This window comes from Arachnia sp., assembly GCF_057238465.1.
In genome coordinates this window covers 1-56,783 of the sequence record NZ_DBHHFZ010000010.1, presented here as the reverse complement: position 1 = coordinate 56,783, position 56,783 = coordinate 1, and the positions used below count along the sequence as shown (strand labels likewise).

At 65.8% G+C, this 56,783-nt stretch carries 55 protein-coding genes, 2 tRNA genes and 1 riboswitch (1 of these 58 running past the window's edge); of the genes, 31 read left to right on the top strand and 26 right to left on the bottom strand.

Going from position 1 to position 56,783, the window contains the following annotated elements:
• The 5 genes from ACO6D6_RS11340 to ACO6D6_RS11320 all read right to left on the bottom strand — a co-directional run.
• Positions 1–19 carry the start of an ABC transporter ATP-binding protein gene (locus tag ACO6D6_RS11340; RefSeq protein WP_484785356.1) on the bottom strand. The gene continues 788 nt to the left of window position 1, outside the view, so the window shows 19 of its 807 coding nt (coding positions 1–19); its start codon is at positions 17–19; the stop codon falls past the left edge of the window.
• Positions 20–33: 14 nt separating this feature from the next.
• Positions 34–1,074 carry a FecCD family ABC transporter permease gene (locus tag ACO6D6_RS11335; RefSeq protein ID WP_484785355.1) on the bottom strand — a complete coding sequence of 347 codons (1,041 nt, stop codon included), beginning with the start codon at positions 1,072–1,074 and terminating at the stop codon, positions 34–36.
• Positions 1,071–2,114: a FecCD family ABC transporter permease gene (locus tag ACO6D6_RS11330; RefSeq protein WP_110644271.1), complete on the bottom strand. Its 1,044-nt coding sequence runs from the start codon at positions 2,112–2,114 to the stop codon at positions 1,071–1,073. The genes ACO6D6_RS11335 and ACO6D6_RS11330 overlap by 4 nt, the downstream gene beginning before the upstream one ends.
• Complete coding sequence (locus tag ACO6D6_RS11325; protein WP_484785354.1) at positions 2,111–3,157, bottom strand: iron-siderophore ABC transporter substrate-binding protein; 1,047 nt, start codon at positions 3,155–3,157, stop codon at positions 2,111–2,113. The genes ACO6D6_RS11330 and ACO6D6_RS11325 overlap by 4 nt, the downstream gene beginning before the upstream one ends.
• 156 nt (positions 3,158–3,313) lie before the next feature.
• Positions 3,314–3,811: a Dps family protein gene (locus ACO6D6_RS11320; protein ID WP_484785353.1), complete on the bottom strand. Its 498-nt coding sequence runs from the start codon at positions 3,809–3,811 to the stop codon at positions 3,314–3,316.
• Positions 3,812–4,028: 217 nt separating this feature from the next.
• Between ACO6D6_RS11320 and ACO6D6_RS11315 the strand changes: the two genes are divergently transcribed.
• Both ACO6D6_RS11315 and ACO6D6_RS11310 read left to right on the top strand, forming a co-directional pair.
• Positions 4,029–4,826 carry an alpha/beta fold hydrolase gene (locus ACO6D6_RS11315; protein WP_484785423.1) on the top strand — a complete coding sequence of 266 codons (798 nt, stop codon included), beginning with the start codon at positions 4,029–4,031 and terminating at the stop codon, positions 4,824–4,826.
• Positions 4,827–4,978: 152 nt separating this feature from the next.
• Positions 4,979–6,013, top strand: a complete 1,035-nt coding sequence (locus ACO6D6_RS11310; protein ID WP_484785352.1) for a YdcF family protein — start codon at positions 4,979–4,981, stop codon at positions 6,011–6,013.
• Positions 6,014–6,923: 910 nt separating this feature from the next.
• Here the strand turns inward: ACO6D6_RS11310 and ACO6D6_RS11305 are convergent.
• The 3 genes from ACO6D6_RS11305 to ACO6D6_RS11295 are packed head-to-tail and all read right to left on the bottom strand — an operon-like array spanning position 6,924 to position 9,466.
• Complete coding sequence (locus tag ACO6D6_RS11305) at positions 6,924–7,436, bottom strand: helix-turn-helix domain-containing protein (RefSeq protein ID WP_484785351.1); 513 nt, start codon at positions 7,434–7,436, stop codon at positions 6,924–6,926.
• Positions 7,433–8,245 (bottom strand): TIGR04255 family protein, encoded by an 813-nt coding sequence (locus tag ACO6D6_RS11300; protein ID WP_484785350.1) that lies wholly within the window; start codon positions 8,243–8,245, stop codon positions 7,433–7,435. The genes ACO6D6_RS11305 and ACO6D6_RS11300 overlap by 4 nt, the downstream gene beginning before the upstream one ends.
• Before the next feature lie 45 nt (positions 8,246–8,290).
• On the bottom strand, positions 8,291–9,466 hold the full coding sequence (locus ACO6D6_RS11295; RefSeq protein WP_484785349.1) for an MFS transporter: 1,176 nt from the start codon (positions 9,464–9,466) through the stop codon (positions 8,291–8,293).
• Positions 9,467–9,569: 103 nt separating this feature from the next.
• On the opposite strand from ACO6D6_RS11295, the gene ACO6D6_RS11290 reads away from it, so the two are divergent.
• The 3 genes from ACO6D6_RS11290 to ACO6D6_RS11280 all read left to right on the top strand — a co-directional run bounded on the left by ACO6D6_RS11290 (position 9,570) and on the right by ACO6D6_RS11280 (position 12,605).
• Positions 9,570–10,850 (top strand): thymidine phosphorylase, encoded by a 1,281-nt coding sequence (locus ACO6D6_RS11290; RefSeq protein ID WP_484785348.1) that lies wholly within the window; start codon positions 9,570–9,572, stop codon positions 10,848–10,850.
• 77 nt (positions 10,851–10,927) lie between these two features.
• Positions 10,928–11,001 (top strand) — tRNA-Pro (locus tag ACO6D6_RS11285).
• A gap of 392 nt (positions 11,002–11,393) precedes the next feature.
• On the top strand, positions 11,394–12,605 hold the full coding sequence (locus tag ACO6D6_RS11280) for a hypothetical protein (RefSeq protein ID WP_484785347.1): 1,212 nt from the start codon (positions 11,394–11,396) through the stop codon (positions 12,603–12,605).
• Positions 12,606–12,611: 6 nt separating this feature from the next.
• On the opposite strand, the gene ACO6D6_RS11275 is transcribed toward ACO6D6_RS11280, so the two are convergent.
• Entirely contained in the window at positions 12,612–13,373 is a 762-nt protein-coding gene (locus tag ACO6D6_RS11275) for a metal-dependent transcriptional regulator (protein ID WP_484785346.1), read from the bottom strand.
• Between the two features lie 199 nt (positions 13,374–13,572).
• Between ACO6D6_RS11275 and ACO6D6_RS11270 the strand changes: the two genes are divergently transcribed.
• From ACO6D6_RS11270 to ACO6D6_RS11255, 4 genes are all read left to right on the top strand, one after another.
• On the top strand, positions 13,573–14,145 hold the full coding sequence (locus ACO6D6_RS11270) for a manganese efflux pump MntP (protein WP_484785345.1): 573 nt from the start codon (positions 13,573–13,575) through the stop codon (positions 14,143–14,145).
• 110 nt (positions 14,146–14,255) lie between these two features.
• Positions 14,256–15,227 carry a sugar-binding transcriptional regulator gene (locus ACO6D6_RS11265; RefSeq protein ID WP_484785344.1) on the top strand — a complete coding sequence of 324 codons (972 nt, stop codon included), beginning with the start codon at positions 14,256–14,258 and terminating at the stop codon, positions 15,225–15,227.
• A 66-nt stretch (positions 15,228–15,293) separates the two neighbouring features.
• Entirely contained in the window at positions 15,294–16,211 is a 918-nt protein-coding gene (locus ACO6D6_RS11260; protein ID WP_484785343.1) for an enoyl-CoA hydratase/isomerase family protein, read from the top strand.
• Between the two features lie 56 nt (positions 16,212–16,267).
• On the top strand, positions 16,268–18,385 hold the full coding sequence (locus ACO6D6_RS11255; RefSeq protein ID WP_484785342.1) for a prolyl oligopeptidase family serine peptidase: 2,118 nt from the start codon (positions 16,268–16,270) through the stop codon (positions 18,383–18,385).
• 194 nt (positions 18,386–18,579) lie between these two features.
• Here the strand turns inward: ACO6D6_RS11255 and ACO6D6_RS11250 are convergent, their stop codons facing one another.
• From ACO6D6_RS11250 to ACO6D6_RS11240, 3 genes are read right to left on the bottom strand one after another with little or no spacing between them, the layout of a single operon-like run.
• Positions 18,580–18,888 (bottom strand): AzlD domain-containing protein, encoded by a 309-nt coding sequence (locus ACO6D6_RS11250; RefSeq protein ID WP_484785341.1) that lies wholly within the window; start codon positions 18,886–18,888, stop codon positions 18,580–18,582.
• Complete coding sequence (locus ACO6D6_RS11245) at positions 18,888–19,604, bottom strand: AzlC family ABC transporter permease (protein WP_484785340.1); 717 nt, start codon at positions 19,602–19,604, stop codon at positions 18,888–18,890. The genes ACO6D6_RS11250 and ACO6D6_RS11245 overlap by 1 nt, the downstream gene beginning before the upstream one ends.
• Entirely contained in the window at positions 19,601–20,203 is a 603-nt protein-coding gene (locus ACO6D6_RS11240) for a TetR/AcrR family transcriptional regulator (RefSeq protein WP_484785339.1), read from the bottom strand. The genes ACO6D6_RS11245 and ACO6D6_RS11240 overlap by 4 nt, the downstream gene beginning before the upstream one ends.
• A gap of 121 nt (positions 20,204–20,324) precedes the next feature.
• Between ACO6D6_RS11240 and trxB the strand changes: the two genes are divergently transcribed.
• The 5 genes from trxB (at position 20,325) to ACO6D6_RS11215 (ending at position 24,836) form a co-directional block, all read left to right on the top strand.
• Entirely contained in the window at positions 20,325–21,257 is a 933-nt protein-coding gene (trxB, locus tag ACO6D6_RS11235) for a thioredoxin-disulfide reductase (protein ID WP_484785338.1), read from the top strand.
• A gap of 34 nt (positions 21,258–21,291) precedes the next feature.
• A complete protein-coding gene (trxA, locus tag ACO6D6_RS11230; protein ID WP_484785337.1) occupies positions 21,292–21,612 on the top strand; it encodes a thioredoxin in 321 nt (106 codons plus the stop codon).
• Positions 21,612–22,454, top strand: a complete 843-nt coding sequence (locus ACO6D6_RS11225) for a hypothetical protein (protein WP_484785336.1) — start codon at positions 21,612–21,614, stop codon at positions 22,452–22,454. Before trxA ends, ACO6D6_RS11225 begins: the two co-directional genes overlap by 1 nt.
• A 74-nt stretch (positions 22,455–22,528) precedes the next feature.
• Positions 22,529–23,869 carry an aminotransferase-like domain-containing protein gene (locus ACO6D6_RS11220; protein WP_484785422.1) on the top strand — a complete coding sequence of 447 codons (1,341 nt, stop codon included), beginning with the start codon at positions 22,529–22,531 and terminating at the stop codon, positions 23,867–23,869.
• A gap of 28 nt (positions 23,870–23,897) precedes the next feature.
• Positions 23,898–24,836, top strand: coding sequence for a D-alanine--D-alanine ligase family protein (locus ACO6D6_RS11215; RefSeq protein ID WP_484785335.1), 939 nt, complete (start codon positions 23,898–23,900; stop codon positions 24,834–24,836).
• A 321-nt stretch (positions 24,837–25,157) separates the two neighbouring features.
• Here the strand turns inward: ACO6D6_RS11215 and ACO6D6_RS11210 are convergent, their stop codons facing one another.
• From ACO6D6_RS11210 to rpmH, 8 genes are all read right to left on the bottom strand, one after another.
• On the bottom strand, positions 25,158–26,075 hold the full coding sequence (locus tag ACO6D6_RS11210; RefSeq protein WP_484785334.1) for a ParB/RepB/Spo0J family partition protein: 918 nt from the start codon (positions 26,073–26,075) through the stop codon (positions 25,158–25,160).
• Entirely contained in the window at positions 26,075–27,088 is a 1,014-nt protein-coding gene (locus ACO6D6_RS11205) for a ParA family protein (RefSeq protein WP_484785333.1), read from the bottom strand. Before ACO6D6_RS11205 ends, ACO6D6_RS11210 begins: the two co-directional genes overlap by 1 nt.
• 2,871 nt (positions 27,089–29,959) lie before the next feature.
• Positions 29,960–30,610 (bottom strand): 16S rRNA (guanine(527)-N(7))-methyltransferase RsmG, encoded by a 651-nt coding sequence (gene rsmG, locus ACO6D6_RS11200; protein ID WP_484785332.1) that lies wholly within the window; start codon positions 30,608–30,610, stop codon positions 29,960–29,962.
• A 67-nt stretch (positions 30,611–30,677) separates the two neighbouring features.
• On the bottom strand, positions 30,678–31,148 hold the full coding sequence (locus ACO6D6_RS11195; protein ID WP_484785331.1) for a Jag family protein: 471 nt from the start codon (positions 31,146–31,148) through the stop codon (positions 30,678–30,680).
• Positions 31,149–31,174: 26 nt separating this feature from the next.
• Positions 31,175–32,269, bottom strand: coding sequence for a membrane protein insertase YidC (gene yidC / locus ACO6D6_RS11190; protein WP_484785330.1), 1,095 nt, complete (start codon positions 32,267–32,269; stop codon positions 31,175–31,177).
• Positions 32,270–32,545, bottom strand: coding sequence for a membrane protein insertion efficiency factor YidD (gene yidD, locus ACO6D6_RS11185; protein ID WP_484785329.1), 276 nt, complete (start codon positions 32,543–32,545; stop codon positions 32,270–32,272). It lies immediately after the preceding gene.
• Positions 32,546–32,553: 8 nt separating this feature from the next.
• Positions 32,554–32,898, bottom strand: a complete 345-nt coding sequence (gene rnpA, locus ACO6D6_RS11180) for a ribonuclease P protein component (protein WP_484785328.1) — start codon at positions 32,896–32,898, stop codon at positions 32,554–32,556.
• A 7-nt stretch (positions 32,899–32,905) separates the two neighbouring features.
• A complete protein-coding gene (gene rpmH / locus ACO6D6_RS11175) occupies positions 32,906–33,043 on the bottom strand; it encodes a 50S ribosomal protein L34 (RefSeq protein WP_014848093.1) in 138 nt (45 codons plus the stop codon).
• 360 nt (positions 33,044–33,403) lie between these two features.
• Between rpmH and dnaA the strand changes: the two genes are divergently transcribed.
• The 7 genes from dnaA (at position 33,404) to ACO6D6_RS11140 (ending at position 39,278) form a co-directional block, all read left to right on the top strand.
• Positions 33,404–34,738, top strand: a complete 1,335-nt coding sequence (gene dnaA, locus ACO6D6_RS11170) for a chromosomal replication initiator protein DnaA (RefSeq protein ID WP_484785421.1) — start codon at positions 33,404–33,406, stop codon at positions 34,736–34,738.
• Between the two features lie 542 nt (positions 34,739–35,280).
• A complete protein-coding gene (gene dnaN / locus ACO6D6_RS11165; RefSeq protein WP_484785327.1) occupies positions 35,281–36,441 on the top strand; it encodes a DNA polymerase III subunit beta in 1,161 nt (386 codons plus the stop codon).
• 102 nt (positions 36,442–36,543) lie between these two features.
• A complete protein-coding gene (locus tag ACO6D6_RS11160; RefSeq protein WP_484785326.1) occupies positions 36,544–36,771 on the top strand; it encodes a hypothetical protein in 228 nt (75 codons plus the stop codon).
• A gap of 78 nt (positions 36,772–36,849) precedes the next feature.
• On the top strand, positions 36,850–38,016 hold the full coding sequence (gene recF, locus ACO6D6_RS11155) for a DNA replication/repair protein RecF (RefSeq protein WP_484785325.1): 1,167 nt from the start codon (positions 36,850–36,852) through the stop codon (positions 38,014–38,016).
• Positions 38,009–38,560, top strand: coding sequence for a DciA family protein (locus tag ACO6D6_RS11150; protein ID WP_484785324.1), 552 nt, complete (start codon positions 38,009–38,011; stop codon positions 38,558–38,560). The genes recF and ACO6D6_RS11150 overlap by 8 nt, the downstream gene beginning before the upstream one ends.
• 62 nt (positions 38,561–38,622) lie before the next feature.
• Positions 38,623–38,880, top strand: coding sequence for a type II toxin-antitoxin system VapB family antitoxin (locus ACO6D6_RS11145; RefSeq protein WP_484785323.1), 258 nt, complete (start codon positions 38,623–38,625; stop codon positions 38,878–38,880).
• On the top strand, positions 38,877–39,278 hold the full coding sequence (locus ACO6D6_RS11140) for a type II toxin-antitoxin system VapC family toxin (RefSeq protein ID WP_484785322.1): 402 nt from the start codon (positions 38,877–38,879) through the stop codon (positions 39,276–39,278). Before ACO6D6_RS11145 ends, ACO6D6_RS11140 begins: the two co-directional genes overlap by 4 nt.
• A gap of 34 nt (positions 39,279–39,312) precedes the next feature.
• Here the strand turns inward: ACO6D6_RS11140 and ACO6D6_RS11135 are convergent, their stop codons facing one another.
• Positions 39,313–40,200, bottom strand: a complete 888-nt coding sequence (locus tag ACO6D6_RS11135) for a hypothetical protein (RefSeq protein WP_484785321.1) — start codon at positions 40,198–40,200, stop codon at positions 39,313–39,315.
• A 267-nt stretch (positions 40,201–40,467) separates the two neighbouring features.
• On the opposite strand from ACO6D6_RS11135, the gene gyrB reads away from it, so the two are divergent.
• The 10 genes from gyrB (at position 40,468) to ACO6D6_RS11085 (ending at position 52,130) form a co-directional block, all read left to right on the top strand.
• Complete coding sequence (gene gyrB, locus ACO6D6_RS11130; RefSeq protein ID WP_484785320.1) at positions 40,468–42,510, top strand: DNA topoisomerase (ATP-hydrolyzing) subunit B; 2,043 nt, start codon at positions 40,468–40,470, stop codon at positions 42,508–42,510.
• A 32-nt stretch (positions 42,511–42,542) separates the two neighbouring features.
• The gene (gene gyrA / locus ACO6D6_RS11125) at positions 42,543–45,176 is read left to right on the top strand and encodes a DNA gyrase subunit A (protein ID WP_484785319.1); all 2,634 of its coding nucleotides are present in this window, start codon (positions 42,543–42,545) and stop codon (positions 45,174–45,176) included.
• A 40-nt stretch (positions 45,177–45,216) separates the two neighbouring features.
• Complete coding sequence (locus tag ACO6D6_RS11120) at positions 45,217–46,185, top strand: DUF3566 domain-containing protein (RefSeq protein ID WP_484785318.1); 969 nt, start codon at positions 45,217–45,219, stop codon at positions 46,183–46,185.
• A gap of 55 nt (positions 46,186–46,240) precedes the next feature.
• Positions 46,241–46,314, top strand: a tRNA-Ile gene (locus ACO6D6_RS11115).
• A 150-nt stretch (positions 46,315–46,464) separates the two neighbouring features.
• Positions 46,465–46,821, top strand: coding sequence for a DUF4190 domain-containing protein (locus ACO6D6_RS11110; protein ID WP_484785317.1), 357 nt, complete (start codon positions 46,465–46,467; stop codon positions 46,819–46,821).
• Positions 46,822–46,908: 87 nt separating this feature from the next.
• Positions 46,909–47,089, top strand: a riboswitch (cobalamin riboswitch).
• Between the two features lie 146 nt (positions 47,090–47,235).
• Positions 47,236–48,777, top strand: a complete 1,542-nt coding sequence (locus ACO6D6_RS11105; RefSeq protein WP_484785316.1) for an ABC transporter substrate-binding protein — start codon at positions 47,236–47,238, stop codon at positions 48,775–48,777.
• A 3-nt stretch (positions 48,778–48,780) separates the two neighbouring features.
• Positions 48,781–49,716 (top strand): ABC transporter permease, encoded by a 936-nt coding sequence (locus ACO6D6_RS11100; RefSeq protein ID WP_484785315.1) that lies wholly within the window; start codon positions 48,781–48,783, stop codon positions 49,714–49,716.
• Entirely contained in the window at positions 49,713–50,540 is an 828-nt protein-coding gene (nikC, locus tag ACO6D6_RS11095) for a nickel transporter permease (RefSeq protein ID WP_484785314.1), read from the top strand. The genes ACO6D6_RS11100 and nikC overlap by 4 nt, the downstream gene beginning before the upstream one ends.
• The gene (locus ACO6D6_RS11090) at positions 50,527–51,339 is read left to right on the top strand and encodes an ATP-binding cassette domain-containing protein (protein WP_484785313.1); all 813 of its coding nucleotides are present in this window, start codon (positions 50,527–50,529) and stop codon (positions 51,337–51,339) included. The genes nikC and ACO6D6_RS11090 overlap by 14 nt, the downstream gene beginning before the upstream one ends.
• Positions 51,336–52,130 (top strand): ABC transporter ATP-binding protein, encoded by a 795-nt coding sequence (locus ACO6D6_RS11085; RefSeq protein ID WP_484785312.1) that lies wholly within the window; start codon positions 51,336–51,338, stop codon positions 52,128–52,130. The genes ACO6D6_RS11090 and ACO6D6_RS11085 overlap by 4 nt, the downstream gene beginning before the upstream one ends.
• A gap of 75 nt (positions 52,131–52,205) precedes the next feature.
• On the opposite strand, the gene ACO6D6_RS11080 is transcribed toward ACO6D6_RS11085, so the two are convergent.
• From ACO6D6_RS11080 to ACO6D6_RS11060, 5 genes are all read right to left on the bottom strand, one after another.
• A complete protein-coding gene (locus tag ACO6D6_RS11080) occupies positions 52,206–53,069 on the bottom strand; it encodes a metal ABC transporter permease (protein WP_484785311.1) in 864 nt (287 codons plus the stop codon).
• Entirely contained in the window at positions 53,066–53,971 is a 906-nt protein-coding gene (locus ACO6D6_RS11075) for a metal ABC transporter permease (protein ID WP_484785310.1), read from the bottom strand. Before ACO6D6_RS11075 ends, ACO6D6_RS11080 begins: the two co-directional genes overlap by 4 nt.
• Positions 53,968–54,684, bottom strand: coding sequence for a metal ABC transporter ATP-binding protein (locus tag ACO6D6_RS11070; RefSeq protein ID WP_484785309.1), 717 nt, complete (start codon positions 54,682–54,684; stop codon positions 53,968–53,970). The genes ACO6D6_RS11075 and ACO6D6_RS11070 overlap by 4 nt, the downstream gene beginning before the upstream one ends.
• Positions 54,684–55,649 (bottom strand): metal ABC transporter solute-binding protein, Zn/Mn family, encoded by a 966-nt coding sequence (locus ACO6D6_RS11065; protein ID WP_484785308.1) that lies wholly within the window; start codon positions 55,647–55,649, stop codon positions 54,684–54,686. Before ACO6D6_RS11065 ends, ACO6D6_RS11070 begins: the two co-directional genes overlap by 1 nt.
• 142 nt (positions 55,650–55,791) lie before the next feature.
• Complete coding sequence (locus ACO6D6_RS11060) at positions 55,792–56,349, bottom strand: PadR family transcriptional regulator (RefSeq protein ID WP_484785307.1); 558 nt, start codon at positions 56,347–56,349, stop codon at positions 55,792–55,794.
• Positions 56,350–56,783: the final 434 nt, after the last annotated feature.

The window sequence follows — 56,783 nt, the reverse complement described above, 5'->3', positions numbered from 1 at the left end:
GGGAATGGTTCGCGGTCACTGGGTCTCCGGGGGTCAGTTCCGGCGCTGCCGGTTGGAGCGGATGAGGAGGTAGACGAGGAACGGGGCGCCGAGAGCACCAGTGATGATGCCGACGGGATAGCGGGCGCCGAAGGCGAACTGACCGATCAGGTCGGAGGCCAGCACCAGGATCGCGCCGACCAGGGAGGCCGGCAGCACCAAGGAGGAGGCGGAGCGGCTGATCCGCGCCGCTATCGGCCCGGACATGAACGCGACGAACGCGATCGGCCCGCAGGAGGCGGTCGCGACGGCCACGAGGGTGACGGCCGCGACGATGGTCCAGACCCGCACGGAGAACACCTTCACGCCCAACCCGGAGGCGGTGTCGTCGCCGAAACGCATCGCTGCCAGCTTGCTGGAGTTCACCCACATCGACGGCAGGATCACCGCGCAGGTGGCGGCGAGCGGCGCCACCCTCGGCCACCCCGCGCTGTTGAGCGATCCGGTCAGCCAGCGGGTCGCGACCTGCAGGTCCCACGCGGATGCCTGCGCGAGAGTGTAGGTGACCACCGCCCCCAGCATCGACGAAACACCGATGCCGATCAGGATCAGCCGGGTTCCTGCGAAACCGCCCTTGTAGCTGAGGGCGTAGATTGCCACGGCGGTACCGATCGCGGCGGCAAGGGCGAGCAGGGAGACGGTGGTCTCGTTCAACCCCAGGATCACGATGCCGATCACCCCGGCGGCACTGGCCCCCGCGGAGATGCCGATGACATCGGGGGAGGCCAGCTGGTTGCGCAGCAGGGTCTGGAAGGTCACGCCAGCAGACCCGAAGGCCAGTCCGGCCAGCACGGCGAGGGTGGCGCGCGGCAGCCGCAGCGTACCGACGGTGAAACTGGCGCCCGGCACCCGCTCACCCGCGATGACCCTCCACACCTCGGAGGGTCCGTAGAAGCTCTCACCGAACATCAGCGACGCGGCCCACAAACCCACTACCAAGAACGCCAGCACGAGGACTACCAGGACCTGGGCCCGGATGCGGCGGGAGCGTGCGACGCGCAGAGCCTTGACGTCGGGGATGGCAGCAGCGCTCATAGTTCACGCACCTTCTGGCGTCGGACTATCCAGATGAAGAACGGGGCCCCCAGGAACGGGGTGATGATGCCGACGTCGATCTCGGAGTTGGGGGTGACGACCCGCCCCAGGGTGTCGGCGGCGAGCAGCAGACACGCACCCGCCAGGCCCGCGAAGGGCAGCATCCAGCGGTGGTCGGTGCCGACGAGGAGCCGGCAGAGGTGCGGCACGATCAACCCGACGAACGCGATCGGCCCGCACACCGCCGTCGTCACCCCGCACAGGATCACCGCGCCGATGGACGCGACCAGCCGGGTGCGCATCACGTTCTCACCCAGTCCGGTGGCGACGTCGTCGCCGAGCGCCAAGGAGTTCATGCCGCGCGCCGAGAACAGGCAGATCAGGGCGCCGGCCATCAGGAACGGGGCCACCAGTCCCACCCGGTCCCAGGTGGCGCCGCCGATCCCACCGATCTGCCAGAACCGGAACGAGTCCATCACCCGCACCCGGGGCAGCAGGATCGCCGAGACCAGCGACGAGCACGCCGCGGATGTCGCGGCACCGGCCAGGGCCAGTTTCAGCGGTGTCGCGCCGCCGCGTCCCAGCGACCCGACGCCGTAGACGAACCCAGCCGCCACACCGGCCCCGAGCACCGCGATCAACAGCTGCGCGTAGGGGTGGGAGAGGTCGAGGAAGGCCAGACCGATCACCACCGCGAGGGAGGCCCCCGACAGCACCCCGAAGATGCCGGGATCGGCCAGCGGGTTACGGGTGACGGCCTGCATGGCGCCACCCGCGATTGCCAGGGACATCCCGGCCAGCAGCCCCAGCACCGTGCGGGGCAGGCGACCGGCCGCGGCGGCCTGTTCGGCCGTCGCGGTTCCACCGGACAGCGCGGCCAAGGCATCGTCCAAGGACACGGCCCGCACCCCGAAGATCACAGAGGCCACCACGATCACCAGCAGGACCACTACCAGGACCGCCAGCCACAGCAGACGGCGTCCGGCCGAGCGTTTGATGACTTCGACATCCGGCCGGGTCAGAACCCCGTCAGCGGTCACTCGAGACCTTCGGCCAGTTTCGCGACGTATTTCTCTATGCCCCACGGAATGGACAGCGGCGACGGGTTCGCGGAGGCCGAGAGGGCGTCCTGCCCGAGGAAGACCACGTGGTCCTTGGCGATCGCAGGGATGCGGGAGAGCAGCGCGTCGGCCTTGATGGCCTCCTTCAGCGGTGTCGGGTCCGCGGGCCCGTAGGTCAGGAGGATGTCGACGTCGTTGAACAGCTCCGGTTTCTCCGAGGACATGTCCTTCCAGAACGCCTTGGAAGCCGCGGATTCCTTCTCGACGATCTCCGGGGTTCCCAGCCCGGCCTTGACGAGGAACCCAGCCCGCGGGTCGTGGGTGGTGTAGAAGCCGACCTTGGACAGATCACTGGCGTTGAGGAAGGAGAACAGCACCTTCTTGCCCTTGAGACCGGCGTGCTGCTCCATGGCCGCGGCGACCCGCTTGTCCAGGTCCGCGATCAGCGCCTTGCCTTGGGCGGCCAGGCCCATGGCCTGGGAGTTCAGCTCGATCATCTGGTCCATGGTGGTGATCCACGCTGCCTCGGGGTAGGCGACGACGGGCGCGACCTGGCTGAGGGTCGCGTAGTCCTCCGCGGTGATGCCGGAATAGGAGGCGAGAATCACGTCGGGTTTGGTGTTGGAGACGGCCTCGAAGGGGACGCCGTCTGTGTCGTCGAACAGGACGGGGGTCTGGCCGCCCAGGGCGTCGAGTTTCTCCTTGACCCAGGGCAGCAGGCCGTCGCCGTCCTCGTCACCCCAGTTGGCCTTGCTCATGCCGACGGGCACCACGCCAAGGGCCAGCGGCACCTCGTGGTTGGCCCACCCGAGTGTTGCGATGCGTTCAGGTTTCTTCTCGATGACGGCTTCACCGAGGGCGTGCTTGATGGTGATGGGGAAGGCGTCTCCGGCGGCGGGGGAGGAACCACCGTTTCCTGAGGCCGGGGGGGTGCCCTGGGGCGTCGAATTGCTGGAGCAGGCGGCGATGCCAACGGTTGCGGTCGCGGCGAGCATCGCGACGAAGGTCCTTCTGGAAAGCACGTGGGCTCCGTTCATCTCGGGAATGGCCCAGCAATGGTAAGGCAAACCTAAGCTATGCGCCAGAGTGAGGGTGTGCGTGGACAAAAAGGACGACGCCGCGGGGAAACAGAAAGCGACCCCCGGACGTGCCGGGGGTCGCAGAGAGCCTGGCCGGGCTCAGCGGACGGGCTTGCGGATCTCCGCGGAGAGGAACCACGCCTGCTGCTCGAGCTGGACGGTGAGGTCCTCGATGATGCCGGAGGAGGAGGGATCCTCCCCGTCGATGGTGTCGTGCACGTCGCGCAGGGTCGCGACGACTGCCTCGATCGCGGAGACGATGTAGGCGACGGCATCGGTGGTGAGAACCTCGCCCTCTGGAGCAGCGGGCACCGTGGCGGAGGCGGCGACGGTTGCGGGACGACCGTCGGGGGTGGCGTTGACGGCGCGCATCCGCTCGGCGACATCGTCAGAACCCGTGCGGGCGATGCCCACGACCTCGTCGAGGTTCAGGTGGAGGTCGCGGAAGTTCGGGCCGACGATGTTCCAGTGGGCCTGCTTGCCGACCAGCTCAAGGGCGATGAGGTTCACCAGAACGCGCTGGAAGCTGTCGCGCAGCGCAGCGGATGCGGTGAAGGACAGGGTCACATGCGGGGTGTTCACGGTCTCGGTACTCATGGTTTCAACATTATGTCCACCCTCAAGGAAACCCATCCACACGTTAGGAAGGCCAGCCTGACAAGGTCGGACACCCTCCGCGCAGAAGCCACCCCACCCGACGGAACCGCCCGTTCCACAGGATTGTGCCACCCCGATCGAGCACCAAGAATCCTGGGCACAGCCCCTCCACCACGACGCTTCCGAACACCCTGGTGTTACAGTCGCCGAGGTGACGATGCTTGCACTGCGCGAGTGGGGGAATCCCACGGCTCCAACCCTGCTTCTGGTCCACGGCCTGACGGAATCGGCCGCCGCCTGGCCCGACGCGGTGGCCCGCTGGTCTTCCCGGTATCACATTCTCGCAGTGGACCTGCGGGGGCACGGGATGTCCCCACGGTGGGGCGACGACTCCCTGGCCCGGGCACCGCAGACCATGCAGGAAGACCTTGAGCGGGTGATCTCCTCGCTTCCAGAGCCACCGGTCGTCGTGGCGCACAGCCTGGGAGGGCTCATGTCGCTGCGAGTGGGCGTGGCCCGACCCGACCTGGTTCGGGCACTGGTCCTGGAGGACGTCGCGCGTCCCACCGGGCACTGGGGTCCGGCTCCTTGGTTCGTGGAGCACCAGGAGCGGTTCCTGGACGCGTTCGTCGCCGATGGCGGCCCGGCCGAGCGGGAACGGATGCGGCGCGAGACCTCATGGAGTGATGCCGAGATCGAGGAGTGGGCGAGGTGCAAGGAGCAGGTCGACCGCCGCTTCATCCGCGAGGGCACCTATCTCGGCGAGGCCGACCTCGTCAGCGCAGTCAACCAGCTGACGATACCGACGCTGTACCTCGCACCCCGCCACGGCGACATGGCCCCGGACCCCTCCGAGGTGACCAACCCGCTCGTGCGCCTGGTGTTGATCGACGGTGTCGGCCACTGCGTGCGGCGGGACGCCCCGGAGACCTACCACGGACTGGTCGACCCATTCATCAAGGAGGCCTTCGAGCCACCCGGCCAGACCCATGTGGGGGATCACGAAGCCAGGTGAACCGGTAGCTCCGGGCAGCGGACCTGGGTTCGTCACACCGGAAAGAGTCTTGCGACCACGGGCTGACCGGCGTCCCTGAGATCACCCCGAGTGTTCCCGGAATCACGGCTCCAGCGGCATTTTTATTCTGATGGTGTGGTTATCGTGCCAGTGTGGATTTGAGCACCCTGATCGGATTGATACTGCTGGTGGCCTTGCTCATCGTGGGGTGGGCGACATGGCGACGTATCCGCCAGGAACCACGGCGACTGGCCAATGCCGGGTGGATCACCGCCACCCTGCTGCTCGGCATCCAGACGCTGGCGGTCCTCGGTTTCGCGGCCCCACTGGTGGGGCTGGGTTTCCTTGTGCTCATGTCCCCCCTGCTGGCCATCGGCTTGGCGGGTTTCCTCATCCTCAACGGTTTGGTCATGCTCTGCAGAGAACGTTTCTCCTTGGCCCACTCGTTGTCCCTGCTCGCTGGCGTCGGGCTGGTTGCGGCAATGGTTGTTTGTATCGCCGTGGTTCTTACCGGGGAAAGACGAGCCTTTCCCGTCCCGACGTTCATCATGTTCACCACCGGCTGGGTGGCGCTGATGTTCTTCTGCTTCGTCGGGTACTCCTGGTTCTACCAACGTATAGTCCGGAGAATCCACCCGGATTTCATCATGGTGCTGGGTGCCGGGGTTCCTTCCGGGAAGGTCACCCCGCTGTTGGCCGGACGCATTGACCGGGCCCTTGGGGTGTGGCGGGGTGAGGTTGATGCTGGACGGCGTCCGCTGCTGGTGATGAGTGGTGGGCAGGGTCCTGATGAACCCGTCAGTGAAGCCCGGGCAATGGCTGACTACGCACTGGAGCAGGGTATCCCGGAAGCCGCCCTGGTGTTGGAGGACCACTCCACGACCACCCGGGAGAACTTCCAGATGTCGACGGATCTGGTCCGGGCCGAGCCGCGTCTGGGACCACAGGCCACGGGAATCGCGGTCACCAGCAATTACCACGCGATGCGTGCCGCGCTGTTGGCCCATGACCTGGGCACGGGCATCCAGGTGTTGGGGGCGCGTACCGCGTGGTACTACTGGCCCAGCGCAATGTTGCGGGAGTTCGTGGCGGTGGTGCATAGATCACCCAAGGCCTACGGGCTGGGCCTGGCCCTGGTGACGGTGCCGTCGACATTGCTGGTGGCACTGGTCTCCTGGCTGTCCTGACGAAAACCGGGCTGTTGTAGGTTTTGTAGACAGTGGCGAAAAACCTTGGATTACGGGTTAGGCTGCCATCTCGATTTGTTTCCATTCCCGTTGGATTTCGCTCGGGGTGCGGCACCCAATCGAGGATTGAAACCCGGCGTGAATGCACTCAGAGCATTGGTGTCAACTGGTGGACGGCACTCCCGCAGTTGCCGCGCTTAGATCCTGCTGGACGCTTCACCCCTTACCTTCGGGACGCGCGGGCGTGACCGACATTGCCTCAAAATTGAGGCTCTCACTTACCCGGTACTGCGCGTATGAGAAATCATCCTCAGAGATCGCCTCGACCTCGCAGCTCGTGACGACATCATCCGGTCGGACCAAGCCCTCCAAGCAGTCCGCGACTCGACGCGGATCTCCCTGACACGTTTCAGTACCCGCCCGACGGATCTGTCTTTCGGGGCCTCTTTGCGGATCCGGTCCGTGAACTTACTGAGAGCAGGAACCGCTTCGTCAGGTATGGGGAACCGTGAATGGGCGGAACCAACCCTCCGGGCGAAGTCCCGGGCGGCGTGAGAAGCTGGCTCATGGGACAGTCTCCGCACCAAAGCTGCGTCAGCCAACAGGGTCTTGGGAACGGAAGTCGCGTGTTCCAGCAGCACGACAGGAGCATCGTCCTGAGCGGGAAAGGCCAGCAGCAAAGGGCGTTTGCCTCTGACGGCTTCCCGGTACTCGTCCTCAGATGCCTGTGCGATCGGGGCGATCAGTATGCATTTCCGCGTTTTCTGGACGACATCGCAGGTCTGACTGATGATCACGACATTGGAAACGGGGACGTCTGGGCATGCCGGTAACTGAAAGGGAGCGGCCAACCGCACCCAGTCCCCCTGCATCATCTCCTGCCCCTCAGGATCCGACCCAACCACGGATGTCACCGCACCTGCTCCTCCACGGTCAGGCCAACGCCCTGGAGCGGGTCCGGGGAACGAACCTCGGCGCAGAGCTTCTGATAAAGGCTCGGCCCCCCATCGCCCGCCAACAATGCTCGACGACGTTCGATGCCAGCCCCTTCAGGGAGCTGAGCGATAGCGGTTTCAAGCCTGCCGAGCCGGGTCGCGTGTTCGTCGGCCATGGGTTTCCCGCTGAGCCAGTGATTGATGGAACGCCGCGACACACCGAACAGTCGGGCAAGCTGCTGCGCGCTCAGTCCGGAGGAATCACGCAGCCTCGACACACGCTCCGGCAGGGGTCGCTGTTTCTCCGGATTTCCGACCCGGAGGGGCAGACCCCGGTCACCTGCAGGAACGGCGACAACCACGCGATCTACCACCGCCGACATGGTGGGCAGGGATGTGAATGTCCCCTGCATTCCACTCACCCCGCCGGCAAGTGCGAAGGGCATCAGGAAGGGCACGGCAACAGCCGTCATCTGGGAAGCCATCATGATCCTCCTCCACCGTGCACCTCGAGGAACGCGTCGGTGGCCGCATGCTTGAAATAGTCGTAGTTGATGTCCGCAAGTTTCTGAACCACTGCCATAACCGTCCCGGAATCGGCGACGGTGGCATCCTGTTTGAAGGAATCCAGGTCAAGGACCCAGCTGTTTCCTGCCACTGGGGGGATCATCGGGTCGACCGTCTGTTCGGGGGGCACATAGCCGGATCGCACTTGGAGCAGCAGGTCGTCGATCCTGTACGTGCACTGCTGGGTGGCGTTGAGGAGTTGCACGGAATCATCCGCAGCCGTGAGCGGCTGCCCGAAACCGTGAAACATCGCCGCAGGGTTCGTCAGCACGTCGTCATCCGAGAACCTGTTGACATAGCGGACCCCGACACGTTCCAGCCTGGGTGGGCGAACCTCCGCGAGGACGCTGTCGAGAAGGGGTTGCAGGCGCTCGGTGAATTCTTCGAAGCGGGTGTAACCGCGGAGGCAGGACAGCGAAAAGGAGTGTTTTGAAAACGTTGCGATCCAGGCCCCGTCCCCCGAGAGCCAATCATGCGTCTGCTCCCCCGGAACGGGCGCGACACCGACCGGCGTGATGTTGAAAGCCAGCTCCTGCCCCTCCCGTACCTCGGGATAGTCCGTGAAGGCTTCATCCAAGGATCTGACCAGTGCACCGAGCTGCTCCGGATCACGAAGGTTCCGAAGATCCGGCCAACGCACCTGGCACAGCACCAAGGCCAGCGCATTCTTCTCCAGGTTCACACGTGACGCCGCGTCTCCCGTGAATGGGCGAAATCTCTCCCTCGTCATGCTTCACACTCTACTTCACACCTCTGACCGGAAACCGAGAGGGTGTCACCGCCTCCCACCGACATCCCGGCCCAGCGACGGGCTCAGCACCAGGATCACGACCGCGAAGGCCGGGACCACCCACAGCGCCAGGCGCAGATCGGTGGCCTCCGACAAGGAGCCGATCAGCGGCGGACCCGCGAAGAATCCGATCCTCATCATCCAGGTGACGATCATCAGCCCGTCGCCGTGGTTCATGTCGGGTAGCTCGTCGGCGGCGTGCATGGCCGATGGGATCGCCGTCGCGACACCCCAGCCGACGCAGGCGAAACCCAGGATCGCGGTGGTCGGCGACGGCCAGATCAGCGACAATCCCATGCCGATGAAAGCGATGATGCCGCCCTGCACGACGGCGAGTCGCGGGCCGATCCGCGACACCAGGGCGTCGCCGGTGAACCGGCCGATCAGCTGCGCCCCCTGCAACCCGACGAAGGCCATGCCCGCCACGAACGGGATGACCTCGAACTGCCGGTCCAGGTAGATCGCACCCCAGGTGGAACCGGTGTCCTCCATCAGCCCGGCCGAGGCGCCGAGCAGTCCGAGCGCCGCGAGTCGCACGAAGGTACCGGCAGTCAGACGCCGCCGTCGCTGTTGCCGGCTCCTCTCGGCCTGCGGGTCGTGGTCCAGGCCGGGAAGCAGCAAGGTCTTCGCACCCAGCGACATCCCACCGAAAACCACCGTCGCCGCGATGCACTGCGCCCAGACGGGAATCCCCGCCTGCCGAGCGGCGGAACCAATGAAACCCCCGCACACCGCGCCGATCGACCACCAACCGTGGAAACTGTTGAGGATCGGGCGGCCGTAGAGTTCCTGGACACGCAGTCCGTGGGCGTTCATCGAGATGTCGGTCAGCGTGTCGAGGCTCGCCATCAGGAACACCCCCACCGCGAACACCCAGGCCGCAGGGGCGTTGCCGATGAGGTTCAGCACGGCGATCCCCACCACCTGCGAGACCACCGACACCCACGCCGACGAGTACCGCCGGATCAGCGCGGCCGTCACCAGGCCCGCGACCAGGCCGCCGATAGGACCGATCGCCACCGCGATGCCCCACCACTGGTCGTCGAGCCTCAGGGACTCCTTGATCTCGGGATATCTGGGCAGGATCGACGACCACGCCACCCCGTTCAACCAGAACAGCATGACGACACCCCACCGGGCCCGCCGGGCGTCAGCACTCATCTCCGGGATTATGTCATTGTGAAAGATTTTGTGGCGTACACGGTACAAAATCCTCCACACCCACGACGAAACCTTTCACCGAACGGGTCCTAGACTCATCAACATGGACGCCATAGAGGTCATCTCCACCAAACGCGACGGCGGCAGGCTCAGCGACGACCAGATCGACTGGGTGATCCGGGCCTACACCGACGGGGTGGTGGCCGACGAGCAGATGTCGGCGCTGGCGATGGCGATCCTGCTCAACGGCATGGACCGCGACGAGATCGCCCGCTGGACCGCCGCGATGATCGCCTCCGGCCAGCGCATGGACTTCTCGTCGCTGGGCAAACCCACCGCCGACAAGCACTCCACGGGCGGGGTCGGCGACAAGATCACCCTGCCCCTGGCTCCCCTGGTGGCGGCCTTCGACGTGGCGGTGCCGCAGCTGTCGGGACGCGGCCTGGGGCACACGGGTGGCACCCTCGACAAGATGGAAGCCATCCCGGGCTGGCGCGCCGCCCTGGACAACGAGGAGTTGCTGGCGCAGCTGGCCGATGTCGGAGCGGTGGTCTGCGCCGCCGGTTCCGGCCTGGCGCCGGCCGACAAGAAGCTCTACGCCCTGCGCGATGCCACCGGCACCGTCGAGGCCATCCCGCTGATCGCGTCGTCGATCATGAGCAAGAAGATCGCGGAGGGCACGGGGGCGCTGGTGCTGGACGTGAAGGTCGGTTCGGGCGCGTTCATGAAGACCCGCGACCGCGCGGAGGAGCTGGCCCGCACCATGGTGGCGCTGGGAACGGACGCGGGCGTCAACACCGTCGCGCTGCTGACGAACATGGACACCCCCCTCGGCCGGACCGCAGGGAACGCACTCGAGGTCCGCGAATCGCTGGAGGTGCTGGCGGGCGGCGGCCCGCGCGACGTGGTGGAACTGACCGTGCGACTCGCCCGCGAGATGCTGGCCGCCGCCGGCAAACCCGACGTCGACCCGGCCCCGGCGCTGCAGGACGGCCGCGCGATGGACGTGTGGCGGCGCATGGTCGCGGCGCAGGGCGGCGACCCCGACGCGCCCCTGCCGGTGGCGGAGCACACCCACGTCGTCGCCGCGGAAACCGACGGGTACGTCGCGCGCCTGGACGCGATGGCGGTCGGGGTTGCGGCTTGGCGGCTGGGGGCGGGCCGGGCCCGCAAGGAGGACGACGTGCAGGCGGTCGCGGGCCTCGAGATGCACGCCAAACCCGGCGACCACATCACCCGGGGAGCCCCGCTGTTCACCCTCCACACCGCCACACCGGAGCGCTTCGACCGCGCCCTGGAGGCCCTCGACGGCGCTGTCACCTACTCCGGGAACCCGGTCACCCCCGACCCGGTGATCCTGGGAAGGATCGACGCCGCCACCTGAGGAAACCGCGACCCGGGCGACGATTTCACCCGCGCGCCTGCGCTGGTATATTCTTTCCGCTGGCTCGGACGAGCCACCGGGGTGTGGCGCAGCTTGGTAGCGCGCGTCGTTCGGGACGACGAGGCCGCAGGTTCAAATCCTGTCACCCCGACCCTGTGAAAGGCCCTCTGACCACGGAAGACACCTGGCCGGAGGGCCTTCGTCAACTCAGCTGCTGCATTCGTGATGCACGCCACAAGACACGATCCGACGCGACCGAGCTCAGGAAGGGAGCAAGGAAGCATCACATCCACGTTGCCCCCGTCGCCCCTCCCTGGCCGAAACTTCTAATTTTGCACGATTCTCGGGCGACGAACACCCCGCCGGCTCGTCGTATTTGGTCCTGTTGCGGACTCTGCAACAATGGGTTGTAGCCGGATCGCTGGCGACTACTTCGCGTCGGGGTGGCGGCAGCGATTGCTTGTCGACCGAAACGGGCTGTGTCAAGGGAGAGGGATTGTGGTTTCCGAGTGGCGGGTCGGAGTCAACGATGTCGGAATTCTGGTGAGCAGGATTTTCGATTCGTCACGCGACGGCGCCCTGGTGGTGGTGTCTCCTGCCAGCGACACGAACCGACCCCGGATCGATTCCAAGCTACTGGCCCAGCACCTGGTTCCCGGAACCGAATTGGCCGTCCTTGATTCAATGACCGCCTCCGAGCGACTATCGGACACCGTGGATCCTCAATTCCAGGTTTATGGCGGCGGCATCCGGGTGATCCTCGCGGGGGCCGCCAGAACGGACCACTGGCGACGACACCGACTGTTCCGGGTCTATCCGGGAGACGACGCCGACAGCGCCTGCCTCGAAATAGCGGATTACGTCAAATCCCACCAAGGGATCGGAGGCCCACGTCAGGTCGGCGCGAGCACCCCACCACAGGCCCTGTCCGAGGACCAGATGGCCGCTCTCAACCGATTCAGGTCCTCCCTGGACGTCGCGCCATCCGCCCCCGCCCGGGCCCTGAAGGTCCCGAAACCGGGACCACCGAGTTCGCGTGCCCCGAAACCGGGGCCGGCTCCCAAACCGGGACCCCCTCGCCCGGCCCCTGCGCCGGCCACCCCCGAACCGGCCCCGGCGCCACCCGAATCAACCGTCACGGGACTCAGCGCCACCGAACTGAAAAACCTGTTGGACACCCAGACGGAGCGGATTGCGAACAAGCTTCGCAGTTCCATAATCGACGACCTCATGCTGCTTCTCGACAGCGATCACGAATCCTTGGCGAGGGAACGTTCCCGCGCCGACGCGGCGGAGGAGGAACTGGATCACCTGCGCCGCCGAATGGCCGATCAGGAGGAACGTCGCGGATATCCCCGGGTCTACAGCGACCCGGAAAAACAATTCCGCTGGGAAGTGGAATATGAATGGCTGACCGGAAACCCGGAGGAAGAACGCGGGGAATCGCTGAGTCCCTACATCATCGGCGAAGGATTCCTCGACTCCATGGAAGCGGAGCTGTTGCGCGGCAGGGCGAAAATCATCCAGGTCGTGGTTGACGTTCTATCCGGTCACGCCTGGGACCGGAGGAAAACCCACCAATTCATCATTCCGGGCAGGTCGGTGATCCAGAAGTCCATTCCCGAGGGCGCCGTTCCGTGGCGGACGTATGTCAAGCGCGGGGCCCCCGGGGCGGCGCGGTTGACCTGGTGGCAGTACCCGGACGGCACCATTGAACTGGTCCACGTCGGCCACCACGACGACCTGCTGCGGTAGGAAACCTCAACCCACGGGCGCGACGTGGATCGCCTCGGCTATCGGCGCGCTGAGCTCGATCTCGGTTCCCTCGTGGCCGACGGCCATCAGCCCCATCCCGGACAGCCCGGACAGCACCTCCAGGCGTGTCCCGATGGCTATGCCGCGTTCCGTGAGGAACCGGAGAATCTCCGGGTTGGAGTCCGAGACCCGCGCCACCCGCACCTTGGCGCCCGCTGCGACGTGGGCGATCAGCACCACCCCCAGGTGGTTGGTGTTGCCGCTCCTCGGGATCGGGTCGCCGTGCGGATCCGCTTCCGGGTGGCCGAGGATCTCGTCCATCCGGTCGACGAGCGCCTCGGATGCGGCGTGCTCAAGCCGGTCGGCCTCGTCGTGGACCTGGTCCCAGGGCATGCCCAGCGACGTGACCAGGTAGGTCTCGATGATGCGGTGACGCCGCACCACCGCACGCCCGATCCGTTCGCCCTCCTCGGTCAGTTCGATGTTGCCGTAGGGGCGGTACTTGATCATTCCCTCCTTGGCCAGGCGTTTCAGGCTGGCCGAGACCGTGGAGGGGGTGACACCGAGGGCGGCGGCCAGGTCGGTGGTGTTCGGACGACGTCCGTCGTCGGGCCATTCGCAGGCCTTCCAGATCAGCGCGAGGTAGTCCTCCGCGACCCGGGTCACGTCAGCGCCGGTGGCCGTCATCATTCCTTCTTCCGGGTGGGTCGTCCTGCCGGCGGCCGTCACCGCACCCGGCAGGCTGTTCGTCGCGGGTCGCGTCTCCACCCGCTACGACGATTCTTCCCGAAACCGCGACGCGTCTCAACAGGGTGACGGGTGTCGCAAAAGGTGTGGTCAGACACACTTTCAGTTACCCGTGGACACACCACGACCGGCGGGTTCACAGTGGTTTCACGAGTTGGATTTCCCCGGGAAACGAGGTCATCGCAACTCAATTCCCACAGGAACCCTGGAAGGTCTGACGATGTCTCTCTGGTCCATCTGGTTGGTCGGATTCGGGGTGTCCGCCGACGCGTTCGCCGCTTCTCTCACCAGAGGCTTGAAGATGGCTCGTTTCAACTACCGGCACGCCCTGCTAGTCGCCCTCACCTTCGCGGGTTTCCAGGCCGCGATGCCGTTGCTCGGGTGGCTCCTGGCAGCCAACTTCACCAGCATTCTTGATCCCTTCGACCACTGGATCGCCTTCGCTCTGCTCGCGATCATCGGCGGCAAGATGGCCTGGGAGGCGTTCCAGGCCGACGATGACGAGGACGACGGCGGGCAGGGAGGCCGGCTCGACCTGCGTCACCTGCTGATCCTGGGGATCGCGACCAGCATCGACGCGGCGGCCGTCGGGGTGTCCTTCGCGATGCTGGAGGTCTCCATCCTCCTGGCGGTCCTCTGCATCGGCCTGATCACGCTGGTGACCTCGTTCGCCGCGGTCGGGATCGGACACCGGATCGGGGTGAGGTTCCGCAAGCCCGCCGAGTTCTTGGGCGGTGTGGTGCTGATCATCATCGGGGCCCGCATTCTGCTGGAAGGGCTCGGCCTGCTGTAACCGAATTCCGCGGCCGGGTCGAGCAATCCGTCCTCCCGCACCTGCTCGACCTCCATCAAGGGATACGCTGGCGCAGTCATCATGCATCGGCCCTGTCCCGAAGGAGCGCCATGGAACGCGACACCGAGTTGTTGCTCCGGGTTGCGCGCATGTACTACATCCAGTCCGAGACCATGGAGGCGATCGCCCACCACCTGGGGGTTTCCCGTTCCACGGTGTCGCGGCTGCTGAAGGATGCCAAGGACCGGGGCTTGGTGCGCGTCACCATCACCGACCCCGACCGCCCCATGACCCGTCTGGCCGAGATCTTCCGCAAGAATTTCCGCGTCCAGGCGCATCTGGTCAACGTCCGTCCCGGTTCCAGTTATGTGCTGCGCCTCGAACAGGTCGCGAAGGTGGCGGCCCGGCTCCTCGACGAGATCGTCACCGACAACGACGTCGTCGGGGTGGCGTGGGGAACCACCGTCTCAGCGGTAGCCCAGCACCTGCGACCCCGCGACCTGACCGGGGTGACCGTGGTGAGCCTGAACGGCGGCGCGAACCACCGCACCACGGGACTGCCCTACGTGGGTTCCATCCTGCAGCGTTTCGCCGCCGCGTTCCACGGCGAGGAACAGTTCCTGGCGCTGCCGGCCTTCTTCGACAATCCCGGAACCCGCACCGCCATGTGGGCGGAACGTTCCACCCGCCACATGCTCCAGGTACGGGCCTCCTGCACGAAGGCGATCTTCGGGGTGGGGGGACTCGGCGCCGACCTGCAGTCGCACGTGTACTCCGCCAACTACCTCGACGACTCCGAACTGGCCTGCCTGAAATCGGAGGGTGTGGTGGGCGATGTCTGCACCGTGATGCTGCGGGCCGACGGGTCCTGGCGCGACCTCCCCATCAACTCCCGCGCCACCGGCATGACCCCGGCGGAGCTGCGAACCATTCCCCGTCGCATCTGCGTGGTCAGCGGGACGGGCAAGGCGGTGCCGGTGCTGGGTGCGCTGCGCGCCGGAGTCGCGACGGATCTGGTGATCGACGAGGAAACCGCCCTCGCGGTGCTGCACGAGATGCGCCCCGGGCTGCGACTCGACTAGATCCTCCGGACAGTTGATTCCCGTTTCCGGTTCGGATGCGCTTCGTGAACCTCATAGGCTGTCCTCATGACTGATCTGCTCGTCACCACCCTGGACGACGGGGTCGCGACTCTCACCCTCAACCGTCCCAACGTCATCAACTCCCTCACCCTGGAGATGTTCCAGGCAGCAAGCGAAATCCTCACCTCGTGGGCCCACGACGACTCGGTGCGGGAGGTGGTGCTCCGAGGCGAGGGAACGCGCGGGTTCAGCGCGGGCGCCGACGTGCGGGAGCTGTCGCAGGCCATCAGCGAAGGGAAACCCTGGCTGCGGTTCCTGGAGGTCGAGTACCTGCTCGACCTGATCGTCGCCCAGTTCCCGAAACACGTCACCGCCCATCTCAGCGGCATCACCATGGGCGGCGGCCTGGGCCTGACGGTCAACGCCGACCGGCGAATAGTCGATTCATCGACGCTGATGGCGATGCCGGAGACGAAGATCGGTTTCTTCCCGGACGCGGGCGTCATGTACTGGCTGGCGCGGGCGGGGGCGCTGGGCACCCACATGGCGCTGACCTCCGGCACGATCGGCGGGGGCGACGCCCTGCGCATCAACCTGGCCGACGAGTCGGCCGACGGCGACCTGCCCGCCCCGTTGTCGGAGGCCGTCTGGATCCAGGAGTGCTACACCGGCGATGATCCGGTGGAGATCGCCCGTCGGCTCGAGGAACACCCCGACCCGGCCGCCCAGCAGGCGGGTCGCGAGCTGCGGGCCCGCTCACCGTTCTCGGTTCACATCGCGCTGCGGGCACTGCGGCGGGCCGCCACCCTCGACCTGAACGGGGTGCTGCACCAGGACCTGCGCCTCGCGGAACACATGATCCCCGTCGACTTCGTCGAGGGCGTGCGCGCGCTCCTGATCGACAAGGACAACCAGCCCGCCTGGCGCTACGCCACCCTGGAGGACGTGCCCACCCGGGTCGTCGACGAGGTGTTCTCCTACTGACGGGAATACCCTCGCGGAGTACCGTCGCGGCTCTTCCGAGACTAGGCTCGTGTCCCATGAGCGATGACCAGTCCCGAAATCCCGGCCTGCCCGCCCGCGACGGCTCCACCGACCCGTGGCTGTGGCTCGAGGAAGTGACCGGCGAGGACGCGCTGGGGTGGGTGCGCGAACACAACGCGCGCGCCGAGGAGGAACTCGACGCGGACGGCGGGGCAAGGACCCTGGCTGCGGAGCTGAAGGCGATCCTCGACTCCCCGGCGAGCATCCCGAACGTGGTGCGCCGCGGCGGCCAGTTGTACAACTTCTGGACCGACGCGGAGCATCCGCGGGGGCTGTGGCGGCGCACGTCGATGGACTCCTACCGCACCGAGGAGCCCGACTGGGAGGTGCTGATCGACGTCGACGCCCTCAACGAGGCGGAGCAGGAGGACTGGGTGTGGCACGGCGCCAGCGTGCTGCGCCCGGAGGAGGGCCAGCCGTGGCGGCACGCCCTGGTCGCCCTGTCCCACGGCGGCTCCGACGCGGACGTCACCCGCGAGTTCGATCTGGTCACCAAACAATTCGTGCCGGCATCCGAGGGCGGGTTCGAACGGCCCGATGCGAAGGGGAGCCTCAGCTGGATCGACGCCGACACGGTTTTCGTCGCCACCGATTTCGGACCCGAGAGCGTCAGCAGCTCCGGGTATCCGCTGCAGGTGCGTCGCTGGCGCCGGGGAACGCCAATGCCGGAGGCGGATCTCGTCTACCGGGGTGAGCCGACGGACATGCAGGTCGGTGCGGGTCGCGATCACGTGCCGGATTTCGTGCGCGACTGGGTCTACCGGGTCCGCGGCTTCTACGACTACGACCTGTTCCTGCTGAACCCCGACGACTCGCTGAGCCTGATCGATGTCCCCTCCGACTGCACGGCCGCACCCCACCGCGACCTGCTGCTGCTCACGCCCCGCACCGACTGGGAGGTCGACGACGTGCTGGTGCCCGCGGGATCCCTCGCGGTGGCGCGGCTGGAGTCGTTCCTGCCCGGCTGGGAGGGGAAGGGGCCGCGCGTGCGGGTGTTGTTCGCCCCGTCGGAGTCGACTTCGATCGCGGACTTCTTCGTCACCCGGAACTTCATCGTGGTCACGGCCCAGGAGGATGTCCGAACCTACCTGCTGGCGTTCCACCACGACGGCGAGCAGTGGCAGTCGCGCCGGATTCACCGCGACCTGCCGGGCACGGTGTGGGCGTCGGCCGTCGACGATGTCGAGGGCGATGAGCTGTGGATCACGGCCACGGGTTTCATCCAGCCGTCGACGCTGTACCTGGGCGATCTGGCGCCGCTGCTGGAGGGCGGGGATCCGTCGCCGCTGGTGAAGATGAAGGCGGAGCCGTCGCACTTCGACGTCACGGGCCTCGAGGTGAGCCAGCACTTCGCGATCAGCGACGACGGCACGCGCGTGCCGTATTTCCAGATCGGTCGCCGCGACCTGCCCCCGGCCGAGGAGAACCCGACCCTGCTCGGGGGTTACGGCGGTTTCGAGGTGTCGATGTCGCCGCAGTACGGGCCGCTGACGGGCAAGGCGTGGCTGGAGCGGGGCGGCACCCACGTGGTCGCGAACATCCGCGGCGGCGGTGAGTACGGCCCGGCCTGGCATCAGGCCGCGCTGAAGGAGCGCCGGCACCGCGCCTACGAGGATTTCGCGGCGGTCGCGCGGGATCTCGTCGCCCGTGGCGTGACCACCCGGGAGCGCCTGGCGTGCCTGGGTGGGTCGAACGGTGGCCTGCTCACCGGCAACATGCTCACCCGGTACCCGGGCCTGTTCGGGGCGGTGGTGATCCAGGTTCCGCTGCTCGACATGCGCCGCTACACGAAACTCCTGGCGGGCGCGTCGTGGATAGCCGAGTACGGCGACCCCGACACCGCGGACTGGGACTACATCCGCACCTTCAGCCCCTACCACCTCCTGGACGAGTCGGCGGACTATCCGGCGACGCTGGTGACCACATCCACCCGCGACGACCGCGTCCACCCGGGCCACGCCCGCAAGTTCACGGCGGCCCTGGAGGCCGTCGGCGCCGACGTCCGCTACTGGGAGAACACGGAGGGCGGCCACGGAGGGGCGGCCGACAACGCCCAGCGCGCCTGGATGAACGCCCTGATCTGGAGCTTCCTCCACCGCACCATAGGCCGCTGACCGACACCACGCCCCGCCCCGGTCACCCCGCTGGCCTTCCCGCGGCTCGCTGGCCCTATCGTCGTCCGCCAGCCCTACCGTCATCCGCCTGCCTACCCGACGGGAACGCCAGCCTTATGGACAAACGCCAGCGCTACAGCGCAAGCAAATGACCACAAGGCAAGCGAACCACGACGAGGAGGCGCACCCCGGCTTCACCCTGCCACTCCCGCGACCCTGACCAGAGCGGCGGCCGCCGCACCCAGCACCACGACCAGCAGGAACGGTGCCCGTAACCGCAGGGCCACCACCGCGACCACCAGCGACGCCACCCGCGCGTCGACGGTGACGACACTGCCCGTGGCGAAGGTGGAGACCCCGATCAGCCCGGCCAGCACCCCGACGGTCATTCCGGCCATGGTCAGCACGGTGCGTTCGTCGTCGAGGAGGCGGCGGGGCACCAGCAGGCCCGCCAGTTTGGTCGCGCAGCACGCCAGCGACGCGACCAGCACCCAGCCCCACATCACCGCACCCCTTCGCCGTCAGGGCTCTCGTCCCCGGGGGAGGAGTCATTGCTGACGGCACGTCGACGCCGGAACCAGGTGACGCCACCTCCGATCACGACGGCCGCCAGGATCGGCAACCCGGCGGGCAGCACCGGCACCAGCGCAACCGTCACCACGGCCGCGACGATCGCGGTGGCCACGGCGTCGCGCGTCACCAGGCGGGGCCACAGCAGCCCGCAGAAGGCAGCGAGGGCGGCACCGTCGAGTCCCCAGGCCTTCGGGTCGCCCAGCAGGTTGCCCAGCAGCGCCCCGGCCAGGGTCATCGCATTCCACAAAATGAAAACCCCGACTCCGGTGACCCAGAAACCCAGCCTCCGCAGTCGCTGGTCCGGCTGGGCCGCGGCCACCGCGGTCGACTCGTCGGTGGTGATGTGCGCCATCAGGACCCGCTGCACCCTGCCGGGATGGAACCACGAGTTCACCTGAGTCACGTAGACGGCGTTGCGCAACCCGACGAGCACTGCCGCCCCGGTTGCGGGCAGTCCGCCGCCCGCCAACGCCCCGACGAAGGCGAACTGCGACCCACCCGTGTACATCAGCAGGCTCAGCACCATCGCCTGCCAGACATCGAGCCCAGCCGCGACGGCCAATGCCCCGAAGGACACCCCGTAGGCCCCCGTCGCGACGCTGACGGAAAGCGCCATCCGCCACGTGGCGGTGGTTTCCGCGGTCAAAGATTCCCGCCCGTGATCCCTGCGACGAGACCACGTGCCGCCTTTTCACCGAGGCTGACCACCACTTCGACGGGCATGCCCGAGTCGAGCTGCCGGAACCCGGCCTCCAGCAGGCCACGGGTCAGTCCGGCCGCGATCCGCAGCTGCACCGGATCCTGGAGAAGGGCCGCCCACGCCTGGGCGATCGAGTCGCGCATGACGGCGTGGGAGTCGTCCATCACCTTCGCGGTGGCGGGCGACGGCGTGATGGAGCGACTCAACCCCATCAGCCAGCCGTGCCCGGTGCGCGCGGCCTGTTGCAGGTTCGCGCGAACCCACACGACGATGCGTTCGGCGGGCGCCTCGACGGTTTCCAGCTCGGCGGCGACCGCGTCGATCCAGGCGGGCAGGTGACGAGCCAGGACCAGACCACGCAGGTCATCCACGGAATCGACATAGCGATAAATACTGTTGCGGGCGATCCCGGCGGCTGCGGTCACGGCTCCGGCGGTCAGCTTCTCGGGCTCGCCGGAGCGCATGATCTCCTCAGCGGCGTCGATCAGCCGGCGCTGAACCATCGCACGGTGTTGAGCAACGGTGGGGGCTGCGATCTTCGGCACTCGATTCCTTCCTGACTCCTTGGCGACCAATACTAGGTCTTGGTCGCGAAACCGCACCAGACCCGCCCACCTTCCATGGGCATCTACACTGGATCGGCACCACGACGACCTGAGGGGAACCATGACCGTCCACGAACTCATCATCATCGGCTCCGGCCCTGCCGGGTACACCGCAGCCATCTACGCGGCCCGCGCCGCGCTGAGACCCGTCGTGTTCGAGGGCGCCTTCGACGGCGGTGGCGCGCTGATGAACACCACCGAGGTGGAGAACTTCCCCGGATTCCCCGAAGGCGTGATGGGCCCCGACCTGATGGGCCAGATGCGCTCCCAGGCGGAGAGGTTCGGGGCAAAGCTGATCACCGACGACGCCGAGGCCGTCGACCTGACCAGCGAGATCAAGAAGGTCACCGACTCCACCGGCAAGGTCTGGGAGGCGAAGGCGGTGATCCTGGCCATGGGTTCCGGGTACCGCAAGCTGGGCGTCGACGGGGAGGAACGGCTCTCGGGCCGCGGCGTCTCCTGGTGCGCCACCTGCGACGGCGCCTTCTTCCGCGACAAGCCCATAGCCGTGATCGGCGGCGGTGACTCCGCGGTGGAGGAGGCCACCTTCCTGACTCGCTTCGCATCCCGCGTCACCCTCGTGCACCGGCGTGACGAGCTGCGTGCCTCAAAGGCCATGGCATCCCGCGCCGAGAAGGACCCGAAACTGGACTTCGCGTGGAACTCGGTGGTGGATTCCATCAACGGGGATGCGCGAGTGGAATCCGTCACCCTGCGCGACACCGTGACGGGGGAAACCCGCCTGCTGGAGGTCTCCGGCGTGTTCGTCGCCATCGGCCACGACCCGCGCAGCGCGCTGGTCAAGGGGCAGGTGGAGCTCGACGAGGCGGGCTACGTGAAGGTCGCCGCCGGTTCCCAGGCGACGAACCTTCCGGGGGTGTTCGCCTGCGGTGATCTGGTGGATCACACCTATCGTCAGGCCATCACGGCGGCCGGTTCCGGCTGCCGGGCCGCCCTCGATGCCGAGCGTTGGCTGGCAGCGGGCGAGGCGTGATCGTAGACTCGCCAAGAAGAACAAGGAGAGTGAAATGGCCGTTGTCGATGTGACCGAGGCGACCTTCGCCGACGAGGTGCTGCTGTCGCCGGTTCCAGTGGTGGTGGACTACTGGGCCACGTGGTGCGGACCCTGCAAACAAATGGCCCCCATCATCGAGGAACTGGCCCGCGACTACGAGGGCCGGGTGAAATTCGTGAAGCTCGACATCAATGCCGAGGTTGCGTTCGCCTCCGAGAAGGGCATCCTCAGCATCCCCACCCTGGAGTTCTACAAATCCGGAAAGGTGGAGAAAACTCTGTCGGGGGGTAAGTCGAAGAACGCACTCAAGAAGGCCGTCGACGAGCTCCTCTGATGACCGACCGTTCCCAGCGCTACGGCGAGGATTCACCTCGCCGTAGCGCGAGCAGTCCCGAATCCCCCCTGGAACCGGCGTTCCCCGCCCCGAGGCGAACGGCGGAAAGCGCCCCGACCCCTCCCAGGTTCACCGGGCCCCGCCGCAGCGCAGCAACCCCCACCAGTTCGACCACCCCCGTCAGCCCCGCGAGTCCGGACACGACCACGGTTTTCCGACGCGTCACGGAACCGATTGCGCGCCGCTCGGCCGCCTCGCCGGAAACACCCGGCCGGGAACCCGGCGAGTGGCACAAAGTTCCGCAGGACGACGCCGAGGACGAGATTCCCACCAGACCGCCGCGACACCACATCCCACCCATCCCCGGATTCGTGAAGGTCATGGGAGTGGTCGCGGCGGTGGTGCTGCTCGTGATCGCGGGCTGGCTGGGCATGACCCTGGGCGGGCTCGGAAAACCGAGCGCGGAAGCCTCGCCGACGTGGGCCCTGAAGCTGCCGACTCAGATCCGGGACTTCGCCAATGACGGGGTGAAGGAGTCGGCGGCCCCCAGCGGCGCGGGCACCATTCTGCGTTCCAACTATTCCGACGGGGCCTCCCAGTTCATGCTGCTGCTGCAACGCCCGGCCCCGGAGCTGAATTCCTACCTGTCCGATTCCGGCATCACCAACATCACCTCGGTGCACGACGCCTCGTGCGGCATCTACGAGAACCAACAGAAACCGGTGTGCGCCCGGGTCATCGACAAGACGTTGATCATGGTCATGGGGCTCGACGGCCAGGACAACGAAACCCTGGCCGATCTGATCGAGACCGCCTACAGCACGATCAGGAAGCAGCATTAGATTTTCACGGTTGCGCAGCACGCAACTTGCCCCAAAGCTATTTGGAGCGCTCCAAACACTCTTTGATGCTGCGTATCCGCGTCCAATCTCGTCGTCCTTCGGATAACGTGTACAGAATGAAGGCCACGCGACGCGACACCCGCCTCGATCCATTCGTCGAGCACTACGCCACCCGCACGCAGGGACTCAGGGTGTCCGCGGTCCGGGCGCTGTTCGCCGTGGCCAACCGGCCCGAGATCGTGTCGCTGGCGGGCGGGATGCCGAACATCAAGGACCTGCCCCTGGACGAGATCGGCGACCACATCGCCCGCATGATCCGCGACCACGGCACGCAGGTCATGCAATACGGCTCCGGGCAGGGCGAGCCGCGCATCCGTGAGCAGATCTGCGAGGTCATGGCGGAGGAGGGCAGCGTCGCGGACCCTGACGACATCGTCATCACCGCGGGTTCCCAGCAGGGTCTGGACCTCGTCACCCGCATCTTCTGCGACCCGGGGGACGTGATCCTGGCCGAGTCGCCGTCCTACGTGGGGGCGCTCGGCACCTTCCAGAGCTATCAGACCGAGGTGGTGCACGTCGCCTGTGACTCCGAGGGGCTGATTCCCGAAGCCCTGACCGAGACCACCGAACGCCTGAAGCAGCAGGGCAAGCGCGTCAAGTTCCTGTACACGATCCCGAACTTCAACAACCCCTCGGGGGTGACGCAGCCCGTGGAGCGGCGACGCCGGGTCATCGAGAGCTGTGCAGAGGCCGGGGTGCTGGTGGTGGAGGACAATCCCTACGGGCTGCTGGCCCTCGATTCCGGCCCGCTCCCGGCGATGCGCTCCCTCGAGACGAACGTGGTCTACCTGGGGTCGTTCTCCAAGACCTTCGCGCCGGGATTCCGCGTCGGCTGGGTCTGCGCCCCGCACGGGGTGAAAGAGAGGCTGGTGCTGGCCCAGGAGTCGGCGACACTGTGCCCACCGGTGTTCTCGCAGTTCGCGATCAGCAACTACCTGGAGAACTGCGACTGGCGCGGCCAGATCGGGGTCTTCCGCGACATGTACCGCGCCCGCCGCGACGCCATGCTCGCCACCCTGGAACGGGAGATGCCCGACGGCTGCTCCTGGACCCGACCCGCGGGCGGGTTCTTCGTCTGGGTGACGCTGCCCGAGGGGGTGGACGCATCGGCGATGCTGCCGCGCGGGGTCGGTGCCCGCGTGGCCTTCGTGCCGGGGCCCGCGTTCTTCGCCGACGGGCAGGGTTCCCGCAACGTGCGGCTGTCCTACTGCTTCCCGCCGCCGGACCGGATCGCGACGGGGGTGGAGCGTTTCGCCCACGTGGTGCGGAGCGAGCTGGAGATGCTGCGGACCTTCGGCATGCACACCCCGTCGCACGCCAACCCGACCAAGGGACCGGGGCCGAACCTGAGCTGACCCGCATCCTGAGTGAAAGACTGATGCCATGACTGTGTTTGTGATCGCCGGTGGGCTGAGCCACGAGCGGGAGGTTTCGTTGCGTTCCGGGAAGCGCCTGGCGGGGGCGCTCCGCAGAAGGGGTCACGCCGTGGTCGAGACCGACGTCAACGCCGACCTGATCTCCAGGCTGCTCAAGGACGAGGACCCCGTCGCCATCCCGGTGCTGCACGGCGGGCTCGGCGAGGACGGCGCGCTGCGCGAGGTGCTGTGGACGCTGGGGGTGCCCTTCGTCGGGAGCGACGGCGCCAGTGCCCGGCGCACCTTCGACAAGTCGGTGGCGACGCGGCTGGTCGGAGCCGCGGGCCTGGCGACCCCGCAGCAGGTGGCGCTGCCCGACGACGTCTTCCGGGAGCTGGGCGCCCAGGCGTTGATGTCTGCCATCGGGGAGCGGATCGGGTTCCCGCTCATGGTCAAGCCCGCCAGGTCGGGTTCGGCACTCGGGGCGACGAAGGTGGTTTCCGCGGAAGACCTGCCGGCGGCCCTCGTCGGGGCCTTCGCCTACGGGAAGGACGCGGTGGTGGAGGAGTTCGTCGAGGGCACGGAGCTGTCCGTGACCGTCATCGACGACGGGACCGGCCCGTGGGCGCTGCCGCCAATCGAGATCAGGCCCGCTTCGGGGGTGTACGACTACGAGGCCCGTTACACCGCCGGGGCCACCCGTTTCCTCACCCCCGGCGAGCTGCCCGACGACGTGCTGGAGACGGCCGGGGGGCTGGCGGTCCGCGCCCACCAGGTGCTCGGCCACCGCGACCTCTCCCGCACCGACATGATCGTGCGCGACGGCGTCCCGGTGTTCCTGGAGAGCAATGTGGCACCCGGCCTGACGGACACCTCGCTGACGCCCCTCGCCCTGGAGGCCGCCGGCCTCGACATGGGGGAGGTGTTCTCCGCCCTCGTGGAGCAGGCGCGCCGCCGCAACCAGTGACGGGGTCCCTTTCCAAAGCTGGTTGAGCCGGGGCGCGAGGAACGAGCGACCCGAGTCGAAACCACCGGCAGCCGAACAACATACTCAACCCAGGTCACCATGGTTTCGACACGACTCACTCGCTTACGCTCGCAGGCCGGCTCAACCAACTTCCAACCCCCGAAGTCGAAACCACCGCCCCGGATACAACCACCTTGTCTCCGTCTGGACGTCTCATTTTCCTTTTAGGGCAAAACCCCTTGTCAGAGGCCCGAGCACCAACCACCGCATCCCATTTTATCGACTTATTGATCAAGCGATAGAGCGGTTTGAAGATTCCTGTCAGGGCTCGACGGTGCGGCCGTCGATCACGGCCATGATCCGGTCGAGATCATCGCTGGATGCGAACTCGATGGTGATCCTGCCCTTGTTCTTTCCGATGGCGACCTTCACCCTGGTGTCGAAATGGTCGGAGAGAAGCGCCGCTACGGCGGCCTCACGTTCCGATGGCAGCCGACGGACGCGGGGGGTGGGTTCCTCCTCGGTGGGGGCGTTGCCGAGCCGGACGATCTCCTCGGTGCTGCGGACCGAGAGACCCTCCGCGACGATCCGTTCGGCGAGCAGTTCCTGCGCCCGTTGATTCGTCAACCCGAGCAGCGCGCGCGCGTGCCCCGCGGAGAGCACCCCGGCCGCCACCTTCGTCTGCACGGTGGAGGGGAGGTTGAGCAGCCGAAGGGTGTTCGAGATCTGCGGCCGGCTGCGGTGAATCCGCTGGGAGAGCTGTTCCTTGGTGCAGTTGAAGTCACCCAGGAGCTGTTGGTAGGCGAGCGCTTCCTCCAGGGGGTTGAGGTTGGCGCGATGCAGGTTCTCCAGAAGCGCGTCTCGGAGGAGGGCATCATCTTCGGTCCCGCGAACGATGGCCGGGATCGTTTCCTTGCCCGCGATCTTGGAGGCGCGGAACCGGCGCTCACCCATGATCAGCTCGAAGTGCTTGGGTGCGACTTCACGTACAACGACGGGCTGCAGCACGCCGAACTCGCCAATGGATGCGGCCAGCTCGTTCAGATCATCCTCATCGAAGACATGACGCGGCTGCCTGGGGTTGGGGACGATCTGATCCAGCGGCAGTTCGACGAAATAGGAGCCGTCGCGGAGTCGGTCGGATGGGGCGGTGGTGTCGCGGATGTTCTCCTCGTCCGTCCGGGCAAAGAGGTCTCCCAGGCCCTTCCCGAGGCCTACATGTTGCTTTCCCCTGGCCATCAGGCAGCTCCTTCCTCGGTCGTGGTGGCGCGGGCGATCTCCTCGGCCGCCTTGAGGTAGGCGACCGCGCCGGGAGATTTGGGGTAATAGGTGATGACACTCTGCCCGTAGGAGGGCGCCTCGGCGATTCGCACCGATCGCGGGATCTCCACCTCGAGGGTTTCCTTCCCGAAATGGGCTCGCACCTCGCTGGCTACTTCGTGGGAGAGGTTGGTGCGGTTGTCGAACATGGTGAGCAGCACCGTTGTTAGCTGCAGGTGATCGTTCAGATTCCCCTTGACCCGCTGAATGGTGCGCATCAGCTGGGAGACGCCTTCCAGGGCGTAGTACTCGCACTGGATCGGCACCATGATCTCGCTGGAGGCCACGAGAGCGTTGAGGGTGAGCAACCCGAGGGAGGGTGGGCAGTCGAAGAACACGTAATCGACCCCGGATTCCTGGATGTAGGCGGCCAGCGCTTTCTTCATCCTGGATTCGCGGCCCGGCTCGTTCACGAGTTCCAGTTCCGCCGTCGAGAGGTCGACCGTAGCGGGTAGGACGTGCAGGTTCGGTGTATGGGGCGACTGTTTGGCCAGATCCTGGATCCGCTCACCGCGGAGCAGCACCTCGTATGTTCCCGGGGTTCCCGGGTCGTGATCTATTCCGAGGGCGGTGGAGGCGTTGCCCTGCGGGTCAATGTCGACCACGAGCACGTTGAGCCCGCCGAAAGCGAGCGCGGTGGCGACATTCACGGTGGTAGTGGTCTTCCCGACGCCGCCTTTCTGGTTCGCCACCACGAAAACGCGGGGGTTCTCCGGGCTCGGCAGGGTTGGCACCTTGCTCTCGTCCTTGTACTCGGTGCCGTATTCGTCGTCGGCCACCCAGTCATCATCAGCACGGTCGAAGAACGCGCGACGCGGCCCAGTGGGGGTCTGGATGGCCGTTTCACGTGAAACGTTCTCGTGCTCCTTCCAAGGCTCGGCATCCACATCGTGTTTCGGAGTACGCTTGCGCTTGCGAAAGAACAGGGCCATTGAGTCCTCCTTTGACGGTCACCAACTTTAGCCTGAGTCAATGACATGGAGTGAAACCTCGCGGCGTTTCACGTGAAACGTACTGCACGAATCCAAGCGGACGACAGAAACCAACAGCCGCAGGGCCCGCAGGAGTACGGCGAGGCGCTCACGGGGGGCGGACGAGCGACCGGAGACTTCGAGATGGCCGCGCTTTCCTGGGGTGCATGACGCTGTCCCCCTTTGGATTCCGGCCCATTGCATCCGCACGATAGGGGCGCGACCAGATCCCCTGGGGCCGCCGGCAATGGATCCGGTCGGCGATGACCCGGCATCATTCATTGAATCTTCGGGATGGCGCATATCGCTCTTTCCGTGGTGCGTTTCACGTGAAACGCACCACGGAAAGACCACGCGCCCTTGTTCTCTCCCAAAGTTTCCGTCGCTCGCAGGCCCTCCCGCGACGTCACTCGCTGCACGCCCACATCCCCGAGCACCCAGTGGTCCGGTACTCGCCCCGGAGGGTGCGATCATTTTGCAGGGTTTAATTTATATATCGATAAAACTGCCTACCTGTTAATGGATGAGAAATGCCCCTGGTATGCCCTCTCACTCACGGGTGAGCATGACTGAGCTGAGATCAGACCGGGTCCGGGCCGGTAACCACCAACTGACGGAATGAGCACGGTCCCCACTCCAGTCGACGAGAACACGCAAAACCCTTCCGCAGAAGAGGAGTCCCAGCACACGTAGCGCATGATCGGCGCACCCTCCGACCTCCGGAGTGTCCTGGCCATTGCGTACAGGGTTCCGAGATCGCGGAATGGAAGATCCATACCGCACACCGGACCGGGCAACTCAATGCCCCCGCCATCCTGGACGGGCCTCATCCCACCCGGCGCGTCCCGCTCGAACGGCACTCCCGCAGTAGGACTTGATTCTCCACTGACGGGACCGCATGCCATCGGGTGAGAGGCAAGTTCTTCCAATCACTCGGGGTTACTGGGATGGGGGCCCTCGGGGAATCCCAAGGTTCACCGAGCCGTCCCCTTCCGGGGTATTCGTGTCCGATCTCGACCGCGTTTCACGTGGAACGCCCATGCAAGGATTACAACTGAAATTCCACGGGCCGCTCATCGCCCGTAGGAACATCGACCAGTACTGCCTTCGTGCGAACTTCCGATCCCGACCGGCACCCAGTCCCTCGGGGAGAACCAATCCCATGATCGGCCATACATCACGATCACCCTCGTCCATTCCTTCAACCATCTGATCCCCAATGGTCCCAAGCTCCCAGGAATCTCTTTCGTACCTCCGCGAGCGGCAAACGAAACCTGACGCTTCCACCACCCCACTCATTGAAGTGTTTCACGTGAAACGGTAATGGTCTCGCGAGCCGGATCCCGCGGTGATCGACCATGCTCCAGCGGATTCGGCTCGATCAAACCATGAGCTGCCCCGCCGCGACCACCAGCAGATGCGCGACGAGGCCCGTTGGGAAGCAGGAAGACGCGTACCGACCTTGCTCCCGAACTTACGATGTAAAGCCGCGGACAAGGATCGGGTATTACAGGTGTCTCTGCGATACCCCGACCGTATTGCCCAGGGGTGACCTGACCGTCTCCCAGGACCAGGTCAACCTCGCTGCCGCCCCAGAGGGAATGCTTCACCCCCGAGTCGCCCACCACGGCCACCTGCCGACCAAGCCAACCTCGCTGCCAGGCTTGGCATATCCGCTAGTCGAAGAAATGCTTCAACACGTCTGCGAGGGTAGACCTACCAAACCCATCTGACCCTTGTTTCTGGAATCTCCCGGCAGTGGCGGGCGGAGGATCAAGGCAACCCCGACTCACCCCGATCACACGTCTTCCCGTTCCACGTGAAACGAGACCCCCTAGCGGGTGACCCAGAGAGATCTGGTCAGGCGAGCCCATCACCTATCCACCCAGCGGAAGCCATCGGCAATTGGGGCAGATCAAGCAATTAATCTATTTAGAGATAAAACTATCAAACTGCCCAACCGGATGATGGGCTTCACCCGGGGTCGCTTTGCGCTCGGGAAAAGCTGGCGCTCCTCCAAAGCATCGCGACACGGCCCTCGCCGATAACGCCACGAGGGTACTCACCCAACATCACTTCCGAGGACACCTGCTGGCGACGGGGCGCGTGTCGGATCGGGCTCCAGGTCCCGGCCGGTTCTCAGCGACACTCGAGGTTCTTGCAAAAGCGCCCCATTCCGGGTTTCGCGTGACAAGAGATGTGCGGCCGTTGCAGACCCATGATCAATGCCCTGCTGCACGCCAACGCGATGCGGCATGCGGGACTTAACACAACTACCCCGGCAGCCGTCGCGAAAGCAGTGCCCGATTCGGTGCCCCTTGAAGAAATATCCAAGCCGTGGATTCCCCGGGCGTTTCACGTGAAACGCCTGACTCGCCCAATGATTTCCCCGGGACCCAGGCGCCGGACCACGCCACTCCCACGAAAGCTGAGTTCTGCCACACTACGAACCTCACCGACGTGCACACCGGCAGGGCATTTACCCAATCGATCCACAACAGCACCCGCGTTCACATCCTGGGTGTGCTCGGCCAGTTCATCGGCCAGGTCCCCTTCTGTGACCGGCTCAACCACCTCAGTCAGATACGTTCGGGAAGCACAAACGCTTCTAGGACACCCCCAACCGCACCCCAAGAACGATCCCTGGCCGGCGGGCTTCACAACCCCATACAGCACACGGAACCGGCCACCCACAAAGCCAGCCTGAAACCCGCCGCATCGAAGAACCGATCCGCCCCGCCTACCCAACCTCGATAGCCAGGTGGTCAAGCCGTTTGATGGTTTTATCGATAAAATGGTTTATCTGACCCGTGGTCCGGTGATGTCGGATTCCTACCGCTTCGCCACCCGGATCGCCCGGGTTCCTTCGATTTCCGGGACCGCACGAACGTGAAGCACCTGGGCGGTCAATCCGTACCCGTCCAGGCGTTTGCGGGCTGCCGCGATCTCCTCGTCCGCCCCCACTCCCTTGATAGCCAGCAGCTCGCCGTCCGGGAAGAACATGGGCGTGACCCATTTCAGCAGTTTCTCCAGCGGGGCCACCGCGCGGCAGGTCACGACATCAAAGGTTTCATCGCAATCCTCGGCGCGCAGCCTTTCAACCCGCACCCGCTCACCCAGCTCGAGTTCCTCGACGGCCAGCGCAAGGAAGTTGTGGCGCCGCAGCAGGGGCTCCAGGAGGGTCACCCGGAGATCCTCCCGGCACAGCGCCAGCGGGATCCCCGGCAGCCCGGCGCCGGAACCGACATCCGCCACATCCGTCCCCCGGCCCAGCACGTCCACCAACGCCAAGGAGTTCGAGATGTGCCTGCTCCAGACCTTTCCGGCCTCGCGCGGCCCGAGCAACCCCCATTCGATGCCCCGGGTGCGCAGTATTTCCGCGTAGGCCTCCAGGTCACTGAACTGCTCCGGAAATCTCTTCGCCAGAGCAGCCCTGGCCGCTTCCTCCGCCACGCCCTGCTCGTTCGGTTCCGCTTCAGTCATGCCGTCCCTCCCCGCTGCGAAGCAGTTTTCCACAGGTTATCCACCCTTGTGCAAAACGGAAATCCGCTCAGGGTTTGGAGACCACCACGCGACGGAACGGCGGTTCGCCCTCCGATTCACTGGTCAGCCCGGCCGCCGCCACCTCGTCGTGAATGATCTTGCGCTCGTAAGCGTTCAGGGGGATCATTCGCACGGGTTCCCCGTTCTCCATGACATCCGCGATGGCATCCTTTGCCAGGGCCACCAGCTCGAGGCGACGCCGCTCCCGGAAACCGCCGATGTCGAGGGTGAGCCGGGAACGGTGCCCCGTCTCGGTCATCACCACCAGCCGGGAAAGCTCCTGGAGGGCGTCGAGCACCTCGCCGTTCTTGCCGACCAGACGGTCGTCCTCGGTGTCGATGACCACGTGTGCGCGGCCATTGCTCGCAGAGTTCTCGATGTCTCCGTCGAGGTCCGCGATGTCCAGCAGTTCCTCAAGGTAGTCGGCAACCAGGTCGCCCTCGGCCAACAGGGTCTCGTTTTCGGTTTTCTCAGTCATGTCGCTCCGATCGGATGGGGTCCGATTCACTTCTTCTTACGGGCGGATCGGGTGGTGCTGCGGGGTTGACGACGGACCCCGCCCTGCGCATTCGAGGACCCACCGGATTCGTCGGTCTTCAAGGTCGTTCGGTTCACCTGCTGACGCACGACGCGACGCCTCCCGCTCTCGTCGACGGGCTGCTGCGCGACGGCCGCCACGGGCCGCTTGTTCTTGCGCCGTTTCGCATTGCGGGCCTCCATGATGGCCTTCGGGTCCTTGCCCTGGGCGCGCATCCGCTCCTCCCAGTCGATGTAGGCGGGAGTGTTGGGGGCCGGGTTGTTGCGGATCAACAACCCCTGCTGACCCATCGTCCAGATGTTGCTGGCGCTCCAGTAGATCAGCACACCGATCGGGAGCACCGCCGAGGAGGCCGCGTACATGATCGGGAAGACGTAGAGCAGCACCTTCTGGCTCTGCGCCATGGGTCCGCTCAGGGCCTCCGGGGGCATGTTCTTGCGCATCAGCTGAAGCTGGGTCAGGAACAAGGTGATGACCAGGAGTGCGATCAGGACGATGCCCAGAACCTGGGTGGCGCCGAACGAGTCGATCGGGAAGATGCGGCCCGCCAGTTTCGCCCCGAAGAGATCCGCCCCCTGCAGCGATGCGACGAGATCCGGGCTGTCCTGGAACCAGTAACCCCGGATCTGGTTGTCGGCCACACCCTGGAGCACCCGGAACAGGGCCCAGAAGACGGGCATCTGCAACAGCAGCGGGAAGCAGGAGGCCATCGGGTTGACCCCCTCCTCCGCGTAGAGTTTCTGCATCTCGCGGGCGACCCGTTCCCGATCCGCACCGTGTTTCTTCTGCAGCTCCTGGATCTTGGGCTGCAGCATCTGCATGGACCTGGAGGAGTTGATCTGTTTGACGAACAGCGGGATCATCAGGGTCCGCACCACCAGGGTGAGGGTGACGATCGCGAGGGTCCACGACACCCCGGAATCGGCCCCGAAAAGCGGGGCCCAGAGGCCATGGAAGAACACCATCAGCCCCGAGATTGCCCAGTACAGGGGCTGCATCATCGCGGACAGCAATCCGTACAGGCTGTCCCAGATGGACAGCGGCACCAAGAGGTCGATCATCTAGGACACCTTCTGCCCGGACAACGACCGGGCCTCGTCTCGTCGGACTTCCTCGGCCCATTCTGCGGCCTCGGGAGTCCCGGGAACATAGTCAACCCCACCTGCCGACCAGGGGTGACAGCGCATGATCCGGTGGACGGTCAGGAATCCTCCCTTGATCCCGCCGTGGAACCCTACCGCGCGCTCCCCGTAGGCGGAACAGCTGGGATGAAACTTGCAGACCTCCCCGTACAGCGGGGAGATGAATTTGCGCCAGGTTCGGATGAACCAGAGCATCGGGTACTTCAGCACGTCGCCCTCGCGAATGCACGCCGCCAAGCCGATTCGAGATCGCCGGCCAGCCTCTCGGGTTCGGACGAGGAAGGGGGCAGGGCCCGCACCACCACGTCCGCGACGAATGGGGTGGGAAGCCCGGTGACGAGATGCCGCAGGCGGCGCTTCACCCGGTTGCGGGTCACGGCGTTCCCGATGGCCTTCGACACAACAAAACCCACCCGAGTCTCCTCGGGTGGATTCCGGTCGCTCACGGCCACGTGGACCACGACGCTCGGGGTGCCGGCCCGCATGCCCTGCCGGAAGGTCGCGGTGAAGTCAGCGGAGCGGCGCAACCGACGGGATCGGGGCAGCACTGCCGGATCAGGCGGACAGCTCCGTGCGACCCTTGCGGCGACGGGCACTCAGGATGGCGCGACCTGCGCGGGTGCGCATGCGGGAGCGGAAACCGTGCGTGCGGCTGCGGCGACGGTTGCTCGGCTGGAAAGTGCGCTTGCTCATGCGATGACTCCATAGGTGATCTTCGACTCGGGAAGGTCCGCTCCCGTGGGCAGCGGCTGTCCAACGATACGCGCAGCGACGGATTTCCACAAACCGCAACCAGCTCCGCACGGGCCCCGCGAATTACACTGTTGTAGTACTCGGACACAGGCATTTCCATGTTGCGAACGGCCTTCGGGGGCACTAGTTTCGTGTTCCACGCGGCTGGCTTATCCACAGTCCCAGGCGGCCGCCGTCCAGGGTGGGGGGAGTTATACCCTGTTGTGGACAACCCTGTGGAATACTGCTCCACCCTGTGTGGAACGCCTTGTCAGGAAGGAGTCGCTCGTGTCCGTACCCGCAGTGCCCGAACTGGACGCCATGTGGGAGCGGATCGTCGGTGACGTCCCCATTTCCTCCAGGGCATGGCTGCGCCGCACCAAACCCATAGCCATGCACAGCAACACCATGATGCTGGCGGTCTCCGACGAGACCACCCGCGAACGCATCGAGACCAAGCTGCGCACCGAGATCGAGACGAAACTCAGCACGGCGACGGGAACCAGGACCTATCTGGCCTTCGTGATCGACCCGTCGTTACAGGTCGAGACCCCGGAACTGGACATCGCACCGCCCCTGCCCCTGATCGACGAGAAGGTCCGGCACCACCGTTCCGCAGGTCCCAACGCGGATCTGAAGCTGAACCCGCGCTACACCTTCGAGTCTTTCGTCGCGGGCTCCTCGAACCGTTTCGCGCACGCCGCCGCGGCCGCCGTCGCGGAACAGCCCGGCAAGTCGTACAACCCGCTGATGATCTACGGCCCCTCCGGGCTGGGAAAAACCCACCTCCTCCACGCAATCGGGCACTACGTGCGCAGCTACTACGAGAACCTGTGGGTGCGCTACGTGTCCACCGAGGAACTCACCAACGACTTCATCAACGCCATCTCCGACAACCGGACCGCCGAGTTCCGGCGCGTCTACCGCGACGTGGACGTGCTGCTGGTCGACGACATCCAGTTCCTGGAGTCGAAGATCCAGACCCAGGAGGAGTTCTTCCACACCTTCAACACCCTCCACAACGCACAAAAACAGATCGTGATGTCCTCCGACCGGCCCCCGAAGCTACTCGAGGCGCTCGAACCGCGGCTCAGGTCCAGGTTCGAGTGGGGCCTGATGACCGACATCCAGCCCCCCGACCTGGAGACCCGCATAGCCATCCTCCGCAAGAAAGCGGCATCGCACCGGCTGACCGCGGGCACGGAGGTACTGGAACACATCGCCTCGCACATCACCACCAACATCCGCGAGCTGGAGGGCGCCCTGACCCGCATCGCCGCCCTCGCGAGCCTCAACAAGCAGGAGATAACCCTCGAGCTGACCGAGCGGGTGCTGCGTGACCTGATGCCGGAGGGCAACGAAATCCGCGTCGATGTCGACTCCATCATCACCGCCACCTGCGACTACTTCGGGATCTCCACCGACGAGCTGACAGGAGCCAGTCGCGTCGCCGCCCTGGCCCGGGCCCGCCAGATCGCCATGTACCTGTGCCGGGAGCTCACCGACCTGTCGCTGCCGAAGATCGGATCCCGCTTCGGGGGTCGCGACCACACCACCGTCATGCACTCGGTGAAGAAGATCGACACGAAGATGGGCGAGGACCGCCAGCTCTTCGACCAGGTGACCGAACTCACCAACCGCATCAAACAGAGCTGAGACCGCGACTACCGGGGTTTTGACTCGGGTCGCTCGTCCCTCACACCCCGGCTCAACCGGTTCTGTCCTCCCCGAAGCTGGTTGAGCCAGCACCCGCCCCCCGGGTCCCCGATCACCCTCACCATGGTTTCGAAACGACCCATCGGAACCTGTGGAAAGTTATCCACAGATCTGTGGATTCTCGGTGGAAACTGCGGTGGACAGCGGGACGGGCTCCGAGCAGTCCACAAACCCTCCCCGTGTAACTCAGGTTTTCTCAACAACCCATCCACACCCCCAAATCCGCTTTGACAAGGAGTTTTGCTGGTTTTCCACAAGTTCCACAGGTGCTACTACAACTACGAAGATGTAACTAGAGAAAATTCTTCAAAGTCACCCGCGGTGGAAAGGTGGAAGACCTGGGCGCCGCCTCAAGCCAAACGGCTGACGGGAGGGCACGAGGATCTGGGAGCCCCAAACCCGCGTCGATCAGAGCCGTTACCGGTATGCTGACGAGATACCGCGCCGTGGTGGCTTCCGGTACTACTACTTAAGGGGACGATGTGAAGATTCGAGTGGAGCGCGACACACTGGCCGATGCCGTTGCCTGGGTGGCCCGCAGTCTGCCGAATCGCCCCACGGCACCGATCCTCGCCGGGTTGCTGATGAACGCATCCGGAGACGAGGTGACCCTCTCCAGCTTCGACTCCACCACCTCCGCCCAGGTGACGATGCCCGCCGAGGTCACCGACGAGGGCACCGTGCTGGTCTCGGGGCGGCTGCTGAACGAGATCGCGCGTTCCCTGCCCAACAAACCCGTCGAGATGGTCTCCGACCACACCCAGGTGGAACTGGTCTGCGGATCCGCGCGGTTCAGTCTCCAGACCCTGCCCGTCGAGGAATACCCCACCCTGCCCGAGATGCCCACCCAGACCGGTCTGGTCGACGCCTCCGTCTTCGAGAAGTCCGTCAGCCAGGTCGTGATCGCCGCGGGTCGCGACGAGTTGCTCAATGTGTTCACGGGCGTGCGAGTGGAGATCAACGGCGACCAGCTTTCGCTGCTGGCCACCGACCGTTACCGGATGGCGCTCAAGGAACTCACCTGGCAGCCGTCCTCCCCCGACATCGAGGGCGCGGTGCTGGTGCCGGGCCGGGTGCTGGCGGACACGGCAAAGTCGCTGACCTCCGGCAAGACCGTCACGGTTTCGCTTTCCACCACCGAATCGGAGGGTGAGGGCCTGGTCGGGTTCACCGGCGAGGGGGCCAAGGGCCGCCGCGAGGCAACCACCCGCCTGCTGAACCAGGCCTTCCCGAAGGTACGCCACCTGATGGATGTCGTCGGCACCGTCACAGTGCGGGTTTCCACCGCCGATCTGCTGGCCGCCGTGAAACGCGTCTCGCTCGTCGCGGAACGCAACACCCCGCTGCGCATGCTCATTGACGACGATCACATCTCCCTCGAGGCCGCCACCGGCGACCAGGCCCACGCATCGGAGGCGATCGAGGCGCAGGTCGACGTGGTCGGCGAGGAGAAATCCATTGAGGCCGCGGGCTTCAACCCGCATTACCTGCTCGACGCCCTCGGCGCCCTCGACGCGCCCTACGCGCACTTCTCCTTCACGGCCCCCGGCAAGCCCTGCCTCATCACGGGATTGGCGACGATCGACGGCGATCAGCTGTTCGACTACCGCCACGTCATCATGCTGATGCGCCTGCCGAGCTGAGCGGGCGGATCAGGCCGATGGACACGCGGTCCACGGGAATTCTGTGGCGGTTGACCTCGGGGTCCCTTAGGTTTGATTCCAATCACACGAAAGGAAAGACCTATGACCTCCATCGGAGTCCTCTTGGCCATCCTGGGCTTCGGATCGTTGATACTCCCGGCTTTTGGCATGCAGTTCAGGCTGCTCTCGGCGGTTGAGGGAGCCCAGCCCTGGTTTGGCATCGTCCTCGGTGTCATCGGGCTCTTCCTCGTGGTGCTCGGATTCATGCAGGGCAGCCAGCAGAAGGACCAGCAGCCCCAGCCGCCGCAGGGTCAACAGCCGCCCCAGTGAACCATTGACCGACCAGACGGGAGGGAGCCGCAGGTTCCCTCCCGTTTCCATGTCCCAGCGTGAATAAGATCGGATCTGATGTTCGTCACCCACCTGTCGGTCACCGACTTCCGCAACTATGCCGCCGCCGAGCTGGATCTCGTCGCGGGCGTCAACGTTTTCGTCGGGTTGAACGGACAGGGCAAGACGAACCTGGTCGAGGCCGTCGAGTACCTTTCGACGATGTCCTCCCATCGCGTCTCGTCGACGGCTCCTCTGATCCGCGCGGGTGCCGGGTCCGCGATCCTGCGGGCCCGGGTGCAGGCCTCCCGTGACGACGAACGCCTCATCACCCTGGAGCTCGAGGTGACCAGTGGTCGCAGCAATGTCGCCCGTTTGAACCGTGCCCCCCTGGCGCGGCCCCGCGACCTCGTTGGCGCGCTGCGCACCGTCGTTTTTTCTCCCATGGACCTGGCCATCGTGCGCGGCGACCCGTCGGACCGGAGGGTATGGCTGGACACCTTGGTCACCACCCGCTGGCCGCGCATGGCCGGGGTGCGAGCGGATCTGGACAAGATCCTCAAGCAGCGCAACTCGCTGCTGAAGGCGATGTCCGGGAGGTCGCTGCGGCAGGCCGCGCCCGAGGAGGACGCGACCCTGCAGGCCTGGAACGATGCGCTGGCACGGATCGGCGCCGAGCTGCTGCACGCGCGTCTCGACACCCTGGCCGACGTTCTCCCGCACGCCGCCGAGGCCTACGAGACCATAGCTCCGGTGAACAACCGGATCTCGGCGCATTACAAGACCGCCCTGGACCTGTCCGGCATTCCCATCGGCGCGGTCCGTGAAACCCTTGAGGCGCGGCTGCTCGAGGCCATGGCGGAGCGTCGTCGCGAGGAGGTCGCACGCGGGGTGACCCTCGTCGGCCCGCAACGCGACGACATCACCTTGTCCATCGGCGATCTGCCGGCCAAGGGATACGCCTCGCACGGCGAGTCGTGGTCGCTGGCACTTGCCCTGAAACTGGGAGGATTCGCCTTGGTTCGCGCCGACGGCATCGAACCCGTCCTGGTGCTCGACGACGTGTTCTCCGAGCTGGATGAGACCCGCCGCGAACGCCTCGCGGGGGCGGTCGCCGACGCCGAACAGGTGCTCATCACCGCCGCCGTCGGGGCGGACGTCCCCGATTTCCCATCCGCGCGGAGGTTCCGGGTGCAGGGCGGGACGGTCGGGCCCGTGGAGGAACCGGAGGTGACGGATGACTGAACCACCTCTGGGCGATGACCTTCCGGGCGAGGAGCCCCACGACCCGACCGGGCTGGAGCTGGCGACCGAGATCGCCCACCAGACGGCCCGTACCTCACCGCTGCTGCCCGAGGCCACACCGCCGCCCCCGAAGGTGCCGAAACGCCGTCACTGGGCCGGGGAACAGCGTTCCGGGGCCCATCCCGACGACCGTGATCCGCAGCTGATCGGCAGCGTCCTGGAATCCGTCGCGAAACGCAGGGGCTGGCAGCGCCAGATCTCCCTCGCAATGGTGCTGCGCGACTGGCCGGGGCTCGTAGGCGCCATGAACGCCGAACACTCCTGCCCCGTCGAGTTCCGCGACGGGGTGCTCATCGTCCAGTGCGACTCCACCGCCTGGGCCTCCGCCATGAGGTACAACGCCGGACCCCTGGTCGCGAAACTGAACCGGGCACTCGGTGAGCGCTCGGTCCTGCGCATCGAGGTGCTGGGCCCCCACGCGCCGAACTGGAAACGGGGTCGCCGCTCGATCCGGGGTCGCGGCCCCCGGGACACCTACGGGTGAGGGTCGTTTCACGTGAAACCATCGGGTGTAATGGTTCCTATGGGTGGGTGTAAAATTCGCTCATGGCGCTCAACATCAAGAACAAACGGGTCTGTGAACTTGCTCGGCAGGCGGCCGACCGGTTCGAGACCACACAGGTCGATGTCATTGAACGGGCGCTGTTGGAACTGCTCAACCACGAGGAGAAAGTTCGACAGGCTCGGTTCGACAGGATCATGGAACTTGCCGGGGAAATCCATGACAGCATGACCGATGAGGAACGTGAGGCCCTCCGAAACGTGGACCAGGAAATCTACGATGAGGACGGATTGCCGCGATGATCGTGGATTCGTCGGCGCTGATCGCCTTGATCCTGCAGGAACCAGGACACCAGAAGATCGGTCGTGTCCTGAGAGCTGAGGACAAACTCCACATGTCCGCTGCCACATGGGTCGAGCTGGGGGTGGTTGCTGATCGTCGGCTGTCCGAGGCGAATCGGCGCAGACTCGATGCCATGATTGACGGCCTGGGCATCGTTCTTGTTCCTCTTTCAGCGGCTCAGGCCCGGCGTGCGCGGCAGGCGCACCGGCGTTACGGCCCGGGCTCCGGGTCGTCGGCGCGATTGAACATGGGCGACTGTTTCTCCTACGCGCTGGCCATCGAACTCGACGAGCCATTGCTGTTCGTCGGTGATGATTTCGCCCACACCGATGTGCAACGGGTGAACCTCGACGACTGAGCCGATTTCGGCGTGAAGCGCCAATTTTCTTGGATCAAGCGGGTTTTCGCACGCCCTTGATGACAGCGATCATCAGGCCGACGACCGCCAGACCCAGGTAGCCGTACCAGAGCGGATCGAGCGAGGATGCCAGCGATGTGATCAGGTGGTTCGCGATCCGGTTCTCCAGGGCCCAGATCAGCTGGTTGCCCAGGTTCGGGACGGTGATCATCCCGCTCACGCTGCGTGTCGCCACGATGGCGAGCACCCCGAGCAAGGAGAACACCGCCAGCAGCACCCAGCGGCCGATCCTGGTTCCCAGCAGCAATCCCCCGATCAGCAGCAGCCCGGCAGCCACGTGGAACAGCCACCAGTACGAGGCCAGGGCCAGGATCTGGCTGGCCTGATCGGCCTGCTGAGCCGGGACGTCGGCCACCTTGGCCTGGACACCGGTCGGCGTTTCGAACCGGTCCATGTAGCTGGAGATCTCGGGGCCCGCGTTCGACCTGATGGTTTGCCATGCCCTGGAGATGAGCGGATCGAGGTTGACCTTGACCGACGGCGGGGTCTTGGTCCTGCCGGAGCCGTACTCGGTGAGGTCCTTCAGCAGGAGCTCGCGGCTGTCGTTCAGTGTCGACTCCCAGGCCGACTGGACCTCGGGTGTGGACATCGCTGTGCTGACCCCCGTGCCGATGACCTCCTTCAGTTTCGTGCGCAGACCCGGAACCTGATCCATCGACTCCGGGATCCGCTGCTCGATCGAGCTGCGGAGCAGGTCCGTGACGGCTCCCCTGACGGTCTCGTCCCTGGCGATCGCCTGAACCAGCTGCTGGGTTGATTCCGGCGAGGTGGCCGTGTGGTTCGTCCACTGCAGGACCGAGCCCGCCAGTGCACACAGCGTGGCGGCCAGCAGAAGAATGCCTGCGAAGAAGTTGCGGATCATCCGGTGCTCCTCGGGTCGATGGGGCGCGCACGACCATGCTAGAAGGCAGCGCCAATCAAGGCAGCGGTGCCCTCGATGGGATCGGCAGAAGGCCTCCAGGCGCTCTGGGCGCCCCTGGGGCTGTACCCCGAGTCATCCTCACCCCTGACGGGAGGTCAGAGAGCGGATTCTGGCCGGATGGCGGGGTGTTCAGGGAGCGTGTCAAGTAGGTTTCGAGGTAGACTTGCCAAGGTTGTACACGCCGTCGGTTCACCCGGCGGCTGTTTCATGGAATGGGAGCACCGCGTGACAGAAGAGCAGGCCAGCGAGTTGGAACCCCAGTACGAGGCCGAGCAGTCCGGCGACACACACACCGACGCGGCCTACGACGCGGAGCAGATCTCGGTGCTGGAGGGCCTGGATGCGGTTCGCAAACGTCCCGGCATGTACATCGGATCCACCGGTGAGCGCGGCCTGCACCACCTGGTCTACGAGATCGTGGACAACGCCGTCGACGAGGCCCTGGCCGGTTACTGCGACCAGATCGACATCGCCCTGCTCGACAACGGCGGCGTGCGCGTCGCCGACAACGGCCGCGGCATCCCCGTCAAGGAACACCCCGTGGAGAAAATTCCGACGGTGACCCTGGTGCTCACCGTCCTCCACGCCGGCGGCAAATTCGGCAACGGCGGCTACAAGGTCTCCGGCGGCCTCCACGGCGTCGGGTCGTCGGTGGTCAACGCGTTGTCGAAGGAGTTCACCGTCGAGGTTTCCCGCGACGGCCACCGCTACGTGCAGACCTTCGACCTGGGCGTTCCCCGCTACGACCTCCAGGAGCTGGAGGAAACCGAGGACACCGGCACCACCATCACCTTCTACCCCAGCCCGGAGATCTTCGAGACCACCGTCTTCAACTACGAGACCCTCGCCACTCGTTTCCGCGAGATGGCCTTCCTCAACAAGGGGCTCAGGCTCACCCTCACCGACCTGCGCACCGTCGACCGGGAGGGCGAGGACTCCGAGGAGGAGCATCGCCACGACTCGTTCCGTTTCGAAAACGGCCTGATCGACTACGTGCGCTACCTGTCGCAGTCGAAGGATCCCATCCATCCCAGCGTCATCGACGTCGAGTCCCACGACGACGTCCAGGGCATGAGCCTGGAGATCGCGATGCAGTGGAACGCCTCCTACGCCAGCTCGGTGCACACCTTCGCCAACACCATCAACACCCACGAGGGCGGCACCCACGAGGAGGGTTTCCGCGCGGCCCTGACCAACACCGTCAACCGCTGGGGCGAGACCTGGGGTCTGGTGAAGAAGAAGGAGGACCGGGTCTCCGGCGACGACATCCGCGAGGGCCTGACCGCCATCATCTCCATCAAACTCGCCGAGCCGCAGTTCGAGGGCCAGACCAAGACCAAACTCGGCAACACCGAGGCCAAGTCGTTCGTGCAGAAGGTCCTCAACGACCGGTTGGGCGACTGGTTCGAACGCAACCCCTCCGAGGGCAAGGACATCATCCGCAAGTCGCAGGCGGCCGCACTCGCCCGGATCGCCGCCCGAAAGGCCCGCGACATGGCCCGCAACCGCAAGGGTCTCCTCGGCGGCGGCGGTCTGCCCGGCAAGCTCGTCGACTGCCAGTCCCGCAACCCCGGAGACTGCGAGGTGTTCATCGTCGAGGGTGACTCCGCGGGCGGTTCGGCACGCGGCGGACGCGACCCGAAGACGCAGGCCATCCTCCCGATCCGCGGCAAGATCCTCAACGTCGAGAAGGCCCGCTTGGACAAGATCCTCGCCAACAAGGAGGTCGAGGCGATCATCAACGCCCTCGGCACCGGCATCCAGGAGGACTTCGACCTCGACAAGCTGCGCTACCACAAGATCGTGCTGATGGCCGACGCCGACGTCGACGGCGCCCACATCCGCACCCTCCTGCTGACGCTGCTGTTCCGGTTCATGCGTCCCCTCATCGACGCCGGGCACGTCTACCTGGCCCAGCCGCCGCTGTTCCGGCTGCGCTGGACCAATGCGCCTCACGAACTGGCCTACAGCGATGAGGAACGCGACACGATGCGTGACACCGGGCTGGCCGAGGGCAAGAAACTGCCCAGCGTAAACCCGATCCAGCGCTACAAGGGTCTCGGTGAGATGAACGCCGACGATCTGTGGGAGACCACCATGGATCCGGCCAAACGCATCCTGCTGCAGGTCAACCTGCAGGATGCCGCCATGGCTGACCAGATGTTCTCCATCCTGATGGGCGAGGACGTCGAGCAGCGGCGCAGCTTCATCCAGCACAACGCCCGCGACGTCCGGTTCCTGGACATCTGATCCCCGCGACCCGAAGGCTAAGGAGTTACCAAGTGGCTGACGAGACCGAGCGCCCCGAGGGCGTCGACGAACAGCTCGAGGCCGAGGCGCAGGGCCTCTCCATGATGCAGGGGCACACCACCCCCGTCGATCTCCAGGTGGAGATCCAGAAGTCCTACCTCGACTACGCCATGTCCGTGATCGTCGGGCGCGCCCTCCCGGACGTGCGCGACGGCCTGAAACCCGTGCACCGCCGCGTCCTGTACGCCATGTGGGACGGTGGATACCGCCCCGACCGCGGCTGGAACAAGTGTTCCCGTGTGGTCGGCGAGGTGATGGGCCTCTACCACCCCCACGGCGACAGCGCCATCTACGACGCCCTGGTGCGTCTGGCGCAGCCGTGGGCGATGCGGCATCCCCTGGTCGCAGGGCAGGGCAACTTCGGTTCCCAGGGCAACGACAAGGCGGCCGCCATGCGCTACACCGAGTGCAAGATGGCGCCGCTGGCCGTCGAGATGGTCCGCGACATCGAACAGGACACCGTCGACTTCAAACCCAACTACGACAACCGCGACTCCGAACCGACGGTGCTGCCGGCGCGGTTCCCGAACCTCCTCGTGAACGGATCCACGGGCATCGCGGTGGGCATGGCCACCAACATCCCCACCCACAACCTGCGCGAGGTCAACGACGCCGTCCAGTGGGCGCTGACCCACCCCGAGGCCACCAGGGAGGAACTCCTCGAGGCCGCGATGGCCCGCATCCAGGGACCCGACTTCCCCGGCGGCGGTTTGATTGTCGGGCGGCGCGGTATCGAGGACGCCTACCGCACGGGACGCGGATCGGTGATCATGCGGGCCGTCATGGAGCTGGAGGAGGACTCCTCCGGGCGCCAGTGCATCGCGATCACGCAGCTGCCCTACATGTGCAACCCCGACAACCTGGCAACCAAGATCGCGGAGCTGGTGAACTCGGGGCGCCTCACCGGCATCTCCGACATCCGCGACGACACCTCCGCCCGCACCGGACTGCGCCTGGTGATCGTGCTGAAACGCGACGCCCAGCCGCGGGTCGTGATGAACAACCTGTACAAGCACACCGCGCTGCAGGACACCTTCGGCTGCAACATGCTGGCGCTCGTCGACGACGTGCCCCGCACCCTGCGGCTCGACCAGTTCATCGCGCAGTGGATCAAACACCAGATCGAGGTCATCCGCCGCCGCACCGCCTTCCAGCTCGCCGACGCCGAGAAACGCGCCCACCTGGATCGCGGCCTGGTCAAGGCCCTCAACATGCTCGACGAGGTCATCGCGCTGATCCGGGCCTCCCGCACCGCCGAGGAGGCCTCGCGGGGCCTCCAGGAGCTCCTCGACATCGACGAACTCCAGGCCCGTTTCATCCTCGACCAGCAGCTGCGGCGGCTGGCGTCGATGGAGATCCAGAAGATCATCGACCGGCTGGCCGAGATCGAACGGCTCATCGCCGACCTCAAGGACATCCTCGCCTCCGACGAACGCCAGCGCGCCATCATCGGCGCCGAGCTGCAGGAGATCACCGACAAGTACGGCGACGAACGGCGCACCCGCATCGTCGCCGCCGACGGCGACTTCTCCGAGGAGGATTTCATCGCCGACGAGGATGTCGTGGTAACCATCACGCACGGCGGCTACGCCAAACGCACCCGAGCCGACCAGTACCGGGTGCAGAAACGCGGTGGCAAGGGGGTTCGCGGGGCCACCCTGCGTGCCGACGACGAGGTGGCGCACCTGTTCAAGGCCACCAACCACGAGTGGCTGCTGTTCTTCACCAACCTGGGCCGGGTGTACCGGGCGAAGGTGTGGCAGCTGCCCGAGGCGGGCCGCGACGCGAAGGGCGGGCACGTCGCGGGACTGCTCAGTTTCCTGCCGGACGAGCACATCGCGCAGGTGCTGACGCTGCGCTCCTACAGCGACGCCCCCTACCTGCTGCTGGCCACCCGCAGGGGTTTCGTCAAGAAAACCACGCTCAGCTCCTACGACTCGCCGCGGCAGGCGGGTGTGATCGCCATCAACTTCCGTGAGGAGGGCGACGAACTGATCGGGGCGTCGCTGTGTTCGTCCATCGACGACGTGCTGCTGATCTCCCGCAAGGGCCAGGCCATCCGTTTCCGGGCCTCCGACGACGAGCTGCGTCCCATGGGTCGCGCCACATCCGGGGTGACCGGGATGCGGTTCCGAGACGGCGACGAGCTGCTTTCCATGGCGGTGCTGGGCGGTGACGACGATCTCGACGGCCGGTTCGTGTTCACCGTCACCGACGGGGGGTTCGCGAAACGCACCACCGTCGGCGAGTACCGTCAGCAGGGCCGCGGCGGCCTCGGAATCAAGGCGATGCGTCTGTCCGATGGCCGCGGATCCCTGGTCGGTGGGCTGATCGTGGGCGACGGCGACGAGGTGATCTCGATCAAACAATCGGGGCAGGTCGTCCGTTCGGCCGTGGCCGATGTTCCCGTCAAGGGGCGCGACACCATGGGGGTCAAGTTCGTCGGTGTCAGGGGTGACGACGCCGTGGCTGCGATCGCCCTCTACCCGGAGGCCACTGCGGAACTCCCCGATACGGATGCGGAAACGACTGCGGAACCGGGTACGGTGAACCAGACAGCAGTCGAGACGGCCGAGGAGGCCGAGGAGGGAAACGGCGATGAGTGACAAGACTCCCCATTGGCCTGGGGCGGATGGGAAGCCGGGTGTGAATTTCGGACCCAAGTCGCTGCCGGAGACCGAAGGTGGGAAACCCACCCCGAAGGGTGCGGGAAAGGGTGGTTCCTCAAACCCGCGTCTTGACGCTGCGGCGAAGAACCAACCGGGTCAGGCGCTCGCGGTGCCGGGAAAGAACAACAAGCAGGTGAAACAGACCGGCGGGAAACCCTCCCAGCCCGGGAAACCCCAGCAGGGCGGGAAGCAACCCGCGGTCGGGGCCAAGGCCGCCCCCCAGGCGCTACCGGGCCCGGTCGGTGACAAGAAACCGGGCACCGCGAACCCCAAGCAGCCGAACAAGCCCAATCAGAGGACCGCGCGCCCGATGCCGCAGCAGGTCAGGGCCGCCCTGCCCGGAACCCAACCCGGGAAACCAGCGGGCGCCCAGCAAGCAGCCGGCGCCACGGCTGGAACGGCCGCTCCAGGGGCGGCCGCAGCTGGGGCAGCTGCTGCTGGGGCGACGACCAAGGTGGCGGGAGACACCGCCAAGGCAGCCCCTTGGGCCGCCACCCCCACCGTCGGCAAATCGGACAAAACCGCCAAGGACAAGTCCCACAAACCCGAGGGGACGCTGTCGAAGGTCGGGGAGGTGCGCCGCACCCGCAAGGCCAGGCTGCGCATCTCCCGCATAGACCCCTGGTCGGTGATGAAGACCACGTTCCTGTTCTCCATAGCTTTCGGGATCATGCTGGTGGTCATCGTTGCCGTGCTGTGGGCCGTCGTCGCGGGTTCCGGCGCGCTCCAGTCCATCAACTCGACCATGACCCAGCTGATCGGTGACTCCGGAAGCCAGTTCAACGTCGAGGACTACATCAACGCCGGACGGGTCATCGGTTTCGCCGCGGTCCTGGCGGCCCTGGACGTCGTCATCATCACCGCGGTGTCGACGTTGTTCGCCTTCTTGTACAACCTGGCGGCAGCCGTCATCGGTGGCCTTGAGGTCACCCTCGCGGAGGACTGAAACCCAACTTGTCAGGTCAACGACGGGTGTTGTAGAGTTCAGCGTCGTTGACGACGGGCCTATAGCTCAGGCGGTTAGAGCGCATCCCTGATAAGGATGAGGTCGCTGGTTCAAGTCCAGCTAGGCCCACACCGTGCCGGAAACGCAGGCGCCGGAAGTCCGGAAACGCTTCCGCGCCACCTGACTCCGATCCCACACCCATGAGCGGGGCTTCTGTTAACCTCTTTCAAGAACGCTTCCCGGCGAAGTTGCCGAGGAAACCTGATCCGAGGAAATCCCATGTACTGCAAGGAATGTGGCGAACAAATCTCATCGAGCAGCAAGTTCTGCTCCGAGTGCGGGAACAGCACGTCCTGGGGATCGAACCACGGTGACAGCAACCCCTACCCGCCCCCGCAGGCGGGAACTGACTCGATGTGTGTGGGCAGCGCCATCGCGGGGGTCATCGCCCTCCTGCTCCCGTTGTTCGGCGTCACCGGCGTCATTGCAATCGTGTGCGGGGTCAAGGGCAGGTCGAGCGCAGGTGAAACCGGAGCGGGTGGTCGCGGTCTCGCGACCCTCGGGATAGTTCTGGGGTTCCTGTCGCTCCTGCGGATGGTACTGGGGTTCCTGACCCTGGCCAGCATGACGGGGTGATGAGAATAGCAACCGGCAACGACCCGGTGGCGCAACCAAAACGATACCGACTCTCATTATAGTAGAGTTCTGTACCAAAGTTATGTTACTCTCACCTCGCGAACTGGTGGTGAGTGGTCTCCACCCACCACGGAACCCGGTGGGAATCCGGGACTGACGCGCAGCGGTGAAGGTGACGAGGCCGGCAGCAGCCACTGGGGGCGACCCCGGGAAGGTGCCGGGGGAGGGCGATCCTGAGTCCGAAGACAGCCAGTTCGCGACGTCGACGGGCTTCGCGGTCAGGCTTCGGAGCGGCGATGTCCCGGGTGCGTCTGCGCATCTCGTGGAACCATCGTTACGGGGCAATCGTGGCAGCGCCGTCGAACAACTTGAGCACCACCCAACGCCGCTACCCGATGAAAGGCTGCACCCGACATGCTCACACGACCCGCCACCTGGCTGGCCGCGGCTCTGACCGCCGTCACCCTGCTGTTCAGCGCCTGTGGTCTCCCCTCGAACCAGGCGTCGACGGAGGGCAAGACCCTGAGGCTCATCACCGTCCTCGCCGCCGACAGCACCGACGCCCACCAGAACCAGACCGCCTTCATCTTCAGCTCCGGAACGGTCGAGACCCTCGTGGGCGTCGATCCCCAGACCCTGCAGATCCGCCCCTGGCTGGCCGAGAAGTGGGAGAGCACCGACGCCCAGAACTGGACCTTCACCCTCCGCAAGGGTGTCAAGTTCCACAACGGCACCGAGATGACCGCTGAGAAGGTCAAGGCCAGCCTCGAGAACTCGATAGCAGTCAACCCCGGCATCAAGAAGGCGCTGCGGATCCAGTCCATCGAGGCGACGGACCAGCACACGCTGAAGATCGTCACCGAAACCGTCTACCCGGCCCTGCCGTCCAGCCTGGTGCACTACAACTCGGTGATCGTCGACACCTCCGCCAAGGATTCCAAATTCCCCATCGGGACGGGTGCGTTCAAGTTCGAGAGCTTCGACATCAACGGTGAGGCCGTGCTGGTGCGCAACGACGACTACTACGACGGCAAGGCGAAGCTCGACCGCGTGGTCATGACCGCCAACAGCGACGCCAACGGCCGCAGGTCCGCCCTCCAGGCCGGGGACGCCGACGTCATCTACCGCCCCTCCCTCGACTCCCTGAGCACCCTCCAGGCCGACTCCACGCTTCAGGTCGACAGCAGGCCCGGCACCCGCGTCTACCACATGCTCTACAACTACTCCGGTTCCAATGCCGCGCTCTGGGGCAACGAGGAGTTCCGCAAGGGCATCGACGCGCTGGTGGATCGTGAATCCATCGTCAAGGATGTCATGGGCGGCCAGGCCCAGGTGGCCTACGACGTCTTCCCCGGCGACTACCCGATCTCCCCGAAGGTGGCGGCCCACCCGTTCAGCACCGAGGAGGCCCTCAAGCACTTCGAGGCCGCCGGACTCCAGGTCAGCGACGGCAAGGTGACCCGCGACGGTCAGCCGCTCACCCTCAAGCTCGTCACCTACGACGCCCGCCCCGAACTGCCGAAGATCGCGCAGGTCGTCCAGGACCAGGCCCGCAAGGTCGGCATCGACATGCAGATCGCCAAGGCCGAGAACATCGACGAGTACCTCCCGCAGAACGACTGGGACCTCACGACCTACTCGCTGCTGACCATCACCCGCGGCGACGGCTCCTTCTTCCTCAACAGCTCCTTCGGTGAGGGAGCAGCCCAGAACCACGGCAAACTCGCCGATCCCGAGCTGCTGGCCAAGCTGGAGAAGTACAACACCGAGGCCGACACCACCGCCCGCACCACGCTGGCCAAGGAGATCGCCCAGTACATCGACACCAAGTACTACAACTCCTACATCACCGCCCCCTACGAGACCAGCGCCAGCAAGAAGACCGTGACCGGCTGGGCGACCCCCGGCAACGAGTTCGAGTTCCAGATGATCACCAAGGACCTGGACATCTCCTGAGCCATGAGGAAATGGTTGATCAGCCTGGTCGAGGTCGCGGTCTTCGTCCTGTTGCTGACGGTTGTCAGTTTCCTGGTTGTGAAGCTGGCGCCCGGCGACGAGACCCGCTCGCTGCTGCGGATGGACACCATCGAGGTCACCCAGGGTGACATCGAGGCCCTCCGGAACGAACGCGGCCTCAACGCGCCCGTCTGGGAGCAGTACTCCGCCTACCTGATGAACCTGCTGAGGCTGAACTTCGGCAACTCCTCGATGACCGGGAAACCGGTCATCGAGGGGATCGCCAACGCCTTCCCCAGCACGCTCATCCTGGCCGGGTGGTCCCTGGTGGCCGCCTTCATCATCGCCGGCCTGCTGGGCACCCTGGCGGCCCGCAACGTCGGGAAATGGCCGGACCGCCTGGCCCAGGGAATCATCCTGCTCTCCTCCTCCATGCCGACTTTCTGGTTGGGTCTGCTGCTGCTGAACGTGTTCGCGATCAGCCTCAAGTTGCTGCCCTCCCAGGCGACGAGACCCGGCGGCCTGGTGATGCCCATCATCTGCATGACCATCGCCATCGTGCCGCCCTACGTGAAGGTGTTCCGCAACAGCCTCGTCGACGCGCAGGAGGCGGACTTCGTCCGGGCTTCGCGTTCGCGGGGCCTGCACGAATCGACGGTCTTCGGCAAGCACGTGCTGCGGGCCAGCCTCATACCCCTGGTAACCATCATGGGCATGAGCCTCGGTGGCCTCCTCGGGGGCACCGTGGTGGTGGAGAAGATCTTCGCCATCCAGGGCATCGGGATGCTGGTGCTCGACTCCCTGACCAAACGCGACTATCCCACGATCCAGGCCTTCATCCTGCTGATCGGCATCGTGGTCTTCCTCATCAACGGGCTGGTGGATCTGTCCTACCGCTGGCTGGATCCCGCCATCGCGCTCAAGGGGAGGAAGGCATGAGCACCGGAAAACGTGTCGTCATGATCGCGGTCGCGGTGTTCCTGGTGCTGCTGATCATCGGCCCCTGGATCGCGCCGCAGGACCCGAACCTGACCGCGACGGCCGACAAGCTCCAGGGACCGAGCGCCGCCCACTGGTTCGGGACCGACGACCTAGGTCGCGACGTGTTCTCCCGCATCCTGACCGGCGGGCTCACCACGGTGGGGCTCAGCGCGCTGGCGCTGGGAATCTCCATCCTGATCGGGGTTCCGCTGGGTCTGCTGTCCGGATATCTGGGTGGACGCACCGACTGGACCCTGATGCGGGCCGTCGACATCTTCCTGGCGCTGCCGGAGTACATCGTCGCCATGATCATCGCGGGCCTGATGGGTCAGGGATTCGGGAACCTGCTGCTGGCCATCCTCATCATCAAGTGGGTGGGCTACACCCGCCTGACCAGGAGCGTCGTCATGCAGGAGAAGGCGAAGGACTACCTGATGGTCTCCACCATCAGCGGAACCTCCACCTTCTCGATCATGCGACGCCACCTGCTGCCGCACATCGTCGGCCCGGTCATGGCCCTGGCGACGGTGGACATCGGCAAGGTGATCCTGCTCGTGGCATCGCTGTCCTACCTGGGGTTGGGTGTGCAGCTTCCCTCCGCCGAGTGGGGGGCCATGCTCAACGAGGCCCAGATGTTCTTCACCCAGGCCCCACACCTCATGCTGGCGCCCGGCCTGGCGATCTTCCTGGTGGTGTGCGCCGCGAACTGGCTCGGCGATCAGCTGCAGAGCCTCTACGCCATTTCCGGGGAACGGAAGGAGGAGACCGGTGTCGCTGCTTAGGATCGACGAACTGCGCGTCACGACCCGCACCAGGGAGCTGGTGCACGGCATCGACCTGCGCATCGAGACCGGCGAGTGGCTGGCCGTCGTCGGGGAGAGCGGGTCGGGCAAGTCCTTGACGGCCTTCTCCATCGCCAACCTGCTGCCGCGCGGGCTGAGACGTCGCGCCAAGGTCATGCGCTTCGGCGACAAGGACCTGCTGGCCGTTTCGAAGGAGGAGATGCGGCAGCTGCGCGGCAACGACATCGCCTACGTCTTCCAGGACTACCAGGCGGCGTTCTCGCCGTACTACCGGATCGGGCGGCAGCTCGACGAGGTGATGCGCAGCCACACCGACTGGGACGAGAAGCGCCGGGGGAAACGGGCCGCTGCGGTCCTCGAACAGCTGCAGCTGCCCGCTGAACTGCTGAAGCGCTACCCGTTCCAGGTCAGCGGCGGGCAGTTGCAGCGCGCCGCCCTCGCGGCCGCGATCCTGCTGAAACCCAAACTGATCATCGCCGACGAACCCACCACGGCCCTCGACGCGGTCAACGCGTCGCTGGTGCTCGACCAGATCGCGGAGATCCAGAAACGGGAGGGCTGCGCGGTGTTGTTCATCACCCACAACCTGCGGGTGCTGAGCCGGTTCGCCGACCGGATGGTGATCATGCAGGGCGGCGAGATCAAGGAACGGGGCACCACGAAGGAGATCTTCGATTCCCCGAAGGAACGGATCACCCGCAACCTGATCGCCGCCATTCCGCCGCTGCGCAACATCCCGTCCCGGTTGCCCGTCTTCACGGAAGGAGCCGCCTCGTGAGCGAAACCGTCGAGCAGGTCGGGGCTCCCCCCGTCCTGGAGGTCGAGGACCTGCACAAGACCTATCCCGGCGGCACCCACGCCGTCAAGGGGGTTTCGTTCACGATCAACAAGGGTGAATGCCTCGGGGTCGTCGGGGAGAGCGGGTCGGGCAAGTCGACGCTTGCCAAGTGCCTGCTGACCCTGGAACCGGCCTCCGCCGGCCGGGCTACGTTGGAGGGAGAGTCCCTCCTCCAGCGTCGCGGCAAGGGGTTGCGTGACATCCGGCGCCGCCTCCAGGTGGTGTTCCAGAACCCATCGAGTTCGTTCAACTCGCGGCTGACGATGTACGACTCCCTCCTGGAGCCGCTGCGCACCCGGGGTTTCGTCTCGCCGAGTTTCGTGCAGCCGGGGACGCAACGGAAGGTCGCCGAACAGCTCGTCGACCTGGTGCGCCTGCCCGTCTCCTGCCTGGACCGCAAACCCCACGAACTCAGCGGGGGCGAGAAACAGCGGGCAGCGATCGCGCGGGCCATCAGCGTGGAGCCGACCCTCCTGATCTTCGACGAACCCACGGCCAGCCTCGACGTCTCCATCCAGGCCCGGGTGCTGAACCTGCTGCAGGAGTTGAAGGAGGAACTCGGCCTGTCGTCGATGTTCATCTCCCACGATCTCAGCGCGGTGCAGTTCATGAGCGAACGCTCCATCGTGCTGCGCGGCGGCGAGATCGTCGACCGGTTCAGTCGCGACGAACTCTTCGAGGACGGACGCGACCAGTACACCAAGGACCTCATCAAGCTCTTCGAGGGCTGAGGTGACCACAGTTGGTTGAGCCGGCCTGCTCGCTGAACGAGCAGGCCGGCTCAAACCATGGTGAGGGTTTTCGGCTCAGCTGGTGCGCGGAGTGCGGAGCTTCCGCATGACCACCGTCCCCACCACCACCGCCAGATAGATGATCCCGTAGAAGAACGCCAGACCCGACGAGGTGGAGGCGTCGAGGGCGTAAGCGGCCCAGAATCCCGCCACCGAACAGGCGATGGTGACGCCGACGGTGATGAGGTACATGCCGTGGATGCTGTGGGACAGCAGCTGTGCGATGGCCGCGGGGACGATCATCAGAGCCATCACCAGCACCGCACCCGCCGCGTTGAAGGCGGCGGTGATCGTCACGGAGACCACCAGCATGGTCAGGTGACCCAGACGCTTGACCGGGATGCCCATGGTCTGGGCCAGTTCCGGGTCGAAGGCGATCAGCTTGAGCCGGGTGTGCAGCACCGTCAGGTACACGACATTCAGGACCAGCACCCCAGCCATCACCCACAGGTACTGCGGGCCGAGCAGCGTGTTTCCGATCTTCAGCGGCAGGAAGGCGGCCAGGTTGAGGTCCCCGACCAGCACCGCCGATTCGGTGATCTGGACCCCGCTGAACCGGGTGCTGAGCAGCAGCACGCCGATGCTGAACAGGGCCGGGAACACCAGCCCCTGGGGGCCGTCCCCGGAGACCAGTCCCGTCGATTCGAGCAGCTCCGCCCCCAGCACCACCACGGTGCCCATCACGGCCGCCCCGACGATGGACCACGGCGACTGGATGGTTCCCGTGGCCACCGCCGCGATGACGATGCCCGGCAGCACGGCGTGGCTGATGGCGTCGGTCAGCATCGACTGCTTCCGCAGCACCAGCCAGATCCCGGGCAGGGCACAGGTGACGGCGGTGACGATCGCCAGGATCATCACCCACAGCACGAAACTCATGCCGTCACCTCCTTGCGATGACGCCGTCTCGCCCGGATCGTCAGCAGGAGGCTGCGTTTGGGGGCGAACAGGATCGAGACGAAAGCGATTACCGTGACCACCAGCACGATCACGGGGCCAGTGGGCACGCGACCGATCGAGACCGCGAGCCACGACCCGAAGACGGCGCTGAAGGCCCCTATCAGCCCCGACAGCAGCAACATGCTGCCGACGCGTGTGGTCCACTGCCTGGCCGCGATCGGCGGGGCGATGGCCAGCGCCACCATGAGCACCAGTCCGACGGCCTTGAGACCGATCACGATCGACAGCACCACCACCGCGTTCAGCAGCACCGACAGCAGCCGCGAGGAGAACCCCAGCGTTGCCGCGTACTCGGGGTCGAAGCAGCTCAGCTTCAGTTCCTTGAACGCGATGACCGCCACCAGGAAGGTCGCGAGGGAGACGACGACGCTGGAGATGATGTCCTCGAACGTCAGGTGGGAGGAGTTGCCGAACAGGTACTCCGCCAATCCACCCTTGCTGGGGTAGGGCCCGGCGAGGATGATGCGGTGCAGCACCATGCCGCCGCCGAAGAACAGCGCCAACACGATCGCCATCGCCGCATCCACCTTCGTCACCGAGACGCGGGGCAGCCAGTCAACCAGCTGCACCGCCACCAGGGAGACCACCGCGGAACCGAGGATCAGCACCCAGTTGCTGCGACCGTCAATCCCGAAGGACGTGGCGATGATGAAGGCCAGCATCACCCCCCCGATGGAGGAATGGGAGACGACATCCGCCAGGAGGGTGCGTTTCCGCAGGTAGGCGAAGGTGCCGATGGCCCCGGTGGTGAACCCGATGATGACGGTGCCGAGCAGCATCATCCGGTAGGTGTGGTTGGTCAGCAGGTCGAGGGGGTTCATGTTGTCGCCAACCCGTAGGCCTGTTTCACCATCTCGTCGGTGAACACCTCCTTCGTGGGGCCGAAACCCATCACGGTCCGGTTCAGCAGGCAGGTCCAGTCGCACAGCGTCGGGACGGTGGCCAGGTCGTGGTGGACGATGACGACGGTGCGTCCCTCGTCGCGCAGCCCGTGCAGCACGCGCGTGATGGTTTCCTGGCTGGCGGCGTCCACCCCGGCGAAGGGCTCGTCGAGGAGCAGCAGGTCGGACTGCTGGGCCAGCAGCCGCGCCAGGAAGGTGCGTTGGCGCTCACCCCCGGAGAGCTGACTGATGGGCCGGTGCGCCAGATGGGGAATACCGACCCGCCTCAGCGCGGCCGCCGCCACGTCGTGCTCCTTCTTCCCGGGCCGGCGGAACCAGCCCAGGCCACCGTAGGTGCCCATGAGGACGACATCGCTGACCGTGGTCGGGAAGTCCCAGTCGACGCTGCTGGCCTGCCGCATGTAGCCGACGCGGCGACGCACCTTCTGCAACGGCTGGCCGAAGCAGGCGACGGTTCCCTTCGAGGGTTTCAACAGCCCGACCGCGGCCTTCAGCAGCGTCGACTTCCCGGCCCCGTTGGGCCCGATGACGCCAAGCACCACGCCCTGCGGGAGGTCGAGGGTGACCTCCCGCAGAACCAGCGAGTCGCGGTAGGCAAAACTCAACCCGGAGACACTCAGGGCAGCCGTCATCAGCTCAATGCCTCGACGATGGTGGTGACGTTGTGCTTCATGACCCCGAGGTAGGTGTCGACGCCGGCCTCACTGCCGAGGGAGTCGGCGTAGAGCGGCTTGTCGGAGATCTCGACCTGCCAGCCCTTGGCGGCGACGGCCTCCTTGACGGACTGGATCGCCTGGGGGTTCTTGAGGTTGTCCTGGAAGATGACGGGCAGCTTGTGCTTCGCGATCAGGTCGGCCAGCTCGGCGATGTCATCGGCGGACATGTCGGATTCCGAGGTGACGAAGTCGGTGGCGTGGATCTCGATGCCGTAGGCCCGCCCGAAGTAGTTGAAGGCGTCGTGGCCCGTGACCAGCACCCGGCGGTCCTCGGGGATCTTCGCGGTCTCCTGCTTGGCCCAGGTGTCGACTTCCTCGATCTGCTTCTTGTAGGCCTCCGCGTTCTTGTCGTAGTCGGCGGCCTTCGAGGAGTTGACGGTCTTGAGGTGTTCGGCCATCAGGGTCACGACCTGCTGCCAGATCTTGGTGCTGTTCCAGATGTGCGGGTCGTGGAGGTCGTTGCCCTGCTCGTCCTTCTCCGGCCAGGGCAGCAGCTCGCTCTGGTCGATCTTGTTGCCGACGGCTATGTGCTTGGCGCCCAGGGATTCGAGCTGGGTCAGCATCTTGGCCTCCATGTGCACGCCGGAGGAGAAGACCACGTCGGCGGACTGCATCTTCTCGATGTCCTGGGTGGTGGGTTCGTAGGTGTGGGGGTCGCCGCCGGGCTGGACCATCGTCGTGATCTCGGCGTCGGGGTCGAGCACCTTGGCCGCGTCGGCCAGGTAACCGGTGGTCGCGAAGATCGCGAGCTTCTTCCCGCCACCTGCGCTCTCCGAGGCGGAGTTGCTGGGATTGCTGGAGCATCCCGCGACAAGGGCAACTGCGGGGACGGCGGAGAGCGCGGCGATGAGTGAGCGGCGGGTGAGGGTGGTGGGTCGCATGGGGCTTCCTTACTGTCAAAGCGTAAATTAGCTTGCATCAATACGAAATCACGAGGAACCTAACACGCGATACATTCTCAGTACCACTTGGGGTACCCTCCCCGCCGGGATTGCGACTCCCCGCCTCTCAAAATGAGCCGGCCTACTCCTCGTCCCCGGCGAGGATCAGATAAATCCGACGCCGGACCTCGGCGAGCTCCCGGGCGGTCTGCTGACGCTGGGCGTCGGTGCCGGTGCGGCCGACCTGGCGCACGGCCTCGCCGAGCGAGTGCATGAGCTCGCGCAGGCGGGGGCCTTCCTCACGGGCCAGGGGGTCGGGCCATGAGGGGCGGTGCTCCTCGACGTGGGCCCGGCCCGCCTCGGTGAGGGAGACCTCCTTGCGGCCGCCGCTGGTGTCGATCCGGACGAGGCCCTCGTCCTCGAGCTGATTCAGGGTCGGGTAGATGGCGCCGGGGCTGGGGGACCACACCCCGTCGGTGCGCTCGGCGATGGTCTGCATCAGCTGGTAGCCGTGCATCGGCTCCTCGGCGAGCAGCAGGAGAACCGCCACCCGGACGTCACCGCGGCGGCGGGCCCGGCGGCCGAATCCCTCGAAACCCTCAGGAGACCGTCCGCCGCGACGGCGACCGTGCGGACCGTGGGGTCCGTGTGGTCCGTGGGTCTCCCGGAAGCCGTGGTGATCGTGCTTGTTCATGTTCATGACAGATCCTTTCGTGATGGATAACTCTACGATATATCGCGATCTTCCGTAGTTCAAGTTCTGGGTTCCGTGCCTTGTCAGAGGCGAGTTGCGCACCGCCCGGGGAGTGTGTAGTGTTCTCTCTCGCCCCCGAAAGCGCTGGGAAGCGACAGGCCGGGGCACTCCCCCGTCGACGAACCCCGTGGCGAGTGTGCGATCAAGTGGATCCCACTCAAGGCCACGTGCTTGTCGACGTTCCCAAGGAACAGGCCGGGAAGCCCGGTTTGCGAAACAGGGATCCGGGGAGTACAGTGGAGAAGCTGCCCGAAAGGGCGGTGAAACCTGAACAAGGTACAACTCAATGCAAAAACACTGAATTTGACATTCGGTGGAAATGCAGTAAAGTTTACCGGGTTGCTGCTTTGGTGGCTTCCGAATCTTGAGAACTCAACAGC

Bases quoted from the DNA above. Each gene is read 5' to 3' on its own strand.
- ACO6D6_RS11335 (WP_484785355.1), bottom strand. From the start codon at position 1,074: ATGAGCGCTGCTGCCATCCCCGACGTCAAGGCTCTGCGCGTCGCACGC.
- ACO6D6_RS11320 (WP_484785353.1), bottom strand. From the start codon at position 3,811: ATGAGTACCGAGACCGTGAACACCCCGCATGTGACCCTGTCCTTCACC.
- ACO6D6_RS11315 (WP_484785423.1), top strand. From the start codon at position 4,029: ATGCTTGCACTGCGCGAGTGGGGGAATCCCACGGCTCCAACCCTGCTT.
- ACO6D6_RS11305 (WP_484785351.1), bottom strand. From the start codon at position 7,436: ATGATGGCTTCCCAGATGACGGCTGTTGCCGTGCCCTTCCTGATGCCC.
- ACO6D6_RS11300 (WP_484785350.1), bottom strand. From the start codon at position 8,245: ATGACGAGGGAGAGATTTCGCCCATTCACGGGAGACGCGGCGTCACGT.
- ACO6D6_RS11295 (WP_484785349.1), bottom strand. From the start codon at position 9,466: ATGAGTGCTGACGCCCGGCGGGCCCGGTGGGGTGTCGTCATGCTGTTC.
- ACO6D6_RS11290 (WP_484785348.1), top strand. From the start codon at position 9,570: ATGGACGCCATAGAGGTCATCTCCACCAAACGCGACGGCGGCAGGCTC.
- ACO6D6_RS11270 (WP_484785345.1), top strand. From the start codon at position 13,573: ATGTCTCTCTGGTCCATCTGGTTGGTCGGATTCGGGGTGTCCGCCGAC.
- ACO6D6_RS11265 (WP_484785344.1), top strand. From the start codon at position 14,256: ATGGAACGCGACACCGAGTTGTTGCTCCGGGTTGCGCGCATGTACTAC.
- ACO6D6_RS11260 (WP_484785343.1), top strand. From the start codon at position 15,294: ATGACTGATCTGCTCGTCACCACCCTGGACGACGGGGTCGCGACTCTC.
- ACO6D6_RS11255 (WP_484785342.1), top strand. From the start codon at position 16,268: ATGAGCGATGACCAGTCCCGAAATCCCGGCCTGCCCGCCCGCGACGGC.
- ACO6D6_RS11250 (WP_484785341.1), bottom strand. From the start codon at position 18,888: ATGTGGGGCTGGGTGCTGGTCGCGTCGCTGGCGTGCTGCGCGACCAAA.
- trxB (WP_484785338.1), top strand. From the start codon at position 20,325: ATGACCGTCCACGAACTCATCATCATCGGCTCCGGCCCTGCCGGGTAC.
- trxA (WP_484785337.1), top strand. From the start codon at position 21,292: ATGGCCGTTGTCGATGTGACCGAGGCGACCTTCGCCGACGAGGTGCTG.
- ACO6D6_RS11225 (WP_484785336.1), top strand. From the start codon at position 21,612: ATGACCGACCGTTCCCAGCGCTACGGCGAGGATTCACCTCGCCGTAGC.
- ACO6D6_RS11215 (WP_484785335.1), top strand. From the start codon at position 23,898: ATGACTGTGTTTGTGATCGCCGGTGGGCTGAGCCACGAGCGGGAGGTT.
- ACO6D6_RS11210 (WP_484785334.1), bottom strand. From the start codon at position 26,075: ATGGCCAGGGGAAAGCAACATGTAGGCCTCGGGAAGGGCCTGGGAGAC.
- ACO6D6_RS11205 (WP_484785333.1), bottom strand. From the start codon at position 27,088: ATGGCCCTGTTCTTTCGCAAGCGCAAGCGTACTCCGAAACACGATGTG.
- rsmG (WP_484785332.1), bottom strand. From the start codon at position 30,610: ATGACTGAAGCGGAACCGAACGAGCAGGGCGTGGCGGAGGAAGCGGCC.
- ACO6D6_RS11195 (WP_484785331.1), bottom strand. From the start codon at position 31,148: ATGACTGAGAAAACCGAAAACGAGACCCTGTTGGCCGAGGGCGACCTG.
- yidC (WP_484785330.1), bottom strand. From the start codon at position 32,269: ATGATCGACCTCTTGGTGCCGCTGTCCATCTGGGACAGCCTGTACGGA.
- yidD (WP_484785329.1), bottom strand. From the start codon at position 32,545: ATGCTCTGGTTCATCCGAACCTGGCGCAAATTCATCTCCCCGCTGTAC.
- rpmH (WP_014848093.1), bottom strand. From the start codon at position 33,043: ATGAGCAAGCGCACTTTCCAGCCGAGCAACCGTCGCCGCAGCCGCACG.
- dnaA (WP_484785421.1), top strand. From the start codon at position 33,404: ATGTGGGAGCGGATCGTCGGTGACGTCCCCATTTCCTCCAGGGCATGG.
- ACO6D6_RS11160 (WP_484785326.1), top strand. From the start codon at position 36,544: ATGACCTCCATCGGAGTCCTCTTGGCCATCCTGGGCTTCGGATCGTTG.
- recF (WP_484785325.1), top strand. From the start codon at position 36,850: ATGTTCGTCACCCACCTGTCGGTCACCGACTTCCGCAACTATGCCGCC.
- ACO6D6_RS11150 (WP_484785324.1), top strand. From the start codon at position 38,009: ATGACTGAACCACCTCTGGGCGATGACCTTCCGGGCGAGGAGCCCCAC.
- ACO6D6_RS11145 (WP_484785323.1), top strand. From the start codon at position 38,623: ATGGCGCTCAACATCAAGAACAAACGGGTCTGTGAACTTGCTCGGCAG.
- ACO6D6_RS11140 (WP_484785322.1), top strand. From the start codon at position 38,877: ATGATCGTGGATTCGTCGGCGCTGATCGCCTTGATCCTGCAGGAACCA.
- ACO6D6_RS11135 (WP_484785321.1), bottom strand. From the start codon at position 40,200: ATGATCCGCAACTTCTTCGCAGGCATTCTTCTGCTGGCCGCCACGCTG.
- gyrB (WP_484785320.1), top strand. From the start codon at position 40,468: ATGGAATGGGAGCACCGCGTGACAGAAGAGCAGGCCAGCGAGTTGGAA.
- ACO6D6_RS11110 (WP_484785317.1), top strand. From the start codon at position 46,465: ATGTACTGCAAGGAATGTGGCGAACAAATCTCATCGAGCAGCAAGTTC.
- ACO6D6_RS11105 (WP_484785316.1), top strand. From the start codon at position 47,236: ATGCTCACACGACCCGCCACCTGGCTGGCCGCGGCTCTGACCGCCGTC.
- ACO6D6_RS11100 (WP_484785315.1), top strand. From the start codon at position 48,781: ATGAGGAAATGGTTGATCAGCCTGGTCGAGGTCGCGGTCTTCGTCCTG.
- nikC (WP_484785314.1), top strand. From the start codon at position 49,713: ATGAGCACCGGAAAACGTGTCGTCATGATCGCGGTCGCGGTGTTCCTG.
- ACO6D6_RS11080 (WP_484785311.1), bottom strand. From the start codon at position 53,069: ATGAGTTTCGTGCTGTGGGTGATGATCCTGGCGATCGTCACCGCCGTC.
- ACO6D6_RS11075 (WP_484785310.1), bottom strand. From the start codon at position 53,971: ATGAACCCCCTCGACCTGCTGACCAACCACACCTACCGGATGATGCTG.
- ACO6D6_RS11070 (WP_484785309.1), bottom strand. From the start codon at position 54,684: ATGACGGCTGCCCTGAGTGTCTCCGGGTTGAGTTTTGCCTACCGCGAC.
- ACO6D6_RS11065 (WP_484785308.1), bottom strand. From the start codon at position 55,649: ATGCGACCCACCACCCTCACCCGCCGCTCACTCATCGCCGCGCTCTCC.
- ACO6D6_RS11060 (WP_484785307.1), bottom strand. From the start codon at position 56,349: ATGAACATGAACAAGCACGATCACCACGGCTTCCGGGAGACCCACGGA.